Source organism: Tropicimonas sp. IMCC6043 (genome assembly GCF_004146235.1).
Classification (GTDB): Bacteria; Pseudomonadota; Alphaproteobacteria; order Rhodobacterales; family Rhodobacteraceae; genus Tropicimonas.
Genome location: NZ_SELO01000017.1, coordinates 57,672 through 101,261 on the forward strand (window position 1 = coordinate 57,672; position 43,590 = coordinate 101,261).

The following is a 43,590-nucleotide window of genomic DNA, read 5'->3' on the forward strand; positions in this document are numbered from 1 at the left end:
TGATCTCCACAGGCTTCTGTGTCGAGCTTCCCCCAGGCACCGAGATGCAGATCCGGCCGCGCTCCGGTCTGTCGCTCCGGCACGGCTTCATCCTGCCGAACAGCCCCGGCACGGTGGACGAGGATTATCGCGGCGAGGTGAAGATCGGACTCTACTATCTCGGCCAAAGCCCGTTTTCGATCCGCCACGGCGACCGTATCGCCCAGGCCGTTGTCGCCGACATTCGGCGTGTGTCCGTCTTGGAGGTCGAGACGCTCTCGCAGACCGACCGCGGCGCCGGCGGCTTCGGATCGACAGGGCTCGAGTGATCTCTCAGGCCAGCGCCGCCGCGATCCGCGCGGCGAGCCGCCGCGCCACCTCTGCCTTGCCCATGCGCGGCCAGCGCTCGGCACCCGCCTCTGAAATGAGCACGACCTCGTTCTCGGTGCCGCCCATGATGCCCGTCCCCGCCGAGACGTCGTTGGCCAGGATCCAGTCGCATCCCTTGCGCGCCCGCTTCGACGTGGCGTGCTCGACGACCTGCTCGGTCTCCGCCGCGAAGCCCACGACGAGCCCAGGGCGCCCCTCGGCAAGCCGCGATACCTCGGCGAGAATGTCCGGATTCTCGGCGAACTCCAACTCCGGCGGCCGCCCCGAGCCGTCCTTCTTCATCTTCTGCGTCCCGGCATTGGCGACCCGCCAATCTGCCACCGCTGCCGCGAACACGCCCGCATCCGCCGGTAGCGCCGCCAGGACCGCGTCGCGCATTTCCCGCGCCGTCTCGACCGCGATCACCTCCGCTCCGGGTGGCGGCGCAACCTGGGCCGGGCCGGTGACGAAACTCACACGCGCGCCAAGTGCCAGAAGGGCCGCGGCGATCGCCGTGCCCTGCGCCCCGCTCGACCGGTTGGCGATGTAGCGCACCGGGTCGATCGGCTCATGCGTCGGTCCCGAGGTCACCACGACATGGCGCCCTGCCAGCGGCCCGCCGGCCAGCGCCGCCTCGATCGCCTCGACGATCTGAGGCACCTCGGCCATCCGCCCGAAGCCGAACTCGCCGCAGGCCATCGGTCCCTCGGTCGGACCGACTTGCAGGATCCCGTCCCCCTCCAGCAGCGCAAGGTTGCGCCGGGTGGCCGCATGCTCCCACATCCGCACATTCATCGCCGGCGCGATCAACACCCGCTTGTCGGTGGCCATCAGCAGCGTCGAACCGAGGTCATTGGCATGGCCATGCGCCATCTTTGCCATCAGGTCCGCAGTCGCCGGCGCCACCACGACCAGATCCGCCGCCCGGCTCAGCTCGATATGCCCCATCTCCGCTTCGTCGGTGAGGTTGAAGAGATCATGATAGACCTTTTCCGCCGCAAGCGCCGAGGCCGAGAGCGGGGTGACGAACTGCTCCGCCGCCGGTGTCAGCACCGGCGTCACCGCGTGCCCCCGCTCGCGCAGCCGCCGGATCAGGTCGAGCGATTTGAAGGCAGCGATGCCACCGCCGATGATCAGAAGAATGCGCTTGCCACTGTCCATTTCGGTCATCCCGGTTTGCCTTCTCCGGGTGTAGGCAGCGCGGAAGCTCGGCGCAAGCCGCGCTCGGTCTCCTGCAGGCCAATGACGCGATCGAGAGCGCGGCGCAGAACAAGGGTCTTCATCGCCTGCCGTGATTGAAATCAGGCTTGGTCGGCCGGGCGCCTCCCCCTAGGACGCTGGGAACCTAGGCGACCTTCTGTCCAGCGCGCCAGACACCGGCGAGCGCGCCGCCGGGCTCCAGATGAACGAAATCCGCCGCGCGCCCGGCGGCGAGATGACCGAACCGGTCGTCGATCCCCATGAGCGCCGCAGGCACCGAGGTGGCCATGGCAAGGGTCGCCTCGCGCGGATGCCCGATCACTTCGACGAGGTTTCGGATCGCGGTGGCGAGGTCGAGATCGGCCCCGGCCAGCGTACCGTCGGCCAGCGTCAGCCGTCCGTCCCGTCGGATGATCCGGCGACCGTTCAGAACGAAGTGATCGTCCTCCGTGCCGGCCGGGGCCATCGCGTCGGACACGAGGAAAATGCGGCCCGGCCCCTGCTTGGCCCGGAGCGCGGTAGCGAGTGCCGCGGGATGGACGTGCAGCAGGTCGGCAATCAGCCCCGCCGAGAGACGCCCGTCGGCGAGCGCCGCGCCCACGACGCCGGGCGCCCGATGCCCCATCTGGCTCATCGCGTTGAACAGGTGGGTGACGCAGCGCGCCCCGGCATCCGCGGCGGCGCGGCAGGTGTCGAAATCGGTGTCGGTATGGCCGAGAGAGACCACCGCCCCCGCCTCTGCCAGCGCCGCGATCTGTTCGTTGCTTACGCTCTCGGGCGCGACGGTCAGCATCAGCGCGGGCAAGGCGCGGGCGGCACGGGTCAGCAGCGCCAGGTCGCGCTCATCCATCGGCCGGATAAGCGACGGGTCGTGTGCGCCCTTCCGTGCCACCGAGAGATGTGGGCCCTCGAGGTGCAGCCCGGCAATTCCGGGAACGCCTGCCGCGACGGCCTTCCGCACCGCCGCGATGGCAGCTTCGGTGCGCTCGAACGTGTCGGTGATGAGAGTCGGCAGGATCGCCGCGGCGCCAAGCCGTCCATGGGCCTCCGCCATGGTGGCGAGCGTGGCGACATCCTGGGCGCCGTTGAACATCACGCCGCCGCCGCCATTCACCTGAAGATCGACGAAGCCCGGGGCAAGAACGCCCGACAACGGAGTGACATCGACACCTTCCGGAAGGTCGCCCTCCGGCAGGATCGCGGCGACCTCCGTTCCGCGGATCAGGAGCGCGCGCCCCGCCGAGAGGGTTGTGCCGTCGAAGATTTCGGCCCCGACAAAGGCCCGGTCAGCTTCCGTCATAGCGTTTCGGTAACCTTCTTCAGGTGCCGCGGTGCGTCGGGGTCAATCCCGCGCGAGGTCGCGAACCGTTCCACCATCGAATAGAATGACACGATCAGGCTGATCGGGTCGGTGAGCGGATGCGCTGTGCGCACGGTGTCAATCGCGCTGGCAAGGCTGGCCTGGCGGCTGGTGACGAACACCCGGGCGCCCTTCTCGGCGATCTGATCGGCAATTCCCGTAACGGCGGATTCCGCGGCGTCGGCGGCGGCGAAGCAGAGCACCGGGAACCCCTCGCCGACGATCGACACCGGGCCATGCAAAACTTCGGCCGAGGAGTAGCTTTCAGCGTGCAGCTGGCAGGTTTCCTTGAACTTCAGCGCCGCCTCGTTGGAGATCGCCCAGACCGGGCCGCGCCCGAGGGTGTAGAGCGACGGCGCGCTGCCGATCGCTTCGCGAACCTCGGGCCAGTCGATCCGAGTCGCCCCGTCGAGAAGATCCGGCAGGGCGCGGATCGCCGCGACGAGGTCTTTGTCGCCTTTCCATTCCGCCAGAAGCATCAGGCCGGCTACAGCCGAGGTAACGAAGGTCTTGGTGGCGGCCACAGAGCGTTCCGGTCCGGCATGGATGTCGAGCGTGTGGCCGCAGACCTCGGCCAGCGGCGAGGCGGAATCGTTGGTGATCGCCATGGTCAGCGCCCCGTCGCGCGTTGCGGCGCAGGCGAGTTCCACGATGTCGGGACTCTTGCCGGATTGCGACACCGCGATGCAGAGGCTCCGGGCAAGCTTGAGTGGGGCGCCGTAGATCGAGGCAACCGACGGCCCGACCGACGCCACCGGCAGGCCAAGCAGCAATTCACTGGCATATTTCAGATAGGTGCAGGCATGGTCCGAGGACCCACGTGCAACGGTGATGGCAAAGGCCGGGTCATGGCCGGCGGCGGCGGCGGCCGCGTCGGAGATCGCAGCCCCGCCCTGCGTCAACAGGCGCTCCACTGCGGTGGGGATCTCCTCGATCTCGCGCCGCATCTGGGTGGTCTCTTGCTGCATGGTCAATCCTGTCTGTTGATGAGTTTCAGCTCGGCGACGAAGTCGTAGGCGTCGCCGCGATATGTGGACCGGGTGAACTCGACGATCCGCCCGTCGGCGAGATAGGACCGCCGCTCGATCCTCAGCCCCGCGTCGCGCGGTTTGAGGTCGAGCAATCTCGCCTCCTCTTCGCCGAGGTTGATCGCGGAGATCTTCTGCAACGCCCGTACCGGGTGGGAGCCGAGGCGTTCGAGCTCCCGGTAGAGCGAGGTCTCGACCTTCAGCGGGTCGGGCAGCATCTCGACCGGCAGGGCGGCGCGCTCGATCGCCATCGGCCTGTCGCCGGCGCTGCGCAGGCGCGACAGCCGCGCAACGTAGTCGCCGGAGGAGAGCGCAAGCGCCACGACCTCTTCGGGCGACGGCAGGAAGATGCCGCGTTCGAGCCAGGTCGCGTTGGTCTCCATGCCACGCCGGACCATGTCCTCGGTGAAGGAGGTGAGGCGTGACAGCGATTGCTCGACGCGATGCCCCTGCGCCTTGACGAAAGATCCCGACCCCTGACGCTGCACGATAATGCCGCGGGCGACGAGCTCCTGGATTGCCTTGCGCACGGTCACGCGCGACAGGCCAGTCTGCGCGGCAATTTCGCGCTCGGGTGGCAGCGGCGCGTCCGGCGTGAAGATCCTTTGCGCAATTCCGTCCTCTATCCGCCGGCGCAGCCGGGCGTAGCGCGGGCCAGTGGCGGCCTCCATCCAGTCGCCAGGGGCGAGGAAGTCGATCACACTCATGCCCCGCGCTCCCGCAGCCGGGCGGCCAGCGCCAGCGCACCATCGAGCGCGGTGCCGCGTGGCGGCACCGTCTCGATGCCGAGCCAGCGCGCATAGGCCGGCCCCAACCCACCTGTCAGGCAGAGCGGCTCGGATGCGGTCCAGCCCAGCCGGTCGAGCCCGCGCCGGATGTAATCGGCACCCTCCGACATCAGCGCCGCGGCCAGCGGGTCGCCCTCCTCCGCGGCATCCACCAGCCGCCGCGCCAGCCGCGCATAGTCTCCCGGCCGCGCCTGCAGCGAGAACTGCACCACCGCGCCGGGATCGTCGCCGTGTTCGGCCAGCAGCATGCGGCCGAACCCCGTCATCTCGACCAACCCGTCGACCGCCAGCATCAATTCCTCGAAGGACCGCCGCATCAGCCAGGCACCGGAGGCCTGGTCTCCGACATAGAATCCCCAGCCACCAAGGCCGGTGATCTCGCCGCCGGCCTGCCGGCCGATGAACGAGCCGGTGCCGATCGCCGCCACCGCCCCATCCGCCTCTCCAAGCGCCCCGGCGATCGTGGTTGGTCGGTCGTCGGTCACCGCCGCCTGCCGAATCGGCAGTGCGGCAGCCACCCGCCCGGCGATCGCAGGGCTCATGACTCCGGCCAGGCCAAGATGAGCGGTTCCGCCCGCGACGGCGTCCATGGTCACGCCAGCCGTCGCTGCGGCCTCGGCCAGCGCAGCACCAATGGTCGCGAGGGCGCCATCGAAATCGGTCGAGACATTGGCCGATCCGAGTTTCGCTTCGTGGCGCGCGCCCGCGACAGATAGCGCCACCCGGCAGGAGGTTCCTCCGCCGTCGACGCCGATCAGAATGGGGTGGTGTTCCTGTTGCATGAGATACCTTTATAATACCTATCGAGACTTTGGAAGGCATTTCTTAGAAATTGGTCGTGGAAAACTCTCTGATCCGATGAGATTTCCCGAATTTTGATCGCGGAAGAAGAAAGTGGTAGACAAAAGGTATCGTAAAGGTATTGTTGTTCGAAAGATGACGGGAGGGAATCACATGCACAAGAGAGGCACGGAAGAGCTGCATCCGGATGCGCCGGGCCTCGACGCGCGCCCGCTCTCCGAGATTGCGGCCATCCTGCTCGACGGACAGATGGCAGCCCTCGCGTCGATGGATGCAAGCCGCACCTCGATTGCTGCGGCGGCGGAGCTGATGGCCGACGCGATCCGCGCCGGCAAATGCCTGCACTACGCGGCCGCGGGTTCGTCCGGGCTGATGGCGCTGGCCGATGCCTCGGAACTGGAGGCGACCTTCGGGCTCGACGCCAGCCGGATCGCGCTGCACATGGCCGGCGGCGTTCCGGTCGACGCGCGCATGCCCGGCGCCACCGAGGACGACGACGCCTCGGCCCGAGCGGCGACCGCGACCGTTGCCGAGGGAGACGTCGTGATCGCGCTCAGCGCCAGCGGCACAACCCCCTACCCGCTCGCCTTCCTCGACGTGGCGCGCAGCCGCGGCGCGCGCACCATCGCCATTGCCAACAACCCCGGCGCGCCGATCTTCGAGGGCGCCGATATATCGATCCTGCTGCCGACGCCGCCGGAAGTGCTCGCCGGCTCCACCCGGATGGGCGCGGGAACGGCGCAGAAGGCGGCACTCAACATGATGTCGACACTGATGGGCATCGCGCTCGGCCATGTCCATGACGGCATGATGGTCAACGTCCTGGCCGAGAACGCCAAGCTCCGCCGCCGAGCGGCGGGCATGGTGTCCCGGATCGCGGGCGTGCCCGAAGCAACCGCAGCAGACTGCCTCGCCGAGACTGGCGGCAAGGTGAAGCCGGCGGTCCTGCTCGCCTTGGGCGCCGGATCGCTTGCGAAAGCCGAAGAACTGCTTGAACAATCAAGAGGTCACCTGCGCCCGGCGATGGCGCAAATCTGACACCGGCGGACGGAACGCCCGCCAAGACGAACCAAACAGGGAGATACCAATATGACCAGACCCCTCATCGGTGCGGCGCTTCTCGCCACCACCGCTCTCACTGCGACCTCGGCGCTGGCCCAGGACGTCACGCTCACCATCGAGAGCTGGCGCAACGACGACCTGACGCTGTGGCAGGACAAGATCATCCCGGCCTTCGAAGCCAGCCATCCGGGCATCAAGATCAACTTCACCCCCTCGGCGCCGGCCGAATACAACGCGGTGCTGAACTCCAAGCTCGACGCGGGCAGCGCGGGGGACCTGATCACCTGCCGACCCTTCGACGCCTCGCTGGCGCTTTATGACGGCGGCAAGCTCGCGGACCTGACCGATCTCGAGGCGATGGCCAACTTCTCCGACGTCGCCAAGTCCGCATGGCAGACCGACGACGGCTCCGCTACCTTCTGCGTGCCGATGGCCTCCGTGATCCACGGCTTCATCTACAACAAGGAAGCGTTCGAGGAGCTTGGGATCGAGCCGCCGACGACCGTCGACGAGTTCTTTGCCGTGCTCGACACGATCAAGGAGGACGGCACCTACATCCCGATGGCGATGGGCACCAACGACCAGTGGGAAGCCGCGACCATGGGCTACCAGAATATCGGCCCGAACTACTGGAAGGGCGAGGTAGGCCGGCTGGCGCTCATCAAGGGCGAGCAGAAGCTAACCGACGAGGGCTGGGTCGAACCCTATCGCCAGCTCGCGAAGTGGAAGGATTATCTCGGCGACGGCTTCGAGGCCCAAACCTATCCCGACAGCCAGAACCTCTTCACCCTCGGCCGCGCCGCGATCTACCCGGCCGGTTCCTGGGAGATCTCGGGCTTCAACACCCAGGCCGATTTCGAGATGGGCGCCTTCCCGCCGCCGGTCGTGAACGCCGACGACACCTGCTACATCTCCGACCACACCGACATCGCGATCGGCCTCAACGCCGCCTCGCCGAATGCGGATGCCGCCCGCACCTTCCTGAACTGGGTCGGCTCGGAGGAATTCGCCTCGCTCTATGCCAACGCGCTGCCGGGCTTCTTCTCGCTGTCCAGCTACGATGTGGCGATGGAGGACCCGCTGGCCCAGGAATTCGTGTCCTGGCGGGGCAAGTGCGAATCGACAATCCGCTCGACCTACCAGATCCTGTCGCGCGGCACGCCGAACCTCGAGAACGAGACCTGGAACGCCTCGGCGCAGGTGATCAAGGGGGCCGAGTCTCCCGAGGACGCCGCGAAGCGCCTGCAGGACGGACTGGCGAGCTGGTACGAGCCGCAGCAGTAACGCTCGCAGCATGACGACCCCGGGCGCATCGCCGCCCGGGGACTCTCCCCGACCCTTCCCGACAGGAAACGACCCATGACTGATTCAGGCCGTTCTTCCCGCGTGAGATGGCATATCCTCGTGTTCCTCGCGCCCGCGGTGATCGTCTATACCGCGGTGATGATCTTCCCTCTTTTCAACACGTTGCGACTTGCCCTCTATACGGAGGCAGAGCAACAGCGGGTCTTCGTCGGGCTCCAGAACTTCCGCACGCTCTTCGGAGACCAGATCTGGTCGGAGCAATTCTGGAACGCGCTCGGCAACAATTTCTGGTTCTTCTTCATCCACATGCTGGTGCAGAACCCGATCGGCGTGTTGCTGGCGGCGATCCTCAGCCATCCGCGGCTGCGTTTCGCCCATCTCTACCGCTCGGCGATCTTCATTCCCACCATCCTCTCCTTCGTGATCGTGGGCTTCGCCTGGAAGCTGATCCTGTCGCCGATCTGGGGCATCGCGCCCTCGCTGCTGGACGCGGTCGGGCTGAAGTCGCTCTACGCCCCCTGGCTCGGCAAGGAAGAATATGCGCTGACCACGCTGGCGCTGGTCTCGGTCTGGCAGTTCGTCGGCATCCCGATGATGCTGATCTACGCCGCGCTGCTGTCGATCCCCGAGGAAATCCTGGAAGCCGGCGAATGCGACGGTATCACCGGCATGGCCGCCTTCTGGAAGATCAAGCTGCCGCTCATCCTGCCCTCGATCGGGATCATCTCGATCCTGACCTTCGTCGGCAACTTCAACGCGTTCGACCTGATCTATGCCGCTCAGGGCGCGCTGGCGGGGCCGGATTTCTCGACCGACATCCTCGGCACCTTCCTTTACCGGACGTTCTTCGGCTTCCAGCTCCAACTCGGCGACCCGCATATGGGCTCGGCCATCGCGACGGCCATGTTCGGCATCATCCTGGTGGGTGTCTGCATCTACCTCTTCGGCATCCAGACGCGGCTGCGCCGCTACCAGTTCTGAGGAGCGAGACATGAACAAGGCCCGCCGCAACCCGCTCAACAGCGCCCTCGCCCATGGCGTCCTGCTGACCTACACGGTGATCGCGCTCTTCCCGGTCTTCGTGATCCTGATCAACTCCTTCAAGACCCGAAAGGCGATCTTCCGCGAACCGCTCGCCCTGCCGGATGCCGAGACCTTCTCGATGATCGGCTACCAGACGGTTCTGAAGCAGGGGGATTTCTTCCTCTACTTCCAGAACTCGATGATCGTGACCGTCGCCTCGCTCTTCCTCGTGCTGCTTTTCGGCGCCATGGCGGCCTTTGCGCTGGCCGAGTACCGCTTCAAGGGCAACACGCTGATGGGGCTCTACCTTGCGCTCGGGATCATGATCCCGATCCGCATCGGCACCGTGGCGATCCTCGAGATGATGGTCTCGACGGGCCTCGTGAACACGCTGCTGGCGCTGATCCTCGTCTACACGGCGCAGGGCCTGCCGCTAGCGGTCTTCATCCTCAGCGAGTTCATGAAACAGGTCTCGGACGACCTCAAGAACGCCGGCCGGATCGACGGACTCTCCGAATACACCATCTTCTTCCGCCTGGTGGTGCCGTTGGTGCGCCCGGCGATGGCGACGGTGGCCGTCTTCAACATGATCCCGATCTGGAACGACCTCTGGTTCCCGCTGATCCTGGCCCCCGCCGAGGCGACCAAGACGCTGACGCTCGGTTCGCAGGTCTTCATCGGACAGTTCGTGACCGACTGGAACGCTGTGCTCTCGGCGCTCTCCATGGCGATCCTGCCGGTGTTGATCCTCTACGTGATCTTCTCGCGGCAATTGATCCGCGGAATTACCTCGGGAGCCGTGAAATGATCCGCACTGTCATCGCCGGGCTCGGCAATATGGGCCTCAGCCACGCGCTGGCCCACCACGCCCACCCCGAAAGTGAGATCGTAGGCCTCGTCGACCGCTCCGGGCGAGACCTCCCCGAGGCACTGGCCGCCTACCCGCGCTTCCAGAGCTTCGAGGAGGCGCTGGCCGAAACCCGGCCGGACCTCGTCTGCATCGCCACCTATTCCGACAGCCACGCGGACTATGCCTGCGCGGCGATGGAGGCCGGCGCCCATGTCTTCGTCGAGAAACCGCTGGCGACAACTGTCGCCGACGCCGAGCGCGTGGCGGACACAGCCGCGCGGACGGGCCGCAAGCTCGTCGTGGGCTACATCCTGCGCCACCACCCGTCCTGGCAGCGGCTGATCAAAGAGGCCCGCACTCTCGGAGGCCCCTACGTCTTCCGCCTGAACCTCAACCAGCAGTCGGACGGCGAGACCTGGGAAACCCACAAGCAGCTGATGCAGACCACGTCGCCCATCGTCGACTGCGGTGTCCACTATGTCGACGTGATGTGCCAGATCACCGATGCCGCGCCGCGCCGCGTCAACGGCATGGGCCTCATGCTTTCGGACGAAATCGCCCCCGACATGTACAACTATGGTCAGTTCCAGGTGGTCTTCGATGACGGTTCGGTCGGCTGGTACGAAGCCGGTTGGGGCCCGATGATGTCGGAGACCGCGCATTTCGTGAAGGACATCGTGTCGCCGAACGGTGCCGTATCAATCGTCTCGACCAGCGACGAAGGGTCCGACGATGTCGAGGGCCACACCAAGGTCGGCGCGCTCAAGATCCATCGCCTGAGCGGCGACGAGATGGTGGATTTCCCGGGCGAGCCCGGCCACCAGGAGCTATGCGACGCCGAACAGGCCTACATGCTCCGCGCCATCGCCGAAGACATCGACCTTTCCCGCCACGCCCAGGATGCCGTGCAATCGCTCCGCATCTGCCTTGCCGCCGACGAAAGCATCCGCACCGGCCGCGCCATCGACCTTTGAGGATCCGCCAATGACCGCTCTGAAACTTACTAATGTCTGCAAGTCCTTCGGCAAGATCGAGGTGCTCAAGAATATCAGCCTCGATGTCGAGGAGGGCGAGTTCGTCGTCTTCGTCGGTCCCTCGGGCTGCGGAAAGTCAACCCTGTTGCGGGTGATCGCCGGGCTCGAGGACGCGACCTCCGGCACCGTCGAGATCGGCGGCGAGATCGTCAACACCGTGCCGCCGGCGAAGCGGGGCATCGCCATGGTGTTCCAGTCCTACGCGCTCTACCCGCATCTGACGGTCGAGGGGAACATGGCCCTCGGGCTCAAGCAAGAGGGTCAGCCAAAGGACGTGATCTCCAGCCGCGTCGAGAAGGCCAGCCACATGCTCTCGCTCGACCAGTATCTGGCGCGCCGCCCCTCGGAGCTTTCGGGCGGCCAGCGACAGCGGGTCGCCATCGGCCGGGCCATCGTGCGAGAGCCCAAGCTCTTCCTGTTCGACGAGCCGCTGTCGAATCTCGACGCGGCGCTCCGGATGCGAACCCGGATCGAGATCGCGACCCTGCACAAGGCGCTCGACGCCTCGATGATCTATGTCACCCACGACCAGACCGAGGCGATGACGCTAGCCGACAAGATCGTCGTGCTGCGCGACGGCATCGTCGAGCAGGTCGGGGCTCCGATGGAGCTCTACAACAACCCCGCCAACCAGTTCGTCGCCGGCTTCCTCGGCGCACCCTCGATGAACTTCCTGTCCGCGGCCGAAGTCGGGGGCAATCCGGACCAGGTCCTTGGCATCCGGCCCGAGAACCTGCGGATCAACGGCGAAGGGCAGCTCGGCGGCAGGGTCATGCATGTCGAAAAGCTCGGTGGCGACACCAACGTCCTGCTGACCTCGCCCGGCGGCGACGAGATAACCGTCCGGCTTTTTGGCCAGCACGACATCTCGCCCGAAGCCGACGTGCGGCTCGGCTTCGACCCCGCTCATGCATATTACTTCGACGCTGCCGGCAACCGCCTCCGGGCATAGCCGGACGAAGAGGCCCCGGTTCGGAGAAAGTCGATCGGGCCCTTCCCGGTGACTTCCCGCCTGACTGCCACGCATTGGCGCCCGCGGGACGGAGGCCACGTGCAGACCCGACCTTAAGCGGGCACTACCGCCGTTCGTTTTCAGCCGGTTACGCCGCGTCGACTTCCTCGGAGCGATCCGTCGCGGGACCGGGTGTCGGCGAAAGCGCCGTGATCCTCGCGCGAAGTGTTGGGTCCAAGGTGAGGCCGACAGCGGCGAGGGACGGCTTCAACTGTTCGAGCGAACGGGCACTGATGATCGGAGCGGTCACGGCCGGATTGCTGGCGACCCAGGCCACGGCAAGGGTTGCGGACGACTGGCCGACCTCCTTGCCGATCCCGACCAGCGCCTGAGCGACATCAAACATCCATGTTTCGCCGTAGCGGCGGTGATAGGCTTGATCTGTCATCAGGCGCCCGCTGCTCCCCTCGACGTATTTTCCGGTCAGGAGCCCGCCGCCGAGCGGTGAATACGGCGCCACGGCAATTCCCTGATCCGTCGCCATCGGGAAGAGTTCGACTTCGGCCTGTCGCTTCACAAGGTTGTACATCGGTTGCAGGAGCGAGATCTCCAGGCCCAGGCGGCTGGCCACACAAACGGCCTTCATGACCTGCCAGGCCGCGAAATTGGACACGCCGACATAGCGGATCTTTCCGTCTTCCCGGAGAACAGCCAGGGTCTCAAAGGTCTCCTCCAACGGCGTATTCGGGTCCCAGCGGTGGAGATAGAGGCCATCCACGCAGTCAAGCGCATGCCGGCTACGGCTCTCGTCGAACTGCGTCAGGATGTTCTGCCGTCCCGAACCGCCGGAAACCGCGACCTTGGTGGCGAAGAAGACCGCTTCTCTCTCTGGCCGTACCATTTCCCCGAGCCAGGTCTCGGAGAGGCCTTCGGTGTAGCCGTGGGCGGTGTCGAAAAAGTTGATGCCCGCGTCTCGGCAGGCGGCATACATCTCCTCGGAAGCCGACCGGTCCGCCCCGGCTCCGAACTGCATCGCACCAAAGCAGTAGGAGGAGATTTCGGTTCCATCCAGAGTGGTCAGCTTGTTCGACATGGCTCGATCCGGGGTTGTTGATGTTGACGACAGGGATCTGCCACTATCCGGTGCCCGGAGTCGACCCGCCACGTGATCGCGGCGCCGCTTTCACAGAACGCGGGGGGCGGTGGAACGAGCAAACAGGCGCGAGCGGCCGACCGCTCTGCCGAAATCGCGCCCAACCGGCCATCCCAACCGCAAAAGGTGCCCGGCGTGGAGACCAATACCGGTCCGCTCGGCCACGGGCTGCCAGTGGCGGTCGGCATGGCGATCGCCGCAAAGATGGACGGCGCCGCGTGGTCACCGGCGACGGCGAGATGCAGGGGGGGGGAAGCAACTGGGAGGCGATCACGACAGCGGCCCAATACAAACTCGACAATCTGACACTGATCATCGACCACAACCGTCTCCAGCAGGGCGCGCGACTGGCGGACACCAACAACCTGGCCCCCTTCCCGCCAAAACTCGAAGCCTTCGGATGGGCCGTGGAAGAAATCGACGGTCACGACATGGACCAGATCGTCAGGGCGCTTTCAGCCGACGCAGTGGTGCCGGGCAAGCCCCGGGCCGTCGTTGCTCACCCCAACAAGGGCAACGGGATATCCTTCATGTCGGACAACGTCGCCTGGCATCACAAGGTCCCAAGCGCCGAACACTACAAGCAGGCCATGGCCGAACTCGAGGAGGCGCTGCAATGAGTGCCGGGATCGACGTGAAGCTCCATGATTGCCGGATTCCTTCACCGCGGTTCTGGAATCTATGGCGACCGATGACCGACGCATCGTTGCTGTCTGCAATGACTCGGTCGGCTCCTCCAAGCTCAATGGCTTCGCGACAGGTTCCCCGACCGCCTAATCAATGTCGGGATAGCCGAACAGACCATGGTCGGCGTCGGCGCGGGCCTCGCCAATGGCGGCAAGATCCCTTTCGTCTGCGCCGCCGCAAGCTTTCTGACCGGCCGCGCACTGGAACAGATCAAGGCCGACGTCGCCTATTCGGACACCAATGTGAAACTGGTCGGGATCAGTTCGGGCATGGCCTATGGCGAACTTGGACCAACCCACCATCTAACCGAGGACTTCGCCTGGATCCGCGCCATCCCGAACGTCGCCGTGGTTGCGCCTTGCGACAATGTCGAGACGGCCGCTGCCGTGGCTTTCGCGGCCAGTTTCGACGGTCCGATTTTCCTCCGCCTGAGCCGCGTCGGCGTGCCTCAACTCCTGCCCGACGGGCACCGCTTCGATCTCGGTAAGGCCGACACGCTGCGCAATGGGTCGGACGTGACCCTCATCGCCAACGGCGTGCTGACCCATCGGGCGATGCAGGCCGCCGAGCACCTGGCGGCCGCGGGTATCGAGGCGCGGGTGCTCAACATGGCGTCGGTCCGCCCGATCGACGAGCAGGCGATCATCCGCGCGGCCGAAGAAACCGGCGCTATCCTGACATGCGAGGAGCACACGATCTTCGGCGGGCTCGGAAGCGCTGTGGCCGAAATCGTCGTCGAGACGCACCCGGTGCCGATGAAGCGCCTGGGCGTGCCCGGGATCTTCCCTTCGACCGGCTCCGCCGATTTCCTGCTCGACACGTTCGGCATGTCGCCGGACGGCATCGCGGCCGCGGCCGCGGCGCTGATCGATCGCAAGAAATAGGAGCGCTCCATGCAGCGGGCAGTTCTGGCGATCGACGAAGGCACGACGAACAGCAAGGCAATTCTCGTCGCGGAGAGTGGCGAGATCATCTCACGCGGATCGGCTCCGGTGCCGACCGTGCACCCCCGACCCGGTTGGGTCCAGCAGGAGGCCGCGCAGATCTGGCAGAGCACGATCGCCGCGATTGCCGCCTGCCGCGCCGAGGCACCCGGGGCCGAGATCGTCGCCATCGGATTGTCGAACCAGCGCGAGTCGATCCTCGCCTGGGACCGCAATACCGGCGCACCGCTTGGGCCGGTCGTGACCTGGCAGCGTCGGCGTACCGCTCCGGCCTGCGCGGCGCTGAAGGCGGCCGGGCACGAGGCAGCAGTGGTTGCGCGCACCGGCCTGCCGCTCGACCCGATGTTCCCGGCCACCAAGGTCGGCTGGCTGCTGGATCATCATTGCGCCGGGAAAGCCGCCGAAAGCATCTGCGTCGGCGCTATCGATTCCTGGCTGATCTGGAATCTCTCGGGCGGTAGGGTCCATGCCTGCGACGTGTCGAATGCCGCCCGGACCCAGCTCTACAACATCTCGGACGGCCGTTGGGACGAAACGCTGTGCGAGATCTTCGGGGTGCCGCTGGCCATGCTTCCCGACATCTGCGATTCTGCCCATATCTTCGCCCGGACATCCGGCGTGGATGGCCTCCCCGACGGAATGCCGGTCGCCTCGACGATCAGCGACTCGCACGGGGCGCTCTTCGGTCACGGCGCCTTCGAGCCCGGAGAGGAGAAGGTCACGTTCGGCACCGGCTCCTCCGTGATGGCGACACTGCCCGAGTTCATCGCACCGCCCCGCGGGATCACCACGACGATCGCCTGGTCTTTGAATGGCGTGCCGACCTATGCCTTCGAGGGCAACATCCAGGTCAGCGCCTCGATTCTTCCCAGGACCGCGGAGCTTCTGGGCGAAGAGGAGGTGAATGCCCTTCTCGACCTTGCGCAGACCACCGAGAGAACACTCGGGGTCATTCTTGTTCCAGGCCATGTCGGGCTCGGATCGCCGCACTGGAACGCCGACGCTCGCGGGCTGATCTGCGGCCTCTCCTTTGGCTCGGGCCGGGCACAGGTGGCGCGGGCCGCAGCAGAGTCCATTGCCTTCCAGGTCGCCGATGTCTTCGAGATCGTCGAGCAGAACGCGCGCAAAGGCATCGGGCGACGCTTCGTCGACGGCGGTCCCAGCCGCAACCCGTTCCTGATGGGACTGGTGGCGGATTTCGCCGACCATCGCCTGATTGTCGGGGAAAGCACGGAGACCTCCGCTCAGGGCGCCGCCTATCTCGCCGGACTGGCGACGGGCATCTGGCCGGATCTGGAGACGATCGGGGCGCTGGTCGGGCATGGCGCCGAGATCGCGCCGACCCTCGACGCGTCGACTCGCGCCGAGGCCCGCACGGCGTGGACCCTCGCGATCGCGCGGGCGACGCTTGGCACCGGGTGAAACGTCGCGGTAGGAATTCGCCGTTTCTTTCGTTCGAGGAGACCGCTGTTGGCAAGAGTGAACGAACTCAGACTGATCGCACGCGTCGCCCAGATGTATCACATCGAGGGGCGTCGTCAGGCTGAGATCGCCGAGCACCTGCATATCTCCCAGGCTTCGGTCTCGCGCATGCTGAAGACGGCGCGGGAGGAGCAGATCGTCCGCACCTCGGTTGTCGCTCCGTCCGGGACCTTCGCGGATCTGTAGGCGTGGCTGCGACAGATCTACGGAGTTCCGGAGGCGATTGTCGTGGAGAGCGCTTCCGACAGCGCAGGGCTTGCAATGGCCCGCATCGGGGAGGCGGCCACGCATTTCCTCGAGTCGACGCTTCTTTCCGACGAGATCATGGGCGTCTCGAGCTGGAGCGAAACCATCCTGAAGATGGTGGACAACATCCATCCGATGCGGTCGGGCGCGCAAAGTTCATCGTCCAGACTCTGGGCGGTATGGGCGACCCGACGGTTCAGAGCCACGCGACCCAGTTGATCTCCCGTCTCGCGCGTCTGACGGGCGCCGAGCCGCGCCTGCTCACGACGCCGGGCGTGGCAGCGTCGCGGGAAGCGAAGCTGGTTCTGTTGAGCGACACCTATGTGCGCAGCACGATGGACCTGTTCGGCAAGATCAGCGTCGCTTTCGTCGGGATCGGCGCGATGGAGCCATCGACGATGCTGGCGCGGAGCGGAAATGTCTTTGCGCCGTCGGAACTCGACGAGTTGGCCGAAGCCGGCGCGGTCGGGGACATGAGCCTTCGGTTCTTCGACATCGACGGCAAACCGGTAAAGACCCCACTTGACGACAGGGTCATTGGGATGTCGCTCGAGGAACTTGCAAAGGTGAATCGGGTGATTGCCCTGGCCGGTGGACCGAGCAAGACCGACGCGATCCGCGGTGCGCTCCGCACCGGGCTTATCGACGTGCTGATCACCGACGCCTTTACGGCAGCGCGCCTTGTCGACGGGGCGGCTCCCGTAGCCTGAGCGGGTTTTGCCGTAACAACTGAACACGCGGCAATAACTGAGACCTACCGATTCGGTGCCAATCGCAGACATGCCGGGCTCGGGCGGCCGGAGGTCTGTCAAATGCCTGCGACAGATCGCAACCGGAAAGTGTTCGGCGCACGCGCCTGTGTTCTCCGGTCCACCTGATGACCCTGTCGACAGATCGTCTCGGGCGCATCCGCCCGGCCTGCGCGGTGAAAAAGTAGAGGCAGCGGCAGCCCGGACTTCGTGATCTGCAATGACGCGGAATATCTCACTGTAACATATAAACGTAAACTCAATGCATTAGGAACTCAGCGCTGGCCCGGTGGCGGTGTGTTCCGTGTGTCGATAGAAGCATTCTTTGATATCGGCAGAGGTCGGATTCTCCATTCCCACAACTCATTCGAGCGGACCCGAAGCAACCGTCTTTCGGCGCATCCGGTGCCCCGAGGGTTGAAGGATCTTTCGCAAGAATGGGCCATGACGAAAATTCCTTGCTTTTTACGTTAGGTCATATATAGATATTTGAATATTATTGAATGAACAGGACGAGCAGTCGGAGAAACGTGATCCGCAGGAACAACCTGCGGGCAGAAACAGAGGGATGGGGAAGCTGGGAGGGCTCCCCCGAATGGGAGGAACTCTGCGATGCCTTCGTTGTTTTCGGACGACTGGATGGTCGACTTCGGCAATGCGTGGAATGACGAGCCTGAGCTCGGCGATGCATTGGCGAAGATCGGATTCAATTCCGTGATTGGCTATGGTTTTGACGGCGACACGCAGCCGCTCGGCTATGTCGACGTCCAGGGCGGCTATGTTACATCAGCCGGCGCCTATGACGGACAGGCGGTCAACTGGGACCTGCGCGCCAGCCCGGCCGATTGGGAAAAGTGGTGCTCCAAGGGCATCGGCATGATGGCCCTCGGCCTCGCCTACACGTCCGGCAAGCTCAAGTTCAAGACGGGCGACTACGGCGCCATGATCAAGAACCCCGCGATGGCGGGCCCGTTCATCAAGAGCTTCACGGTCATGGGGCGCGTTCCGCGCAGCTGACCTTCGCACCCGCTCTTGACTGCGGACCAATCGGCTTCGGGAGGAGTTCCGGATGGCGTCGACCGTTCTGAGACTGATACCCTTGATCGCCGCGGCGGTGATCGGCGGCCTCGTTGTCGCGTTTCTGGCCGACCGCGAGCCGACCGCGTCGGCCTCCGATGCGCCCGCAGGCAACCCGGCCGCGGCGGTCTTCGTGCCGCAGATCGGTCTTGCGGAAGTGACTCAGATGCCGGCGGCGGAACGCATCCGCCTTGGCGGCTACGTGATACCGCGCCGCACCGTCGGCCTGACGGCACAGGCGCCGGGACGGGTCACCTATGTTGCCGGCGAGGCGGGTGAGCGCGTCGCCGCCGGTCAGGTCGTCGTCGCGCTCGACGACGACGGGCTGCAGCCCCAGTATCGCGCCGCCTGGGCCGATCTCTCGGCGCAGATGGCCGCGCTTCAGGACGGACAGACGCAGCTCTACAAGAAGCTCTATGGGCCGCGCACCTCTTCCTTCGGAGGGCCGGGCTATGACGCCTACGAGCGCATGGCCATTCCGTTCTACAACATGGCCCAATCCTTCTTCGGAAATTCCTTTCCCGGTTTCGGCAACACCGGCACCGGCAGCAGCCCGCTGCTCTCTCAGCAGCAGGCGCAGCGAGACTATGCTGCCGTCAGCGCCGCGCGGACGGCCTATGAGCAGCAGCTCACGCGGCTCGCCGCGGCGCAGTCCCAGGTCGACGGACTCGACGCCCAACTCCGCAACCGTCGCGCCGTGGCGCCGTGGAACGGCGCTATCCTCACCCGCCATGTCCGGGTCGGCGACATCGTGCAACCCGGCCAGCCGCTTGCCGAGATCGCCGATGTCGACGAGCTCGATGTCGAAATCGAGGTGCCCATCGCACAGCTCGCGAATATCCGGGTCGGCGATCAGGTCCCGGTGACCATCAACCACGCCAATCTCTGGGCGCCGGTCGCCCAGATCTTTCCCGCGGCGAGCCCTGGCCAGCATACCGTCACCGTGAAGCTGGCGTTGCCCTCAGGAACCAAGGCCGCGCCGGGCATGTATGTGCTGGCCTGGATCTCCCAGCCGGGCGGCGGCAGCCCGTCGCAACTCTCGCCCGCCATCCCGACTACAGCGATCGTGCGTCGCGGGAGCCTGCCTGTGGCCTTTGCCGTGGCGGCCGACGGCACCGTCGAGATGCGTGTGCTGCGGATCGGCGACGAGCAGGGCGACCGGACGGCGGTGTTGTCGGGCCTCGTCGCCGGCGAACGCGTCGTCGCCCATCCGAGCCCGGATCTGAAGTCGGGCGATCCTTTGTCCGGCCATCGGCCATAGCCGGGGACCAGGGAAATGAGCGATACCGGCACCTCCGGACACCAGCCAGCCGAGACAGGCAAGACGGGCGCAAGCCGCGGCCTCGGGATCGCCGGGCGTACCGCGCGGGCGTTCATCGAGTCGCCGCTGACACCGCTCCTGCTGCTGGCCTTCTTCATGATCGGGCTCCTCGGCGCGCTGGTGACGCCACGCGAAGAGGATCCGCAGATCTCCGTGCCGATGGTCGACATCCTCGTCGCCTATCCCGGCGCTTCGGCGCCCGAGGTGACCAACCTGGTCTCCGAACCGCTCGAACGGCTGATGAGCGAGCTCTCGGGCGTCAAGCACGTCTATTCTGTCTCCCACGACGGCTTCTCCATGGTGACCGTGCGCTTCAAGGTCGGCGAAGGGCTCGAGGGCTCGCTGGTCAAGCTCTACGACAAGCTGCAATCGAACATGGACCTCATTCCCAAGGGCGTCATGCCGCCCCTGGTGAAGCCGAAATCGATCGACGACGTGCCGGTGGTGACCGTCACGCTCGCGTCCGACCAGCTCGATCTCGTGCAGCTCAGGAAGCTCGGCCTCGACGTCCAGCAGCGGTTCAAGTCGCTGCCCAATACCGGCCTGAGCTTCGTCACCGGCGGCAGCTTCGAACAGGTGAGGGTCGAGGTCGATCCGTCCCGTCTGGCGCCCTACAACCTGACCCTCGGCATGATCGCGCAGGCAATTTCGGCCGCCAACCAGCGGATTCCGGCCGGCGACGTGATCGATGGCAACCGCTACTTCGACGTCTTCACCGGCGACTTCCTGAAATCGGCAGAGGACGTGGCGGGTCTGGTGATCTCTGTGTCCGGAAACCGCCCCGTCTATCTGCGCGACGTGGCCACCATTTCTCATGGCGAGTCCGAGACGCGGAGCATCGTTGCCGCGAGCGAGCGGAACGAGGACAGCAGTTTCTCCACACGTCCGGCAGTCACTGTCGCCGTCGCCAAGAAGCTCGGCACTAACGGAGTCGACGTGGCGCAGGCGCTGCTCACCGAACTCGACGCCATGCAAGAGACGCTGATCCCGGCCTCGGTCGACGTGACGATCTCGCGCGACTATGGCGAGACGGCGCATGACAAGGTCTCGCACCTGATCTTGAAGCTCTTCATCGTCTCGGCGCTGGTCACCGTGCTGGCTCTCGTGACCATGGGCCTCCGCCCGGCGGTGATCGTTCTGGTCACCATCCCGGCGGTGCTGCTGATGTCGCTCGCGGTAGCGTATGTGCTGGGTTTCACGATCAACCGCGTTTCGATGTTCGCGCTGGTCTTCGCCATCGGGATCCTGGTCGACGACGCGATCGTCGTGGTCGAAAACATCTATCGCCGCTGGCTTCAGGACGAGGACACGCGCGACGAGATCACCATCGACGCAGTGGACGAAGTCGGAAACCCGACGATCCTCGCCACCTTCACCGTGGTCGCGGCGCTGCTGCCCATGGGCTTTGTCACCGAGATGATGGGCCCCTACATGCTGCCGATCCCGGTGCTCTCCTCGGCGGCGATGCTGTTCTCGCTGGTCGCCGCCTTCGTCTTCGTCCCCTGGCTCGCCGCGCGGGTGAAACCCTCCATGCAGACGCTGCGCGACGCCGCCGAAAAGGAGCACCGGCAGTCGGAATTCATCGGCCGCTGGTACATGCGTCTGATCGGGCCGATCATGACCACGCCGTTGCTCTCCTGGCTGACCCTCCTGCTGATCATCCTGGCGATGCTGGCCGCGGTGGCGATGTTCCCGCTCAAGCAGGTCGCCTTCAAGATGCTGCCTTTTGACAACAAGTCGGAATTGCAGGTCGTCATCGACATGCCGGAGGGCACCGATCTCTTCGTCACTGCCAACCTGGCGACACGGATCGGTGCGCAGCTTGAGGCGATCCCGGACGTGATCGGCTACCAGACCTATGTCGGCACCTCTTCGCCCTTCAACTTCAACGGCTTGGTGCGCCACTACTTCCTGCGCAACCAGCCGTGGCAGGGCGACATCGCGGTTCAGCTTCTGCCCAAGGCCGAGCGATCCCGGTCGAGCCACGACGTGGCGATGGAGATCCGCGAGACGCTCGTGCCGATCGCCGCCGCCGCCGAGGCCCGGCTGACCATCGCCGAGACCCCGCCCGGACCGCCGGTCCTGGCGCCGCTGGTGGCCGAGGTCTACGGGCCGACGCCCGAAATCCGCCGCGCGGTGGCAGCCGAGATCATGGCGATCATGGAAGAGACGCCCGACATCGCCGACGTCAACAGCTACATGGAAGCGCCGCACGACCGCATCGAGTTCGTCATCGACCGGCAGCGCGCGGCGATGTTCGGCACCTCGGTCGAGAGCATCAACCGCGAATTGCGCATGGCTGCCGGCGGCTTCGAGGCCGGCGCGCTGCAAAGCGCCTATAACCTCGAACAGGCGGTCATCGTGCTCCAGGCGCCTCTGGCGATGCGGGTCAATCTCGGCAACCTGCTGGTGCTGCCGATCCCGACCGACGCCGGCAGCACCGTACCGCTCGGCGAGCTCGGCCAGTTCCGGGAGGTCCCGGTCGGGCAGCCGATCTATCACAAGGACCTGCGGGCGGTGGAATATGTCACCGGCGACGTGATCGGCCCGCTCGGAGCGCCGCTCTACGGCATGCTCCAGGTTGATTCCGCGCTCCAAAAATACGTCACACCCGATGGCCAGACGATCGGCGGACAGTATTTCGGCCGACCGGACTCCGCCGATGTCTCCGGGTTCAAATGGGACGGCGAGTGGCAGGTCACCTATGTCACCTTCCGCGACATGGGCCTCGCCTTCATGGCCGCGCTGGTGCTGATCTATGTGCTCGTGGTGGCCGAGTTCCGCGACTTCCTGCTGCCCGCGGTCATCATGGCGCCGATCCCGCTGACGCTGATCGGTATCGTGCCCGGCCACTGGCTGCTCGGCGCCGACTTCACTGCCACGTCTATGATCGGCTTCATCGCGCTTGCGGGGATCATCGTCCGAAACTCGATCCTGCTGGTGGAATTCGCCCGCGCCGAGGTCGAGCAGGGCCGGTCGGTTCAGGACGCGATCACGCTCGCGGGGCAGGTCCGGCTGAGGCCGATCATGATCACCGCGCTGGCGCTGATCATTGGCTCGATGGTGCTCCTGAGCGACCCGATCTTCCAGGGCATGGCGGTGTCGCTGCTCTTCGGCTCGCTGATCGCCACCTTCCTGACGCTGGTCGTCATCCCGATGGGCTGCAACAGTGCTCACAGGCGGTTCCTGCGGCTGCACCCGAATGGCGGCGGCGGTCCGGCCCCCGACATGCCACCCACCGGACCCACCGGTGGCAGAGGACCCGACGCGCCCCCGCCCGCCGGCCGCCCGCCGCGGCTCGAGCGCAAGGCAGGCGCCGATGCGGAGTCGCAACCCGCCGCCGCGCCGCAACGCCCGGCCCGGCTTGAGCGGAAGTCGGACAGGGCCACCACGCCGGATGAGGCGCCGGTCAGTCCGGAGACCGAACCATCGCCCGCGGCCACCACTCCGGGACGCCCGCCGCGCCTGCAGCGGAAGTCCGAGGCGGCCGTTCCACCGCTAGAGCCGGAAACGCCCGACGAAGCACCGAAAAAGCCAGTACGGCGGAAAAGGAAGTCCGCGAGTTCTCCTGCAACCGCTGGGAAAACCGGAACGGCCGCGACCTCGCCTCCCTCGCCATCGGAAGACCCGGCATCAGAGCGTCCCGAAGAGGCCGCGCCGGCGCCTGCGAAGGCGCCCGCCCGCAAGCGGCGAAGCACCAGGTCCGGCAGCACCCGGAGGAAGTCGACATGAAAGGGAGGGGTGCCATGGAAAGACTTCGCGAGACTGTCCCGGCCGCGCTCGGCGCCTTTGTTCTGGCGGCATTCGGCCAGACGGCCGGCGCGGCGACCTTCGGCGAGCTCAGCAATGGCAGCGCCTTGCCGATGGCCGGAAGTCCCCCCTATGCGGCCGGTCCCTATTCGACCGTTCCCGGGCAGGTCTGCCCGCCGAATTGCATTGCCGCGCCGACGCCGATCATCCGTGGCCCGGAAGGCGTTCCGCCGGGCGGACCGGGGATCACGCCCTACATTCCGCACGCCGCCGCCACGCCGCGCGCCTTCCTGCCGGTCGACAGCTACGCCGGCGGACCCGACACGCAGCTGCTGCTCTGGAGCTACGGCCAGATCAACAACACGACCGACCCCTACAATCCCTGGGGTCTCAGCACGCCTTACATGTACGTGCCCTGGACCACGCCGTTCTCCGGCTGGACCAACGCGACGACATGGAATTGGTGGCGGGAACGCTCCGGCGCCCTGCCGCGCAACTGGTAGCCGGATCTGGACACCCGGCACCGCAAACGGAGGAGAACGTCCATGAAGACCATCACCAAGATCGTCGTGGCCGCGGCATTCGCGGCATGCGCAGGGGCGGTTGCCGCCCAGCAATCGGTCCAGCCGCCGCCGCCGAGCGGACCCTATGGCGGCGCGCCGAACGCGAATGCGGCCGCACCGCAGGCGCCGCAGCAGCAGGCCCAGGCGCCGCAAGGCTGGGGTCCGCCGCCGGCGCCCTACGGTGGCTATCCGCCCGCGCAATACGGCGGCGGCTACTACCCGCCCGCGCCCTATGGCGGCGGCTACTACCCGCCTGCACCCTATGGGGGCTACGCGCCCTACGGCTACGCGCCATATGGCTACGGCCCCTATTACGGCAACGCCTATGACGGCTACGGCTACGGCCGCGGCTACGGCTCTGGCCGGGGCAACATGAGCGGCAATTTCAGCTTCGGCGGAGATGGCGACATGTGGGGCAACGGCTGGGGCAACAACCGCGGCAACGGATGGGGCCCGGGCTGGTGGTAAGCCGCGGCACCGGCGCCTCCGGGCGCCGGCCACGTCCAGTTTCAAGACAGAGGGAGAGGAAAGAGATGAGTATTCGAGGAAACCTGCTGGGAGCAGTTGCGATGGCCGCGCTGTCGGTTCTGACGGTTGGCGCTGCCGTCGCCCAGGACTCCGAACAGGCGCAAGCTGGGGCCACGCCGCCGCCGGCTGCGGACGCCAATGCGGCGCAGCCTGCCTGGGGTCCCCCCCCGCCGGGCTGGAACGATCCTTACTATGGACGTGGCGGACCGCCGCCGATGCCGCCGGGCTGGGGCGCTCCGTGGGATCAGCAGCGTGCGGACGGACAGCCCGCTGCGCCGCAGGAGGGTGACGCCATGGCCGGTGTCCCGCCGCAAGGTTACGGCGGCCCGGCCGCACCACCGCCCTACGGCTACGGTGCCCCGGCGCCCTATTATGGCTACGCACCCGCGCCTTACGGCTATGGCCCGGCGCCCTATGGCTACACGCCTTATGGCTACGGCCCCTATTACGGCAACGCCTATGACGGCTACGGCCGCGGATATGGCGCCGGAAGGGGCAACATGCGCGGCAACTTCAGCTTCGGGGGCGATACCGACTGGAGGGGCGACGGATGGGGCAACGGATGGGGCAACAGCCGCGGCCGGAACTGGGGTCCCGGCTGGTGGTAAAGGCCCGCGGCGCGCGCAGCCAAGCGCTGCGCGCCCCGACCAGTCCTGAAAGGAGATCACGATGAGACGGATCAAGACGGCGCTCGGCGCCGCCCTGTTGGCGGCTGGCCTGGCCGTGTCCGGCGCGGCCGAGGCCCAATGGTGGAATGGCAGCCCCTGGGGGGGCGGCCCTTGGGGAGGAGGCCCATGGGGCGCTCCCGGCTATCTCGGCAATGGCTGGGGCAATGGGTGGGGCCGCGGCCTCGGCAACATGAGCTTCAGCGCGGACCTGTCGGGCTGGGGCAATGGCTGGGGCAACGGGTTTGGAAATGGCTGGAACAACCCCTGGGGCGGCTATCCGGGACTCGGCGGCCCATGGGGTGGCTACCCGGGACTCGGCGGCCCGTGGGGTGGCTATCCGGGCATCGGCAGCCCCTGGGGCGGCTATCCGGGGCTCGGGGGCCCGTGGGGCGGCTATCCCGGTCTCGGCAGCCCGTGGGGCGGCTATCCGGGCATCGGCGGACCGTTTGGCTGGTAGCGGCCGGCGCAGACGACATCGGCAGGGAGGCGCCTCGAACACGCCTCCCCGCCCGGCATGACCCGAGGAGACAGCCATGCTCGCACGTTTCGTGACAGGCCTGTTCTATGCCGCCGTGTTCTTTGCTCTGGGCGCCTGGAGTGGCGGGCATCTGGCACCGATCTGGGGCACGGTGGAGTCCGGCTTTGTTGCTGTCAAACACCGGTTGGCCGGGGGTGATGAGCTGTCTTCCAACATTCCGGACGCAGGCAAGACATCGACCGTTGTCGGAGTGGAGCGCAACGACGAGGCAAAGAGCGACCCACAGGGGGACGACGCGCGGGCCGAGGCGTCCGACCCGGAGAATGTTCTGCGTTCCGAGGTGCAGCCTACGGATGCGGCCCCCCGGGCCGACACCCGTCGCCCGGAGGACGTCGCAGCCGGCGCCCGGACGGCGGCAAATGCGGCCGAAGGACCGGAGCCCGGCCTTGCTCCCGCGCGAAAAGCCTTCGCCGAAGGCGACATCCACCGCTCGATCGCGAGCTACCTGGCCTATCTCGCCCGGCATCCGGACGACGCAAGGGCGCATGGCGAGCTTGGCAACGTCTTTTTCAACGGCGGACAGACGGTCGAGGCGGCGAAATCCTTCTATGCCGCCGCGCTTCTGCTGATAGCCGACGGGCAGCCCGACGAGGCACGCGCGCTGGAGCCCGCCATCCGAACCGGTGCGCCCTACCTGGCGACCGATCTCCTGCGCCGTCTCGACACGGACGCCTCGCCGCCCGACGCGGGTCCGACCGACGAGGCCGACACATGACCGACGAAACGGCGAAGAACGCGCAGCCTGCCTCTCCGCAGTTCGACTATTCCAGCGGCGCCGCCGAGTTGCGCGGCGAGGTGTACAGACCGCCGGAATACCTGGAATATCTCGAGAAGGCGACCTCCGCGCTGCGCGCCGTCCGCCTCATCGTCTATGCCGGCATGACGAGCTTCGTGATCCTTGCGATCTATGGCTTCATTCTGGTCTATCGCCTGACCACCGATGTCCACGCCGTCGTCGGGCAGGCCGAGAAGATGACCCAGCAGATGCAGGCCATGACCCGCAGCATGGCGAATCTCAACCAGAGCGTGACGCATATGTCCGGCGACGTCGAAACTATGTCCGGCGCGACGGCCCACATGACCGGGGACATGACCGCGATGACCGGCTCGGTGCTGGAGATGCGCGGCGCGGTGGTGCGGATGTCGGCGGATGTAACCCGGATCTCCGAGGCCGTGACACTGATGCAGCACTCGGCCAGAAACATCGACCAGAGCGTCGGGCCGTTGATGGGCGCCGCCAACAGTTTCATGCCCTTTGGCTGGCCCGGGGGCTACGCCGGGCCACCACCATATGCTCGATAGACGCCATTGAACGGCGGCGCCACAATCTGTGGCATCACTTCAGCCCCTCGCGCCCAGCACAGCGTCGACCGGTGCCCAGTCTGTGCATTCGAGCCGGACGGGCACGGTCAGCACGCTGCGCCGGAAGGCGACGGGCATGCGCACGGCATCCTTTTCGGTGGTCACGAGCTGCGCGCCGAGCCGCTGCGCCTCCGCCTCGAGCCGCCCGATCAAAGCCGGTGTCAGCGGCTGGTGATCTTCCAGCGCTTCGGCCCGCAGGATCTCGGCGCCAAGACCGCGCAGGGTTGCGAAGAACTTCTCCGGGTAGCCGATGCCGGCGAAGGCAAGGACCCGAAGGCCGCTCCAGTCCATGCCGGTTTCCAGCGGCACCAACGCCGCCTCGGCACGGGGCACCCCCGCGGCGGTGAGCGCATCGCCCCAGCTTGCGCCAAATCGTTTTTGCGCCTCCGCACCGCCGATCGACAACACGAGATCGGCCCGCGCCAGCCCGGCCGCGACCGGCTCGCGCAGCGGTCCAGCCGGGATGCAGCGCCCGTTGCCGAAACCGCGCGCGGCGTCGACCACGACGATCGAGGTGGTCTTGATCACAGCGGGGTTCTGGAAGCCGTCGTCGAGCAGGATACGCCGCGCCCCGGCCGCTTCCGCCGCCTGCACTCCCGCAGCCCGGTCGCGCGCCACCCAGACCGGCGCAAAGGCGGCGAGGAGCAGAGGCTCGTCCCCGGTCTCGTCCGCGTCATGCCGGTCGGGATCGACGCGCACCGGCCCTTCCAGCCGTCCGCCATGACCGCGTGTAACGACATGCGTCCCCTGCCCGAGCCGCTGTGCCAGTGCGATGACGGTCGGCGTCTTGCCGGTGCCGCCGGCGCTCAGATTGCCGACGCAGGTGACCGGAACGGTCGGCCTGTAGCGTTCGCCGCCACGCAAGCGGCGCGCCGTGGCCGCGGCATAGAGCGCGCCGAGCGGGCTCAGCAGGCGCGCCAGCCCGCCGGGTGCCGAGGGCGGAGTGTTCCAGAAGCCCGGCGCGCGCATCACGCAGGTCCCTCCCGCAGCGCCGGGAGCAGGGCGCCGACCAGGCGGTCCATCACCGGGCTGCCATCCGAAGCAATCTCCCAGGCGTTGAGCGCCAGCTGCGCCGCGCGGTCGGGCGCGAGCAACTCGGTCACCGCTGCTCCGAGGCGCGCCGCGTCGGGCACCAGCCGGCAGGCCCCGCCGCGGCGCAGCCGGCGCAGCATCTCCGCCTCGTTCCCCGTGAAGGGACCGGCGATGATCGCCGAGCCGAGCGTCGCCGGATCGGACGCCGCGGGCACGGCGCTGTTCGAGAGTGTGCCGCCCAGGAAAGTGACAGGCGCCAGCCGGTAGAAAAGACCGAGCTCCTCGCGGCTGTCGGCGACGAAGATATCGGTTCCCTCGTCGGGCTCCTCGTCGGCGTCGCGGCGGGCGACGACCCAGCCATCGGCGCGAAGCCGTTCGGCCAGCGGCCGCCCTTCGGCATCGGACCGCGGCACGAGGATGAGTAGCAGCCGGTGGGCCGAGCGACGTGCCTGCCGGTGCGCCTCGAGGATCCAGTCCAGCTCGTCCGGGTCCGGACAGGAGGCGAGCCAGACAGGGCGGCTGCGCAGCGCCGCGGCCAGCGCCGCGCGCTCGGCCTCGAGGCAGGACGGCGGATGCGCGATCGGCGTCAGACGCCCGCTCGCCTCGATCCGCGTCGGGATCGGTCCGAGCGCGCGGATCGACTCGTGATCGGTAACGCTTTGCGCAAAAACCCGCTCGAATAGTCCCATCAGATACCGCTCGCGTGCGCGGGCGCGCGTGCTCGCCACGTCCGGCGCTGTGGCATCTTGCAGAAAGAGCGGAATGCCTGCATGCGCGGCCGCCTCCAGCAGCAGCGGCGCATCGACCCGCTCGAACCAGATGGCAGCATCCGGCCGCCAGTGATCGAGGAAGCGTTGGATCATCGCCGGCGCATCGAGGGGCGGAAGCTGGCAGAGGAGCATCGTCTCGCGCGCGACCTTCCGGCAGCGACCGACGTCCGGAGTGGTGACGAGGAGCGATAGATCCGCCTGTTCGGTTCGGAGCCGCTCGCGCAGCGACAGGAGCGCACCGGATTCGAGTGTGCCGGGCAGATGGCACCAGATCAGCGTGCCGTCCGGCCGGGGCGTGTCCGAACGGCCCAGCCGCTCGCCCGCGTCACGCGCCGCCTCACCGCCGCGCTGGATCTCGACGGCGAGCTTTCGCGTCCACGCCGGGGTCCCGAGCTGCGCGCGAAGGCGCGGGAGAGCCAGGACATCCAAGGCTGGCCTCAGCCGAGTTCCTCGGTGGTCGATGCCTCCTGCTCCTCGTCGCGCAGCCGGTGCAGATGCGCGATATAATAGCGCATATGGGCGTTGTCGACGGTGCGCTGCGCATGCTCCTTCCAGGCGTCATGCGCGGACTTGTAGTCGGGGAACATGCCGACGATGTGGATGTCGTCGACATTCTTGAAGGCGTTCTTCGACGGATCGACCAACTCGCCGCCGAAGACGAGATGCAAGCGCTGGACCATGCGGATCCTCCTTCCGAATTTATGCCGCACCGTAGCGAGATGCAACGGTGCGTCAAGGCAGGGCCTGCGGCACGCGCACCCGGGCCGGATGCATCCGGCTCAGACCCTAAGCCGCGACAGGATCTCGGCATGCACGCCGGGCGTTGCACAGACCACGCCGGCCGCGAGGCGCGCCGCGCTGTTGAAGGCGATCGGCCGGCCGTGGCGGTCGCTCACACGCGCGCCCGATTCCGCGGCGATCAGCGCGCCTGCGGCGATGTCCCACTCCCAGCTGTCGCGCAGCACCAGCATGCCGTCGAACCGCCCTTCCCCGACCAGCGCAAGACGGTAGGCGAGAGAGGAACGGAAATGCCGTTTGACGTCGGGCGAGCCGCCCTTCCAGAACCGCGCGTCGAAAGCCGGGTGGGCGGCGAGGATGTCGGCACCTTCGAAGCCTTGCCGAGGGCTGGCTGCGATCGGGGTGCCGTTGAACCGCGCCCCCTCGCCCGCCGCGGCGGTATAGAGCTTGCCCAGCATGGGCAGGTAGACCACCGCCGCAACCGGCTTGCCGCCGTCGACCACCGCCAGCGAATGCGACCAGGTTTTCTGGCCGTCCACGAAAGCCCGCGTGCCGTCGATCGGATCGATCACGAAGATGCGCGCGCGGGAGCGTCGGTCTGGCCCCTCGCCGCTCTCCTCGGAGAGCCAGCCGTAGTCCGGCCGCGCGCGCATGAGCCGCTCCTGAAGCATGGCGTCCACCTCGAGGTCCGCTTCGGTCACCGGCCCCTGTCCGTCCGCCTTTTCCCAGCTCGGCGAGCGCCTCGCGAAATGCCGCCGGGCGATCTCGCCGGCTGCCTCCGCGGCCTCGATCAGAAGCGCGAGGTCACTCTCCGGCAATCGTCAGCCCCTCGACCAGGAGCGACGGCACGACCCGGCTCAGATGCGGTCGCGCGTCGTTGGCCGGCACCAGGCTTTTCAGCATGTCGCGCAGATTCCCGGCGATGGTGCATTCGTTGACCGGATATGTGATCTCACCATTTTCGACCCAGAACCCCGCCGCGCCGCGCGAGTAGTCGCCGGTGGTCGGGTTGATCGTGGCACCGATCATCGAGGTCACCAGGAGGCCGGTGCCGCTGTCGCCAAGCAAAGCAGCGCGGTCCGCATCGCCCTGGGTGAGCGCCACATTGGTCACGGTCGGCGACGGCGGCGCCGAGGTGCCGCGGGCGGCGTTGGCGGTGCTCTCAAGGCCCAGCCTGCGGGCGGTCGCGATGTCGAGAACCCAGCGTTGCAGAACGCCGTCGGCAACGATGGCGCTGGTCTGCGTCGGCAGTCCCTCTGCATCGAAGGGCCGTGACGCCGGACTGCGCATGCGCAGCGGCTCCTCGGTCAGCGAGATCCCGGCCGGAAGCACCGCCTCTCCCATCGCGCCGCGAAGCCAGGAGCTGCCGCGCACGATGGCGCTGCCATTGATGGCCGCCAGCAGATGCGCGATCAGCGAGGACGAGATCCGCTCGTCGAAGACTACCGGGAAAGCGCCGGTCGGCGGCTTGCGCGCGCCGAGCCGCGCCACCGTACGCTCGCCGGCAATGCGCCCGATCGTCTCCGGGCTATCGAGATCGGCGCGAAAGACACGGGAATCCCCGTAATGATCGCGTTCCATGCCGGTCCCCTGGCCGGCGATCGCCACGGAATAGAGGCTCGACTCACTGCGTTCGTAGCCGCCCGCGAAGCCTGCCGAGGTCGCGATATGCACCCGGCGGCGGCCATAGCCCGCTCCGACCGCATCGACCCGGGTGATGCCCTCGACCGCGACAGTGGCCGCCTCGGTCTCCCGCGCCGCTTGTTCCAGCGCTGCCGGCGCCGGCTCGTCCTCGGGCTCGGCGAGCTCCAGCGCTGCCGCGTCCCGGTCCGCGGCGAATTCTCCTGGCTGTGCCTGTGCCACGCCCGGATCCTCCGGCGCCTCCCGCGCCATCGCCACGGCGCGCGCGGCCATCTCTGCGAAGGTGGCCGGCGAGGTGTCGGAGGACGAGACGCAGGCCTGCCGTTGCCCCAGCATCACCCGGAGCCCGACATCCACCGCCTCCGAGCGCTCCGCCTGTTCCAGCGCCCCGCCGCGCACTTCGATCGAGAGCGACGTTCCGTCCACCGCCATCGCGTCGGCGGCATCCGCGCCGGCCGCGCGAGCCGCGTCCAAGAGCGCCTGGGTCAGGGTTTCGAGCGTCCGGTCCATTGCGTTCCTCGTGCCTGGTCGTCCCCGACGAGCTAGGCGGTAATGCCGCCCGGTGCAAGCGCCACGGGGTTGACGCTCCCGCAGGCCCGCACATATCTGAGCCAAATCACCGAAAATCCCGCAGAAAAGGCATCGATCCAAATGCGTGTATCCGGTCTCTTTCTCGCCCTCGCCCTCGCTCTGGCACCCGTCGCACATGCCCAGCAGCGCGTGCCCGTCAGCCAGGCTGAGCTGCAGCTCTCCTTCGCACCTGTCGTGCGCAAGACAGCGCCAGCTGTGGTCAATATCTATGCGAGCTGGGTCACCGAGCGACGCGCAAGCCCGTTTGCCAACGACCCCTTCTTCTCGCAGTTCTTCGACGGTTTCACCCAGGCGACGCCTCGGGTGCAGAACTCGCTCGGTTCCGGCGTGATCGTCGATGCGGGCGGAATCGTCGTTTCGAACTACCACGTGGTCCAGGAGGCCCGCGACATCCGCGTCGTGCTTGCGGACCGGCGAGAATTTGCGGGCGAGGTGCTTCTGAGCGACCGCGAGGCAGACATCGCGGTGATCCGCCTCGAGGACGCCGAGGGGCTCCCGGCGCTCGACTTCGCCGATTCTGACTTAGCGCAGGTCGGAGACCTCGTCCTTGCCATCGGAAACCCCTTCGGCGTCGGCCAGACCGTCTCCTCCGGCATCGTCTCGGCTACAGCCCGGACCGGAGCGGCCACCCGCCAGAGCTCGGGCTATTTCCTGCAGACCGACGCCCCGATCAATCCAGGCAATTCCGGCGGCGCGCTGGTCGACATGCAGGGCCGGCTGGTCGGCCTGAACACCTCCATCCTCACCCGGTCCGGCGGCTCCAACGGGATCGGCTTCGCCATTCCGGCGAATCTCGTCGCGCAATATGTGGACCAGGCGAAGGCCGGAAACGACCGCTTCCAGCGACCCTGGTCGGGCCTCTCGGTGCAAGAGGTCGATGGCGGCATCGCCCATGCGCTCGGCCAGCAGGTGCCGGCCGGCGTTCTGGTGAGCGACCTGCATCCGGAGAGCCCGTTCGCCCGCGCCGGGATCCGGACCGGCGACGTGATCCTCGCCATCGACGGCTTTGCGGTGAACGCCGCCGATGCGCTCGACTACCGGCTCGTAACCCTCGGCATCGGCACTGAGGCAGAGGTCGACCTGCTGCGCGACGGCGCTCAGCAACGGGTGCGCGTCGCGCTTGCAGAGGCACCCGGCGGCGACGCCACTCCGGTGCAGATCGGCGGTCGGTCGCTCCTCGCCGGTCTCGTCGTCGCCGATGTCACGCCGCGGCTGATCGAGGAAATGGACCTGCCGATGAGCACCTCAGGGGTGATCGTGCTGCGCAGCGAAGGTCCCTCGGTTCGTCTCGGGCTCCGGCCGGGAGACGTGATCCGCAGCCTCAACGGCGACGCCTTCGAGGACGCGGCCTCCCTGCAGCGCGAGTTGCGCGGCGGCGCGCGCCTCCGGGAAATGGAGTTCAGCCGCGGCGAGCAGATCCTCCGCCTGCGCCTGCACGGCTGAGTTTCTCACGGGAAAAAGACGCGACCAAACGGCCGGAAATGATTCTTTAACCTCGTGCATGCACAAGGAGGCCACGGCCGTTCCTGGTCTCGATCCCGTGTGCGCGCCGCGTCGGCGGTATGGTCGGCCGGGAAACCGTGCTTCTCTGCCTGGGAGAGCGAGATGTTGAAGTTGTTCCTGACCGCCCTGTTTCTGGTTCCCGGCCTCGCCGGTGGCGCCTCCGCCGCGGCGGTCGACCTGCCGGCCGGCTGGTTGATCCACATCGACGATGCGCAGCGGGTCCGCCACGACGACCTGCTCGGCGCCTGGCCCGGTTACCCAGAGGACGCGAAGGTGGCAGTCGGAAGCGTGTCGGAGCGGCACGCCTCCGCAAACGTCCGCCGCCGCGGCCGGGATTTCCCGAATACGATCCCGGACGTTGTCGATTTTCAGTTCCTCTTCGATGGCGCGGGCTTCCCTGGTCTGCATGGCCGGGGCTACCCGGCCGCGATCCTGCGCATGTTCGGCGAGGTGCCGCCGGGGCTGCGCGGTTTTGGTTTCCATCTCTGGCTTATTGGTGGCGGCAATGGCTGGGAGTTCGGAAATGGCCGTGGAACCGAGCCCGCACAGCCGCAACTCACCCAGGTCTCCCTGCCGACGACGGCCTCGCTCCTCGCGGCCGGTCTGGTCCTACTCGCCGGTATCCGGCGCCGACGGGAACGCTGACACCGGGACGCGGGGTCGGGTCCAGCATCGCGTTGCCGGCGGCACGCACCCCGGCTTCCACGGCCGACCAGTTGCACGACCCGATCTGCGCATTCCGCTTGCGGGTGGCATGGACCACGCCGCCCGGCTGATCTAACAAGCGCGGGACAATCGCGCCCGCTCGGCTCCCGGGCGCCCGGACCGCAGGAGACCTCCCGTGCCAGTTGCCCCCGGCTCCCCGAGCGAATTGCGCCGCCTGACGGAACTCTCGTCGATCCTCATCCGCTACGGCTTCGGTGATTTCCTGCGCTATGCCGGCATCGACCAGATCGTCGAAAAGGCCGGCGAGATCCTGCATCGCAAGTCGCCGGGCGAGGCCGAAGACGCACCGGCGCCGGTCCGGATGCGCAAAGCGCTCGAGGACATGGGACCGACCTTCATCAAGCTCGGACAGATCCTTTCGACCCGCGTCGACCTGCTCTCGCCGGACTTCATTCTCGAGCTCGAAAAGCTCAGGGACCATGTCCCAACCCTGCCTTTCGAGGACCTCGTGGTCGAGGTCGAGGCGGAGCTCGGCCGCCCGATCCGGGAGGTCTTCGAGCGCATCGACAGCGTCGCGCTTGCCGCCGGATCAATCGCCCAGACCCACCGCGCCCGGCTCAAGACGGGCGAGGAGGTCGTCGTCAAGATCCGTCGCCCCGGCATCCGCGGCGTGATCGACGCTGATTTGCGGCTGCTCACCCGCATCGCCCGCTTCGCCGCACGCCGCTTCGAGGACATCGCGCGGCTCCACCCCGAGGCGATCATCCGCGAGTTTGCCAACTCGATCCATACCGAGCTCGATTTCGCTATCGAAGGCCGCAATGCCGAGACGATCGCAAAGAGCTTTGAAGACGATCCGACGATCGGCACGCCGAAAGTGTTCTGGGACTGGACCAGCGAGAAGATGAACGTCCAGGCGTTCATCGACGGCGTGCCGGGAAGCGACCGCGCCGCGGTCGACGCCGGTGGCTTCGACCAGAAGGCGATCGCGCTGCGCGGCGCCAACGCCGTGCTCAAGATGATGTTCGAGGACCGCTTCTTCCACGCCGACCCACATCCGGGCAATGTCTTCTACCTGCCCGGGAACCGGCTCGTTTTCATCGATTTCGGCATGGTCGGCCAGCTCTCGCGGCAACGGCGCGACGAGATGGTGGACCTGCTCCATGGCATGGTCGAGCGGCGCGCCGACCGGGTGACCGAGATCCTGCTGACCTGGGCCGATGCCGACGAACGGCAGAACCTGGCGCTGGAGAGCCGTATCGACGCCTTCATCGACCGCGTCCACGGTGTCGCGCTCGACCGGCTCGACATTGCCTCGCTGACCCGCGACCTGTTCTCTGCGATGCGTGACCACGACCTCGCGCTGCCGTCGGACCTCACGCTGATGGCCAAGGCCTTTGCCTCGCTCGACGGGATGGGCCGCCAGCTCGACCCGGAGTTCGACATGGTGGCGGTCGCCGAACCCTTCCTGCACCGCCAGATGTTGGGTCGCTATGCGCCCGATCGGCTGGCCCGAAAGGCGCGCGAGGGCGCCGCGGAAGGCGTCGAGCTGATCACCGGCCTGCCGCGGGATCTCCGCAAGCTCCTGCAGATGGCACAGCGTGGCCGCCTCAGACTCGGCGTCGACGTGGTGCAGATGGAGCACTATCTCGACCGGTTCGACCGGTCGATCACCCGCCTCACCATCGCCATCGTCACGGCGGCGTTGATCATGGGATCATCGATCGTCATGAGTTTTTCCGGCGCGAAGATGCCGATCGGCCTCTCGGTCTTCGCCGTGACGGGCTTTCTCGCCTCGGTGCTCAGCGGCTTCTGGCTGATCTATTCGAGCTGGCGCAGCGGCGGACGTCGCTGAAGCCGGTCACGGGCCTCGACTCGGCAGGATGAAGGACCGTCGATTGCGACTGCGGCAGTGCAATCCTGTGGCCGACCCGCGTACGGGCCGGCCGTCCTGAAAATTGGCGACCGCCTCAGAACGGCATCGGCGCGCCGTTGATCAGCACCTTGCCGCTGCCGTCGACGGCGATCTCGGAGAGCAACTCGTCCGGCCCGCTGCCCGGCTTGGCGAACATGCCGGTCATCATCCGCACCATCATCACCTGGTCCTCGGGCACGAGGCCCATCTGGGTGAGCTTTTCGAGCAGCGCATTGCCGCCGACCAGGCGGAGATTTGCGCTGCCTTCGGGGCGCGGCATTCCGTCGAAGGTCTGCATGTCCGAATTGTCGAGCGCGAACGCACCGGAGCCGGTCAGCTCGGCGCCGGCGAGGGCCAGCTTCAGCTCGCGGACCTCGATCGATTCGACCGCGCCCGGCGCCGCACCGGACGTCTCGGTCGCCATCATCGCTTCCTCGTCGAAGATGTCGATCGACCAACGGCCGGTGCCCGCGAGGTCGACGATCAGCGTCGCCGGATCGCGCGGCAGCACACCGGCGGGGTCGAAGAGCGACCAGATCTCCTCGCCGATCTCGAGACCTTCGAGCGCGGTGCGCAAGACGAAGGGCGCGGCGGTGTCGCTCTGCAGGACCGGCATCCTGAAGGTGGTGGCGGCGCTTGCGAGCTTGGCGGTTACCTGCGGGAACGGAATCTCGCTCCCCGAAAGGGCAAAATCGAGCCCCTCGTAGCCAACGTCATAGAGCATCCCCTCGGCATCGAGGCCGAAACCGATGGAGCCGCCGGTCAGCGAGCCCGCCATCTTCGTCGCAACACCGTTATCGTTGAAGTCGAAATCAAAGGTCGTCGCGCCATATTCCGCCACCCCCTCGACATCGAATCCGGCGGCCAGCATCGTCGCCATCTCCTCGGGATCGGCACCGTCCATGCCCTTGGCCACCGAGCTCGAGGTCAGCCCCGCGATCGCGGCATTGACCTTGGCCTCGCCGTTGCCCTCGGGATCCTTCGCATTGACCATGACGGTCACCGCAGCGGCCTCGAAGGAAGATTCGACCGGGGCGCCGGGCTCGGACTTCACCGCGTAGCGCCCGGTGCTGTCGGTCAGAGCGACCTCGAGCTGCATCGGGAAGTCCTGGTCGTCGATCTTGATCTCGGCGACCTTCACCAGCAACGCCGGAGCCGAGTATTCGAGTTGCGTTCCGCCATCGGCATCCGAGGCCACCATTTCGAGACCCGGCTGCTCGACCGTGACGGTGACATCGACCTTTTCACCGCTCGCGCTGTCGGTCCCGTCGACCGTGAGCGGGAAGCTCTCCGACATGGTGATCGCGACCGTCCCGTCCCCCTGTTCGGCAAAGACGACCTCGCCGATCGTCGCAGCGATCCGGGCATCGTCCATGTCAGCCGACATGGTCACGTTGCGGACGGTCAGCTTGCCGTCCATGGTCTCCTCGCCATCATTTGTCAGTGTCTGGCCGTAGCTCGACGCGGCCTCCTGCCAGCTCTGCCAGGCTTCCTGCGCCGTTAGGCTCCAACCGATACCGGGAGCAGAGATCAGGGCTGCGGCCGAAACGCCGCCTAAAATCCACGCATTCATCTGGAAACATCCTTCCTTTGCAAACCCTCGCCCGGACTTTCGGCCACCGGCCCCTACCGGGTCAAGGGAAATGGCCGGCGGGGCGACGTTCGACAGGACTTTGACAGCGGCAATCGGGAATGGCTAAAGGAGAACGAACCATCGGGAATGGCTAAAGGAGAACGAACCATTCGAAGGGGGACGCGATGACCGATTTGACCGGCAAGGTGGTGATCATCACCGGCGCGAGCCGCGGAATTGGCGCGGCAGCGGCGCGGGCCTTCGCGCTGGCCGGCGCCAATGTGTCGCTGCTGGCGCGTGGCCGCGACGACCTGACCGGGCTTGCCGGCGAGATCGGCGAGGCGGCGCTGGCAATCCCCTGTGAAGTCAGCCGCTTCTGGGAGGTCGAGGCCGCGGTGGCGGCGACCCGCGAGGCGTTCGGACGTGTCGACGTGCTGGTCAACAGCGCCGGCGTGATCGAGCCGATCGTGCATCTGGCCGAGGCTGACCCGGACCGCTGGGGCCAGACGATCGATGTCAATCTCAAGGGCGTCTTCCACGGCATGCGCGCAGTGCTGCCGGTGATGCTCGCGCAGGGCGGCGGCACGGTGCTGACGATCAGTTCGGGTGCCGCGCATGGCCCCGTCGAGGCCTGGAGCGCCTATTGCGCCTCCAAGGCTGGCGCGGCGATGCTGACCCGTTCGCTCGACAAGGAATACGCACCGGCCGGCATCCGCGCCATGGGCCTGTCGCCGGGCACCGTGGCGACCGACATGCAGCGCGAAATCAAGGCCAGCGGCATCAACCCGGTGAGCAAGCTGGAATGGACCGACCACATCCCGCCCGAATGGCCGGCGCAGGCGCTGCTCTGGATGTGTTCGGTGGATGCCGACGAGTTCAAGGGCCAGGAGATCTCGCTGCGCGACGAACAGATCCGGCGGCGCGTGGGGCTGGAGGAATGATCGAGATCCTGCGCGAAACCCGCGGCGCGGCGAATGTCTGGACGCTCCGCCTCAACCGCCCCGAAAAGGCCAACTCGCTGACACGCGAGATGCTGCGCGCAATCGAGACGGCTGCGGCAGAGGCAGAGCAGGCCGGTGTCGCGGCGCTGGTGCTGACCGGCGAGGGAAAGGTGTTTTCCGCCGGCGCCGATCTCGAGGAGGCGCGTGCGGGACTGGCAACCGACGGTATCTGGGAGCGCGTGTCGTCCCGTATCGCCGGGCTGCCCTGCCTGACCATCGCCGCACTCAACGGCACGCTGGCAGGCGGCGCCTTTGGCATGGCGCTGGCCTGCGACCTCCGGATTGCCGTGCCGGAGGCAAAATTCTTCTATCCGGTGATGAAGCTCGGCTTCCTGCCGCAGCCCTCCGACCCGGCGCGCATGGCAGCGCTGATCGGCCCGGCGCGGACGCGGATGATCCTCATGGCGAGCCAGAAGATCGACGCGGAAACGGCGCTCGACTGGGGGCTCGTCGACCGGTTGGTGGAAGCGGAGGCGATGGAGGCGACGCTCGCCGAACTCACCGAGGCGGTGTCGGCCGCGCCGCCGGAGATCCGCAAGGGGATCAAGGGGATGATCCCGGGCTGACGCCCGGGATCGATGCCCGCCGGTGTCAGCCGCGCGCTTGCAGCGCGTCGCGAATCTCGATCAGGATGTCCTTTTCGGTCGGCTCTGGCGCGGCCTCCGGCTCTGGCTCTTTTTCCTCGGCGAACATGTCCTTCGCCCGGTTGACCGCCTTGACCAGCAGGAAGACGACCCAGGCGACGATCAGGAAATTGATCACCGCCATGATGAAACTGCCATAGGCAAAGACAGCGGCGTCCTCGCCCGAGCCGATCGTCACGCCGAGCCCGGAGAGGTCGACCCCGCCGGTGAAGAGCCCGATCAGCGGGTTGATGAGGTCCTCGACAAGCGAGGTAACGATGGCCGTGAAGGCGGCGCCGATGATGATGCCGACGGCCATGTCCATGACGTTGCCGCGGGCGATGAAGGTTCTGAATTCACCGAGCATTTCGGGGTCTCCGGATGGGGATGCGGTTCTGGTTTCCGGACTGTATAGCGCCAGTTGGCCGTCGCGTCTCGCAGGAGTTTGCCTCGTATCAGCGCCGCTGCCGCCGCGGACCGGGCGTTCGAGCATGAAAGGCCGGCGGGCGTTTCGCCACCCACCGGATGAATTTCGCCAGCTTCGGGTGCGCCCGCAGCGCCTCGATTGTGGCGTGATCCCGCGCAAGCTCGGTCTCGCTCAGCGTGGCGTGGATCTCGTTGTGACAGATCTGGTGCAGCAGCACGGTCGGCCCGCCCTTTCCACCGCGCAGCTTCGGCACCAGGTGGTGCAGGCTTTGCGGTGCCTCGGGCGGGATCGGACGGTCGCAGAGCGGGCAGATGGGATCGTCGGTCACCCTGGGCCGCCTTGCGCCAGCCACGCGTCTGCGCCCTGCCCGGCCCATCGCCCGGTGGCGAGACAGGCGGTCAGGAGGTAGCCGCCGGTCGGCGCCTCCCAGTCGAGCATCTCGCCGGCGGCAAAGGTGCCCGGCCGGCATTTCAGCATCAGCTGCGCATCGACCGCGTCTTGCCGAACTCCACCCGCCACCGAGATCGCTTCGTCGAGCGGCCGTGGCCCGGCATGGCGCAGCGGCAGAGCCTTTAGCAGGGCGGCGAGTGCCGGCCCCTCCGGCAGCGGTCCACCGAACTCCCGAAGGAGCGCCAGCTTCACCGGATCGAGTCGCAGCGCCCGGCGCAGGTAGTTGCTCAGGGAGAGCTTGCCGCGCGGCCGGGCGAGGCGCTCTGCGAGTTTCGCGGGGCTCCAGTCCGGCAGGAGATCGATCCAGATCGGAACGCCTTCGCGCGCCGGGCGGCTCACCGCGTAGATTCCGCTGCCCTCGAGACCGCGCCGCGACAGAACGAATTCGCCCCGGTGCACCTGACCGTCCGCCAGCAGCGCGACGCTCTTAACCGGCATTCCGAAATGCTGCTCCATGTGGCGCGACCAGTCGACCCTGAGCCCGACATTGGCCGGCGCGAACGGGTCGAGCCCCGCGCCTGCGGCGGCCAGAAGCGGCGCCCAGGCCCCGTCCGAGCCGAGCCGCGCCCAGCTCGCCCCTCCCATCGCCAGAACCGTCGCATGAGGGGAAACGCGCCGCGCACCTCCGGGCGTCTCGAAGAGGCAGTCCGCGCCGTCCCAGCCCTGCCAGCGCCAGCGGCCATGCAGCGTGACCCCATATCCTTGGAGCCGCGCAAGCCAGGCGCGCAGAAGCGGTGATGCCTTCATTGCCACCGGAAAGACACGCCCGGCCGATCCGGTGAACACGTCCTGTCCGAGACCCCGCGCCCAGCCCTGCACCTCCTCGGGTCCGAACGCCTCCAGCATCGGCTCCAGCCAGTCGGCAGCCTCGGCATAGGCGCCCAGGAAGGTCTCGGCCGGCTCCGACTTGGTTAGGTTGAGCCCCGACTTTCCCGCCATCAGGACCTTGCGCCCCGGACTCGGCTTCGCCTCGGCGATGGTGACGCGGTGACCGGCTGCAGCGAGCGTCTCGGCGGCCATCAGCCCCGCCGGTCCGGCCCCAATCACCAACGCCTCCACGTTTTCCGTCACATCGCAGCCCGTTGCGGTTCTCCTTGCCTAATGCCGCCGTGGCGGCAGCTTCGCAAGACACCGGTGCGGCACCGTCCCGAAACGGCTTCGGGCGGCGACGAGCGTTTCCCGTCAGCCGCCCGGGGATTGGGGCAATCATCGTAGCCCTGTCCCCTGCCCGCCCCGAAAACGGAGGCGCGGGGTTCAACGGATAGCGTATCCCTCGCGCCGCAGGCAGTTCGCGCTCCAGCCGATCGCGGTGGCCCGCCGTCCTGGCAGGTCGACGCGGCGCTCGCAGCGATCCGGCAGCCAACCAGTGCGCACACCACTGTTCTCAAGGCATCGCTGCATCAGGACCTCCCGGTTGCCGCGGGAACCGGCGAGACGGCGAGTGCAATACTCCGGCAAGGCCCGCCGCGCGCGCTGCCCCCGATCCGGGCCATAGAAGCGCGGCTGTTCGACGTAGGCCGGCGCCTGTGCACGGCGGCGCGAGGTGGTCGGCTGACGTTCGCCCTGGAACACATTCTGCCAGTCGTTCCGGCTGCGTTCCCGCTCGTTCAGTGTAACTGCCGCCGCCGCGGCGAGCAGGCCGAGGCCGATGACGACAGGAACCATCTCGTCGCGGCTGCCGGCCAGGGCGGGCGTCGGCGCGAGGCTGGTGGCGGCGAGAGCAATCGAGAGGGTCGCGGCGGAGAGGGTCTTGAACATGAGGAACTCCTGTTATGGATCAGTCCGGAACCGGGGCGACCGCCGCCCGCGGCATTCGATGACCGATGCCTCGCCCGATCCTCCGAGATCGCTCAATATCGATGGCCTGCTATTCGATATCCGTCGCCCCGAAGCGCCTCGTTATTGAATTCTCTCCCCCGCGCGACCAATCTCGCGGCATGAAACGGACATCCTCCCTTGCCGCGCTCGCGGCCGCCCTCGCACTTCTCGCCGCGCCAGCCGCGGCCGAGTGTTTTGCCGACTACAAGGCCAAGCGTGACAACCCGCTGCGCCTGCATTACGGCACGATCCGCATCACCGGACCGGACTGTACCGAAGCGGCCGCCGCAGCCGAAATCGCGCCGCGGATTGCCGTCGACGGATGGAGCCTTCTGACCGTTCTGGGCGTCTTCGACGCCACAGGTCTCGCCGAGAGGAAACAGAGTGCCGGACCCTTCCACCTCCGTTACTGACGCCCGCCGGACCGGCACGCGCGCCCTGCTTGCCGGTGTCGCCGCCGTCGTCGGCATCCTGGCGCTTGCTGCAATCCTGCTCTTCTCCAACCTGCCGGATGCGGACGCGTTCAATGCCCGCGTCGAGCGGATCTTCGTGGAAAATGACAGCCTGACCTCGGGCGCAGAGATCAAGCTGCTGGAGATTCTCGCCGCGAGCGGCACGTCCTTTTCGGAGGTCCTGCAGAGCTACCGGGTGATCATCTTCATCCTTCTGGTCTTTGCCGCCGCTCTGTTGCTGGCGGCCCTCGGCCTGCTCGTTGCGGTCGTGTTGCTCAACCGGCGGATGGCCGAGATCGAGCGCAGGGGCATCCAGCTCAACGAACTCATCATCTCGCGCCAGCAGCGGGTCGTGCTGCTCAACAACATGGAGTTCCGCCTCACCGAAGCGGCGATCGAGACGCTTGCGGTTCTCGCCGAGGCGCGGATGGACGAAGAGGTTCTGACCGGCGCCGAGCTTGAGGCAGTGATCCAGGGCCGCCGCCCGGAGGACTGCGAGGAGGCGGCCGGGGCGACGCGGATCAAGCGATTGAGGGATTCGCTCGGCAACCAGATGGTGAGCGAACTGCTGGTGCGCAACATCGCTCGAAAGGGCTATTTCCTGTCGATCGACAAGGACGTCATCCGGATGGTGTGAGAGCGGACTGGCGCCGTGTTGGAGGCGGTTGGCGGGGCTATTCGGATCGCCTCTGGAAAGGCGCCCGCCCTGACCGAATGTTCATCCGGGGCGCATCAGATGCAAGATGCCGGAACGGATCAGGCCACCTTTCGGCGCGCCATCCCGCCCAGCACGCACAGACCGCCAAAGAGGAAGGCAACGCTTGTCGGCAACGGCACCTCGCCATGCACCGAGAAGAGACCGTCGGGGCCATTGTTATAGGTCTCGCCGTAAAGCGTCGTGCCATCTTCCAGGGTGAACGTACCATAGAGAAATGTGCTGGCCATCGCCACCTCGGTCCCCGGACTCAGCGTCGAGAGATCGTTGATGTCCGACATGAACGACCCCGGCGCCGGGCCACCGTTCCATCCTGTATCCGGGTCGTACCCCTCAGCGAAGAAGCCGACTCCTCCGGCACCCGAATACTCGAACGCGGAGAGGAAGATCTCCGAAGGAAGCAGGACGGTGGCACCGAAGATGCCCAGAGAGGCGGCTGTCACCGAGATCGATTGCGTCGCGAAACGCCCGACATTGGCCGCGGCCTCAAGGTCGGGCGTCGTGTCGTCGACGATGACATTGAAGATGATCCGGCCCGAGGGAACAGCGGCGTCTCCGTTCACCGAGAGGTCGAATCCGCCGGTGAAATCGAACTCCAGATCGAGAATGGCCGCTTCGGCCGACGGGACCAGTGCCAGGGCGATCGCGAGACTGGATGCCGTCAGTGCAAGATTCCTGGCCATAGGTCTCTCCGAAACTGCGCGAAATTCTGTGGAGCCACGGCTGATACCCTAGGTGTTTGATCCCACGGTTTGATGGTGCGATCCATTCGCTGGAATGGAAGGAAGCCCTATGGGACAGGTACGTCACGGCAGCGCCACGACCACGCACGCCATCCGAGCAGCAATACAGCGAT

At 67.0% G+C, this 43,590-nt stretch carries 46 protein-coding genes (1 of these 46 cut by a window edge); 29 read left to right on the forward strand and 17 right to left on the reverse strand.

What is annotated here, in order from left to right; translation table 11 throughout:
- On the forward strand, window positions 1-308 hold the 3' portion of the coding sequence (dut, locus tag EU800_RS15515; RefSeq protein ID WP_129633948.1) for a dUTP diphosphatase. It extends 142 nt beyond the left edge of the window; 308 of the gene's 450 nt are visible here — the last part of the coding sequence; its start codon lies beyond the left edge, outside the window; its stop codon occupies window positions 306-308.
- Window positions 309-312: 4 nt separating this feature from the next.
- Here the strand turns inward: dut and coaBC are convergent, their stop codons facing one another.
- From coaBC to EU800_RS15540, 5 genes are all read right to left on the reverse strand, one after another.
- Complete coding sequence (coaBC, locus tag EU800_RS15520) at window positions 313-1,509, reverse strand: bifunctional phosphopantothenoylcysteine decarboxylase/phosphopantothenate--cysteine ligase CoaBC (protein ID WP_129633990.1); 1,197 nt, start codon at window positions 1,507-1,509, stop codon at window positions 313-315.
- 184 nt (window positions 1,510-1,693) lie between these two features.
- The gene (nagA, locus tag EU800_RS15525; RefSeq protein ID WP_129633949.1) at window positions 1,694-2,848 is read right to left on the reverse strand and encodes an N-acetylglucosamine-6-phosphate deacetylase; all 1,155 of its coding nucleotides are present in this window, start codon (window positions 2,846-2,848) and stop codon (window positions 1,694-1,696) included.
- The gene (locus EU800_RS15530) at window positions 2,845-3,876 is read right to left on the reverse strand and encodes an SIS domain-containing protein (protein ID WP_129633950.1); all 1,032 of its coding nucleotides are present in this window, start codon (window positions 3,874-3,876) and stop codon (window positions 2,845-2,847) included. The genes nagA and EU800_RS15530 overlap by 4 nt, the downstream gene beginning before the upstream one ends.
- Window positions 3,877-3,878: 2 nt before the next feature.
- Window positions 3,879-4,643, reverse strand: a complete 765-nt coding sequence (locus EU800_RS15535; protein WP_129633951.1) for a GntR family transcriptional regulator — start codon at window positions 4,641-4,643, stop codon at window positions 3,879-3,881.
- Complete coding sequence (locus EU800_RS15540; protein ID WP_242500592.1) at window positions 4,640-5,506, reverse strand: BadF/BadG/BcrA/BcrD ATPase family protein; 867 nt, start codon at window positions 5,504-5,506, stop codon at window positions 4,640-4,642. The genes EU800_RS15535 and EU800_RS15540 overlap by 4 nt, the downstream gene beginning before the upstream one ends.
- A gap of 172 nt (window positions 5,507-5,678) precedes the next feature.
- Between EU800_RS15540 and EU800_RS15545 the strand changes: the two genes are divergently transcribed.
- The 6 genes from EU800_RS15545 to EU800_RS15570 all read left to right on the forward strand — a co-directional run bounded on the left by EU800_RS15545 (window position 5,679) and on the right by EU800_RS15570 (window position 11,751).
- Window positions 5,679-6,563 carry an N-acetylmuramic acid 6-phosphate etherase gene (locus tag EU800_RS15545; protein ID WP_129633952.1) on the forward strand — a complete coding sequence of 295 codons (885 nt, stop codon included), beginning with the start codon at window positions 5,679-5,681 and terminating at the stop codon, window positions 6,561-6,563.
- 51 nt (window positions 6,564-6,614) lie between these two features.
- A complete protein-coding gene (locus EU800_RS15550; RefSeq protein WP_129633953.1) occupies window positions 6,615-7,871 on the forward strand; it encodes an ABC transporter substrate-binding protein in 1,257 nt (418 codons plus the stop codon).
- A gap of 75 nt (window positions 7,872-7,946) precedes the next feature.
- Window positions 7,947-8,873: a carbohydrate ABC transporter permease gene (locus tag EU800_RS15555; protein WP_129633954.1), complete on the forward strand. Its 927-nt coding sequence runs from the start codon at window positions 7,947-7,949 to the stop codon at window positions 8,871-8,873.
- Between the two features lie 10 nt (window positions 8,874-8,883).
- Complete coding sequence (locus EU800_RS15560) at window positions 8,884-9,723, forward strand: carbohydrate ABC transporter permease (RefSeq protein ID WP_129633955.1); 840 nt, start codon at window positions 8,884-8,886, stop codon at window positions 9,721-9,723.
- Window positions 9,720-10,739 (forward strand): Gfo/Idh/MocA family protein, encoded by a 1,020-nt coding sequence (locus EU800_RS15565; protein ID WP_207209921.1) that lies wholly within the window; start codon window positions 9,720-9,722, stop codon window positions 10,737-10,739. Before EU800_RS15560 ends, EU800_RS15565 begins: the two co-directional genes overlap by 4 nt.
- A 10-nt stretch (window positions 10,740-10,749) precedes the next feature.
- The gene (locus tag EU800_RS15570; protein WP_129633956.1) at window positions 10,750-11,751 is read left to right on the forward strand and encodes an ABC transporter ATP-binding protein; all 1,002 of its coding nucleotides are present in this window, start codon (window positions 10,750-10,752) and stop codon (window positions 11,749-11,751) included.
- A 148-nt stretch (window positions 11,752-11,899) separates the two neighbouring features.
- Here the strand turns inward: EU800_RS15570 and EU800_RS15575 are convergent, their stop codons facing one another.
- A complete protein-coding gene (locus EU800_RS15575) occupies window positions 11,900-12,844 on the reverse strand; it encodes an aldo/keto reductase (protein WP_129633957.1) in 945 nt (314 codons plus the stop codon).
- 20 nt (window positions 12,845-12,864) lie between these two features.
- Between EU800_RS15575 and EU800_RS15580 the strand changes: the two genes are divergently transcribed.
- The 15 genes from EU800_RS15580 (at window position 12,865) to EU800_RS15640 (ending at window position 26,759) form a co-directional block, all read left to right on the forward strand.
- Window positions 12,865-13,524: a hypothetical protein gene (locus EU800_RS15580; RefSeq protein WP_242500593.1), complete on the forward strand. Its 660-nt coding sequence runs from the start codon at window positions 12,865-12,867 to the stop codon at window positions 13,522-13,524.
- Window positions 13,525-13,707: 183 nt separating this feature from the next.
- Entirely contained in the window at window positions 13,708-14,475 is a 768-nt protein-coding gene (locus tag EU800_RS15585; RefSeq protein WP_242500594.1) for a transketolase family protein, read from the forward strand.
- Between the two features lie 9 nt (window positions 14,476-14,484).
- On the forward strand, window positions 14,485-15,957 hold the full coding sequence (locus EU800_RS15590; protein WP_129633958.1) for an FGGY family carbohydrate kinase: 1,473 nt from the start codon (window positions 14,485-14,487) through the stop codon (window positions 15,955-15,957).
- Window positions 15,958-16,005: 48 nt separating this feature from the next.
- Window positions 16,006-16,203 (forward strand): hypothetical protein, encoded by a 198-nt coding sequence (locus EU800_RS27565; RefSeq protein ID WP_371685635.1) that lies wholly within the window; start codon window positions 16,006-16,008, stop codon window positions 16,201-16,203.
- 42 nt (window positions 16,204-16,245) lie between these two features.
- Window positions 16,246-16,482 carry a hypothetical protein gene (locus EU800_RS29110; RefSeq protein WP_371685636.1) on the forward strand — a complete coding sequence of 79 codons (237 nt, stop codon included), beginning with the start codon at window positions 16,246-16,248 and terminating at the stop codon, window positions 16,480-16,482.
- A complete protein-coding gene (locus EU800_RS15595) occupies window positions 16,443-16,973 on the forward strand; it encodes a sugar-binding transcriptional regulator (RefSeq protein WP_256369772.1) in 531 nt (176 codons plus the stop codon). The genes EU800_RS29110 and EU800_RS15595 overlap by 40 nt, the downstream gene beginning before the upstream one ends.
- A 678-nt stretch (window positions 16,974-17,651) precedes the next feature.
- Window positions 17,652-18,029 carry an SCP-2 sterol transfer family protein gene (locus tag EU800_RS15600; protein ID WP_242500595.1) on the forward strand — a complete coding sequence of 126 codons (378 nt, stop codon included), beginning with the start codon at window positions 17,652-17,654 and terminating at the stop codon, window positions 18,027-18,029.
- Window positions 18,030-18,081: 52 nt separating this feature from the next.
- A complete protein-coding gene (locus tag EU800_RS15605; protein ID WP_129633960.1) occupies window positions 18,082-19,350 on the forward strand; it encodes an efflux RND transporter periplasmic adaptor subunit in 1,269 nt (422 codons plus the stop codon).
- A gap of 15 nt (window positions 19,351-19,365) precedes the next feature.
- Window positions 19,366-23,142, forward strand: coding sequence for an efflux RND transporter permease subunit (locus EU800_RS15610; RefSeq protein ID WP_129633961.1), 3,777 nt, complete (start codon window positions 19,366-19,368; stop codon window positions 23,140-23,142).
- A 14-nt stretch (window positions 23,143-23,156) separates the two neighbouring features.
- The gene (locus EU800_RS15615; RefSeq protein ID WP_129633962.1) at window positions 23,157-23,663 is read left to right on the forward strand and encodes a hypothetical protein; all 507 of its coding nucleotides are present in this window, start codon (window positions 23,157-23,159) and stop codon (window positions 23,661-23,663) included.
- Window positions 23,664-23,705: 42 nt separating this feature from the next.
- Entirely contained in the window at window positions 23,706-24,191 is a 486-nt protein-coding gene (locus EU800_RS15620; protein WP_129633963.1) for a hypothetical protein, read from the forward strand.
- Between the two features lie 65 nt (window positions 24,192-24,256).
- Window positions 24,257-24,859 (forward strand): hypothetical protein, encoded by a 603-nt coding sequence (locus EU800_RS27250; protein ID WP_129633964.1) that lies wholly within the window; start codon window positions 24,257-24,259, stop codon window positions 24,857-24,859.
- Window positions 24,860-24,920: 61 nt separating this feature from the next.
- Entirely contained in the window at window positions 24,921-25,376 is a 456-nt protein-coding gene (locus EU800_RS15630; RefSeq protein WP_129633965.1) for a sulfur globule protein CV1, read from the forward strand.
- 76 nt (window positions 25,377-25,452) lie between these two features.
- Window positions 25,453-26,172, forward strand: a complete 720-nt coding sequence (locus tag EU800_RS15635) for a tol-pal system YbgF family protein (RefSeq protein ID WP_129633966.1) — start codon at window positions 25,453-25,455, stop codon at window positions 26,170-26,172.
- Window positions 26,169-26,759 carry a hypothetical protein gene (locus EU800_RS15640; RefSeq protein ID WP_129633967.1) on the forward strand — a complete coding sequence of 197 codons (591 nt, stop codon included), beginning with the start codon at window positions 26,169-26,171 and terminating at the stop codon, window positions 26,757-26,759. The genes EU800_RS15635 and EU800_RS15640 overlap by 4 nt, the downstream gene beginning before the upstream one ends.
- A 39-nt stretch (window positions 26,760-26,798) precedes the next feature.
- Here EU800_RS15640 and lpxK read toward each other — a convergent pair whose 3' ends face one another.
- From lpxK to EU800_RS15665, 5 genes are all read right to left on the reverse strand, one after another.
- Window positions 26,799-27,788 (reverse strand): tetraacyldisaccharide 4'-kinase, encoded by a 990-nt coding sequence (gene lpxK / locus EU800_RS15645; RefSeq protein WP_129633993.1) that lies wholly within the window; start codon window positions 27,786-27,788, stop codon window positions 26,799-26,801.
- Window positions 27,788-29,050, reverse strand: a complete 1,263-nt coding sequence (locus tag EU800_RS15650; RefSeq protein WP_129633968.1) for a 3-deoxy-D-manno-octulosonic acid transferase — start codon at window positions 29,048-29,050, stop codon at window positions 27,788-27,790. Before EU800_RS15650 ends, lpxK begins: the two co-directional genes overlap by 1 nt.
- An 8-nt stretch (window positions 29,051-29,058) precedes the next feature.
- Window positions 29,059-29,301, reverse strand: a complete 243-nt coding sequence (locus EU800_RS15655) for a DUF4170 domain-containing protein (protein WP_129633969.1) — start codon at window positions 29,299-29,301, stop codon at window positions 29,059-29,061.
- A 99-nt stretch (window positions 29,302-29,400) separates the two neighbouring features.
- Window positions 29,401-30,177: a 3'(2'),5'-bisphosphate nucleotidase CysQ gene (locus tag EU800_RS15660; RefSeq protein ID WP_129633970.1), complete on the reverse strand. Its 777-nt coding sequence runs from the start codon at window positions 30,175-30,177 to the stop codon at window positions 29,401-29,403.
- Entirely contained in the window at window positions 30,164-31,510 is a 1,347-nt protein-coding gene (locus tag EU800_RS15665; RefSeq protein WP_129633971.1) for a TldD/PmbA family protein, read from the reverse strand. Before EU800_RS15665 ends, EU800_RS15660 begins: the two co-directional genes overlap by 14 nt.
- Window positions 31,511-31,651: 141 nt before the next feature.
- Here EU800_RS15665 and EU800_RS15670 point away from each other — a divergent pair, with 141 nt between their 5' ends.
- The 3 genes from EU800_RS15670 (at window position 31,652) to EU800_RS15680 (ending at window position 35,615) form a co-directional block, all read left to right on the forward strand.
- Window positions 31,652-33,034, forward strand: coding sequence for a trypsin-like peptidase domain-containing protein (locus tag EU800_RS15670; RefSeq protein ID WP_129633972.1), 1,383 nt, complete (start codon window positions 31,652-31,654; stop codon window positions 33,032-33,034).
- A gap of 162 nt (window positions 33,035-33,196) precedes the next feature.
- Window positions 33,197-33,739, forward strand: a complete 543-nt coding sequence (locus EU800_RS15675) for a hypothetical protein (RefSeq protein WP_129633973.1) — start codon at window positions 33,197-33,199, stop codon at window positions 33,737-33,739.
- A gap of 196 nt (window positions 33,740-33,935) precedes the next feature.
- Window positions 33,936-35,615, forward strand: a complete 1,680-nt coding sequence (locus EU800_RS15680) for an AarF/ABC1/UbiB kinase family protein (RefSeq protein WP_129633974.1) — start codon at window positions 33,936-33,938, stop codon at window positions 35,613-35,615.
- 115 nt (window positions 35,616-35,730) lie between these two features.
- On the opposite strand, the gene EU800_RS15685 is transcribed toward EU800_RS15680, so the two are convergent.
- The gene (locus EU800_RS15685) at window positions 35,731-37,248 is read right to left on the reverse strand and encodes a DUF2125 domain-containing protein (RefSeq protein WP_129633975.1); all 1,518 of its coding nucleotides are present in this window, start codon (window positions 37,246-37,248) and stop codon (window positions 35,731-35,733) included.
- Between the two features lie 185 nt (window positions 37,249-37,433).
- Between EU800_RS15685 and EU800_RS15690 the strand changes: the two genes are divergently transcribed.
- Both EU800_RS15690 and EU800_RS15695 read left to right on the forward strand, forming a co-directional pair.
- Window positions 37,434-38,189 (forward strand): SDR family oxidoreductase, encoded by a 756-nt coding sequence (locus EU800_RS15690; protein WP_129633976.1) that lies wholly within the window; start codon window positions 37,434-37,436, stop codon window positions 38,187-38,189.
- On the forward strand, window positions 38,186-38,815 hold the full coding sequence (locus EU800_RS15695) for an enoyl-CoA hydratase/isomerase family protein (RefSeq protein WP_129633977.1): 630 nt from the start codon (window positions 38,186-38,188) through the stop codon (window positions 38,813-38,815). Before EU800_RS15690 ends, EU800_RS15695 begins: the two co-directional genes overlap by 4 nt.
- Window positions 38,816-38,840: 25 nt before the next feature.
- Here the strand turns inward: EU800_RS15695 and mscL are convergent, their stop codons facing one another.
- The 4 genes from mscL to EU800_RS15715 form a co-directional block, all read right to left on the reverse strand.
- Window positions 38,841-39,239 (reverse strand): large-conductance mechanosensitive channel protein MscL, encoded by a 399-nt coding sequence (gene mscL, locus EU800_RS15700; RefSeq protein WP_129633978.1) that lies wholly within the window; start codon window positions 39,237-39,239, stop codon window positions 38,841-38,843.
- 88 nt (window positions 39,240-39,327) lie between these two features.
- Window positions 39,328-39,627 (reverse strand): HNH endonuclease, encoded by a 300-nt coding sequence (locus EU800_RS15705; protein ID WP_242500596.1) that lies wholly within the window; start codon window positions 39,625-39,627, stop codon window positions 39,328-39,330.
- Window positions 39,624-40,769: a TIGR03862 family flavoprotein gene (locus tag EU800_RS15710; RefSeq protein WP_242500600.1), complete on the reverse strand. Its 1,146-nt coding sequence runs from the start codon at window positions 40,767-40,769 to the stop codon at window positions 39,624-39,626. The genes EU800_RS15705 and EU800_RS15710 overlap by 4 nt, the downstream gene beginning before the upstream one ends.
- Window positions 40,770-41,003: 234 nt before the next feature.
- Window positions 41,004-41,507: a hypothetical protein gene (locus EU800_RS15715; RefSeq protein ID WP_129633981.1), complete on the reverse strand. Its 504-nt coding sequence runs from the start codon at window positions 41,505-41,507 to the stop codon at window positions 41,004-41,006.
- A 179-nt stretch (window positions 41,508-41,686) separates the two neighbouring features.
- Here EU800_RS15715 and EU800_RS15720 point away from each other — a divergent pair, with 179 nt between their 5' ends.
- Both EU800_RS15720 and EU800_RS15725 read left to right on the forward strand, forming a co-directional pair.
- Window positions 41,687-41,980, forward strand: a complete 294-nt coding sequence (locus EU800_RS15720) for a hypothetical protein (protein WP_129633982.1) — start codon at window positions 41,687-41,689, stop codon at window positions 41,978-41,980.
- Window positions 41,952-42,656, forward strand: a complete 705-nt coding sequence (locus EU800_RS15725; protein WP_129633983.1) for a hypothetical protein — start codon at window positions 41,952-41,954, stop codon at window positions 42,654-42,656. Before EU800_RS15720 ends, EU800_RS15725 begins: the two co-directional genes overlap by 29 nt.
- 119 nt (window positions 42,657-42,775) lie before the next feature.
- Here the strand turns inward: EU800_RS15725 and EU800_RS15730 are convergent, their stop codons facing one another.
- Window positions 42,776-43,417, reverse strand: coding sequence for a hypothetical protein (locus EU800_RS15730; RefSeq protein ID WP_165354689.1), 642 nt, complete (start codon window positions 43,415-43,417; stop codon window positions 42,776-42,778).
- Window positions 43,418-43,590 lie beyond the last annotated feature (173 nt).

Bases quoted from the DNA above. Each gene is read 5' to 3' on its own strand.
- EU800_RS15690 (WP_129633976.1), top strand. From the start codon at position 37,434: ATGACCGATTTGACCGGCAAGGTGGTGATCATCACCGGCGCGAGCCGC.
- EU800_RS15635 (WP_129633966.1), top strand. From the start codon at position 25,453: ATGCTCGCACGTTTCGTGACAGGCCTGTTCTATGCCGCCGTGTTCTTT.
- EU800_RS15555 (WP_129633954.1), top strand. From the start codon at position 7,947: ATGACTGATTCAGGCCGTTCTTCCCGCGTGAGATGGCATATCCTCGTG.
- EU800_RS15730 (WP_165354689.1), bottom strand. From the start codon at position 43,417: ATGGCCAGGAATCTTGCACTGACGGCATCCAGTCTCGCGATCGCCCTG.
- EU800_RS15685 (WP_129633975.1), bottom strand. From the start codon at position 37,248: ATGAATGCGTGGATTTTAGGCGGCGTTTCGGCCGCAGCCCTGATCTCT.
- EU800_RS15600 (WP_242500595.1), top strand. From the start codon at position 17,652: ATGGTCGACTTCGGCAATGCGTGGAATGACGAGCCTGAGCTCGGCGAT.
- nagA (WP_129633949.1), bottom strand. From the start codon at position 2,848: ATGACGGAAGCTGACCGGGCCTTTGTCGGGGCCGAAATCTTCGACGGC.
- EU800_RS15630 (WP_129633965.1), top strand. From the start codon at position 24,921: ATGAGACGGATCAAGACGGCGCTCGGCGCCGCCCTGTTGGCGGCTGGC.
- coaBC (WP_129633990.1), bottom strand. From the start codon at position 1,509: ATGGACAGTGGCAAGCGCATTCTTCTGATCATCGGCGGTGGCATCGCT.
- EU800_RS15715 (WP_129633981.1), bottom strand. From the start codon at position 41,507: ATGTTCAAGACCCTCTCCGCCGCGACCCTCTCGATTGCTCTCGCCGCC.
- EU800_RS15545 (WP_129633952.1), top strand. From the start codon at position 5,679: ATGCACAAGAGAGGCACGGAAGAGCTGCATCCGGATGCGCCGGGCCTC.
- EU800_RS15620 (WP_129633963.1), top strand. From the start codon at position 23,706: ATGAAGACCATCACCAAGATCGTCGTGGCCGCGGCATTCGCGGCATGC.
- EU800_RS15550 (WP_129633953.1), top strand. From the start codon at position 6,615: ATGACCAGACCCCTCATCGGTGCGGCGCTTCTCGCCACCACCGCTCTC.
- EU800_RS15580 (WP_242500593.1), top strand. From the start codon at position 12,865: ATGTTGACGACAGGGATCTGCCACTATCCGGTGCCCGGAGTCGACCCG.
- EU800_RS15585 (WP_242500594.1), top strand. From the start codon at position 13,708: ATGGTCGGCGTCGGCGCGGGCCTCGCCAATGGCGGCAAGATCCCTTTC.
- EU800_RS15655 (WP_129633969.1), bottom strand. From the start codon at position 29,301: ATGGTCCAGCGCTTGCATCTCGTCTTCGGCGGCGAGTTGGTCGATCCG.
- EU800_RS15675 (WP_129633973.1), top strand. From the start codon at position 33,197: ATGTTGAAGTTGTTCCTGACCGCCCTGTTTCTGGTTCCCGGCCTCGCC.
- EU800_RS15595 (WP_256369772.1), top strand. From the start codon at position 16,443: ATGGGCGACCCGACGGTTCAGAGCCACGCGACCCAGTTGATCTCCCGT.
- EU800_RS15570 (WP_129633956.1), top strand. From the start codon at position 10,750: ATGACCGCTCTGAAACTTACTAATGTCTGCAAGTCCTTCGGCAAGATC.
- lpxK (WP_129633993.1), bottom strand. From the start codon at position 27,788: ATGCGCGCGCCGGGCTTCTGGAACACTCCGCCCTCGGCACCCGGCGGG.
- EU800_RS15565 (WP_207209921.1), top strand. From the start codon at position 9,720: ATGATCCGCACTGTCATCGCCGGGCTCGGCAATATGGGCCTCAGCCAC.
- EU800_RS15720 (WP_129633982.1), top strand. From the start codon at position 41,687: ATGAAACGGACATCCTCCCTTGCCGCGCTCGCGGCCGCCCTCGCACTT.
- EU800_RS15610 (WP_129633961.1), top strand. From the start codon at position 19,366: ATGAGCGATACCGGCACCTCCGGACACCAGCCAGCCGAGACAGGCAAG.
- mscL (WP_129633978.1), bottom strand. From the start codon at position 39,239: ATGCTCGGTGAATTCAGAACCTTCATCGCCCGCGGCAACGTCATGGAC.
- EU800_RS15575 (WP_129633957.1), bottom strand. From the start codon at position 12,844: ATGTCGAACAAGCTGACCACTCTGGATGGAACCGAAATCTCCTCCTAC.
- EU800_RS15590 (WP_129633958.1), top strand. From the start codon at position 14,485: ATGCAGCGGGCAGTTCTGGCGATCGACGAAGGCACGACGAACAGCAAG.
- EU800_RS15605 (WP_129633960.1), top strand. From the start codon at position 18,082: ATGGCGTCGACCGTTCTGAGACTGATACCCTTGATCGCCGCGGCGGTG.
- EU800_RS15695 (WP_129633977.1), top strand. From the start codon at position 38,186: ATGATCGAGATCCTGCGCGAAACCCGCGGCGCGGCGAATGTCTGGACG.
- EU800_RS15710 (WP_242500600.1), bottom strand. From the start codon at position 40,769: ATGGCCGCCGAGACGCTCGCTGCAGCCGGTCACCGCGTCACCATCGCC.
- EU800_RS15560 (WP_129633955.1), top strand. From the start codon at position 8,884: ATGAACAAGGCCCGCCGCAACCCGCTCAACAGCGCCCTCGCCCATGGC.
- EU800_RS15640 (WP_129633967.1), top strand. From the start codon at position 26,169: ATGACCGACGAAACGGCGAAGAACGCGCAGCCTGCCTCTCCGCAGTTC.
- EU800_RS15530 (WP_129633950.1), bottom strand. From the start codon at position 3,876: ATGCAGCAAGAGACCACCCAGATGCGGCGCGAGATCGAGGAGATCCCC.
- EU800_RS15665 (WP_129633971.1), bottom strand. From the start codon at position 31,510: ATGGACCGGACGCTCGAAACCCTGACCCAGGCGCTCTTGGACGCGGCT.
- EU800_RS15670 (WP_129633972.1), top strand. From the start codon at position 31,652: ATGCGTGTATCCGGTCTCTTTCTCGCCCTCGCCCTCGCTCTGGCACCC.
- EU800_RS15535 (WP_129633951.1), bottom strand. From the start codon at position 4,643: ATGAGTGTGATCGACTTCCTCGCCCCTGGCGACTGGATGGAGGCCGCC.
- EU800_RS15615 (WP_129633962.1), top strand. From the start codon at position 23,157: ATGGAAAGACTTCGCGAGACTGTCCCGGCCGCGCTCGGCGCCTTTGTT.
- EU800_RS15540 (WP_242500592.1), bottom strand. From the start codon at position 5,506: ATGCAACAGGAACACCACCCCATTCTGATCGGCGTCGACGGCGGAGGA.
- EU800_RS27250 (WP_129633964.1), top strand. From the start codon at position 24,257: ATGAGTATTCGAGGAAACCTGCTGGGAGCAGTTGCGATGGCCGCGCTG.